Source organism: Streptomyces sulphureus DSM 40104, assembly GCF_000381025.1.
Taxonomy (GTDB): domain Bacteria; phylum Actinomycetota; class Actinomycetes; order Streptomycetales; family Streptomycetaceae; genus Streptomyces; species Streptomyces sulphureus.
On sequence record NZ_KB905814.1, the window covers coordinates 343,196 to 400,866 of the forward strand.

Sequence of the window (57,671 nt, forward strand, 5' to 3'; positions counted from 1 at the left end):
ATCCTGCGCCGGCTCAACGCGGCCGAGGCGTTCGAGACCTTCCTCCAGACCAAGTACGTCGGTCAGAAGCGCTTCTCGCTGGAGGGCGGCGAGTCCGTCATTCCGCTCCTCGACGCGGTGATGGACGCCGCGGCCGAGGCCCGGCTCGACGAGTGCGTGGTCGGCATGGCGCACCGCGGGCGGCTCAACGTCCTCGCCAACATCGTCGGCAAGCCGTACGCGCAGATCTTCCGGGAGTTCGAGGGGAACCTCGACCCGAAGTCGATGCACGGCTCGGGCGACGTCAAGTACCACCTCGGCGCCGAGGGCACCTTCACGGGACTCGACGGTGAGCAGATCAAGGTCTCGCTCACGGCCAACCCGTCGCACCTGGAGGCCGTCGACCCGGTCGTGGAGGGCGTCTCGCGCGCCAAGCAGGACATCATCGGCAAGGGCGGCACCGACTTCACCGTCCTGCCGATCCAGCTCCACGGGGATGCGGCCTTCGCGGGCCAGGGCGTCGTCGCCGAGACGCTCAACATGTCGCAGTTGCGCGGCTACCGCACCGGCGGCACCGTGCACGTCGTCATCAACAACCAGGTCGGCTACACGGCACCGCCCGAGTCCGCGCGCTCCTCGATGTACTCGACCGACGTCGCGCGGATGATCGAGGCGCCGATCTTCCACGTCAACGGCGACGACCCGGAGGCCGTCGTCCGGGTGGCGCGGCTCGCCTTCGAGTACCGGCAGGCGTTCAACAAGGACGTCGTGATCGACATGCTCTGCTACCGCAGGCGCGGTCACAACGAGGGCGACAACCCGAAGTTCACGCAGCCGCTGATGTACAACCTGATCGACAAGAAGCGCTCGGTGCGCAAGCTCTACACCGAGTCGCTCATCGGGCGGGGCGACATCACGCTGGAGGAGGCGGAGCAGGCGCTCCAGGACTTCCAGGGCCAGTTGGAGAAGGTCTTCACCGACGTCCGCGACGCCACCGCGTCGCCCGCGCCGGCCGAAGTCCCCGCCCCGCAGGCGGAGTTCCCCGTGCACGTCGAGACGGCCATCAGCCAGGAGGTCGTCAAGCGGATCGCCGAGTCGCAGGTGAACATCCCCGAGCGGATCAGCGTCCACCCGCGGCTGATGCCGCAGCTCCAGCGCAGGGCGCAGATGGTCGAGGACGGCACGATCGACTGGGCGATGGGCGAGACCCTCGCCGTCGGCTCGCTGCTGATGGAGGGCACGCCCGTCCGTCTCGCCGGCCAGGACTCCCGGCGCGGCACCTTCGGCCAGCGCCACTCCGTCCTCCTCGACCAGAACACCGGCGACGACTACACCCCGCTCCTCTACCTCTCCGAGGACCAGGCGCGGTTCAACGTCTACGACTCGCTGCTCAGCGAGTACGCCGCGATGGGCTTCGAGTACGGCTACTCGCTCGCCCGTCCCGACGCGCTCGTCATGTGGGAGGCGCAGTTCGGCGACTTCATGAACGGCGCGCAGACGGTGATCGACGAGTTCATCTCGTCGGCGGAGCAGAAGTGGAACCAGACCTCCGGCGTCACGCTGCTCCTCCCCCACGGCTACGAGGGCCAGGGTCCCGACCACTCCTCGGCGCGGATCGAGCGGTTCCTGCAACTGTGCGCGCAGAACAGCATGACCGTCGCCATGCCGTCGCTGCCGTCGAACTACTTCCACCTCCTGCGGTGGCAGGTGCACAATCCGCACCACAAGCCGCTCGTCGTCTTCACGCCGAAGTCGATGCTCCGGCTCAAGGCGGCGGCGTCGAAGGCGGAGGAGTTCACCACCGGCGGCTTCCGTCCGGTGATCGGGGACTCGCTCGTCGAGTCGGGCACGGTGGACCCGGCCGGCGTCCGCAAGGTCGTCTTCTGCTCCGGCAAGGTCTACTACGACCTCGACGCCGAGCGGACCAAGCGCGGCGTCACCGACACGGCGCTCGTCCGGCTGGAGCGGCTCTACCCGCTGCCCGGCAAGGAGATCCAGGCGGAGCTTGCCAAGTTCCCGAACGCCCAGAAGTACGTCTGGGCGCAGGAGGAGCCGGCGAACCAGGGCGCGTGGCCGTTCATCGCCCTCAACCTCGTCGACCACCTCGACCTGATCATCGGCTCCGAGCCCGTCCCGGACGCCGACCGCCTGCGCCGGGTCTCCCGCCCGTCGTCCTCCTCCCCCGCCGTCGGCTCCGGCAAGCGGCACGAGCAGGAGCAGGCACAGTTGCTCACGGACGTCTTCGAGCTGTGAGGGCTCGGCCTTGAGTTGAGCCCGTGAGTGGGGCCGCCGCGCCTGCGGCGGCCCCACTTTTCGCTTGTCCAGGGACCGGGCTGCGGCACATGGGACTTCGCACCGCCGCCGAGCCGGGTCAGGGTGCAATCGACCGTCTGCAAGAGGCAGTTGGCCACGGCAGCAGTGCGCGCCACGAGAGAAGGCAGTGGCCATCGGGAGCCTTCGAGTCGTGAGACGTTGCTCGTGGTGCTCCCCCGCGCGGTCCTCACCGCTACGGTGACGGGCACGCCTCCGCGACTCGAGACCACCCGCGAGGGCGCGTCGGCGCCCGTCCTCACCCCAGGTAAGCCTCGAAGTTCCAGTGCGGGCGCATGCGTTGGCGGGCGCTGAGGGTGTGCGGGTGCTGGGCGCCCATGGTGCGGGTGAGGCGTTCGAGGGCGTCCTCCTCGAGCTTGCCCGCCTCGGTGCGTTGGCGGAGGGCGCGGAGGTCGGCGGCGAGGGCGATCTGGGACGAGAGCGTCAGCGGGTGGTCGTCGCCGAGGACTTGGCGGGCGCGGCTGAGGGTGTTGCGGCTCAGCTCGGCTGCCTCGTCGAGGTCTCCGATGATGTTGTGGCCGCCTGCGGCGTTGAGGGCGCAGCCGAGCGTCCACGGGTGCTCCTCGCCGAGGAGGACGGCGAGGCCGCTGTACGCCTGCTTGAAGAGGGCGACCGCCTCGTTGCGCGCCCCCTCCGCCTGGAGGAGCAGGCCGACGTTGCTCTGGAGCCCTGTCGCCACCGGGTGCGCGGGGCCGAGGAGTTCGCGGAAACCGCTCTCGGCCTCGGTCAGGAGGTCGCGGGACTCGCCCAGGTCGCCGTGCTCGCGGAGGAAGTTGCCGTAGTCGTTGGCGACGATGAGCGCTTCGAAGTGGGTGCGCCCGTGCACCTGACGGCGGCGCTCCAGCAGCCCCGCGAGCTGGCCCGCCGTCTCGCTGCGGTCGAGCCCGGCGCGGTAGCGGCAGAGCGCGAGGTGGTGGCGGGCCCACAGGGTCTGCGGGTGGTCGGCGCCGAGGACCTGGAGGTGGAGGCGCATGCCCTGCTCCTGGCGCGCTGCGGCCTCCCGGAAGCGGCCGAGGAGGCGCAGGTCGAGGGCGCAGGAGTTGCCGGAGTGCAGGGTCGCGGGCGCGCGCTCGCGCAGCACCTCCTCGCGCTGGCGCAGGACCTGCTTGTCGACCTCGTACGCCTCTTGGTAGCGCCCGAGGAAACGGAGCGAGAAGGCGACACTGTCCCTGGCGACGAGCGTGTTGAAGTCGGCGGGCCCGAGGATGCGTTCGGCGTCCTCCAGGCACTGGAGCTGCTCGTCGAGCGCCTCCTGGTAGCGGCCGAGACTGCGGTAGTCGGCGGCGAGGGCGCTGCGGGCGAAGTTGAGGGAGTACTCGTCCACCGGTGTGGCCGACTGGAGGTCCTCGAAGAGCGCCTGGTCGAGCTCGTAGGCGCGGTGGAAGTCGCCGCTCTCGCGGAGGATGGCGCCCTGCTGGCTGGTGAGCTGCATCCAGAGGCGGTCGTCCCCGGGGACGACGCCCGTCCAATGGCGGCGTACGCGGTCGGCGAGCTGGCTGCCGGAGATGTACTCGCCGCTCCGCAGGCAGTACCGGAGACAGTTGACGACCGTCTCGCGGACCCGGGGGTTGCGGGAGTCGAGGGCGCCCGAGGGCTCCAAGTGCGCGCGGATCTCCGCGTACTTGGGCCACGAGCGGCTGTCGAGCGCGTTGCCCGGGTCGGCCCTGGCGAGAGCGCGGCGTACGGCCCTGCGGTACTCCTCGCGGTTGTCGTCGGAGGTGAGGCGGCTGATGATGCTGTGCACGACGCGGTGCATCCGGACCGTCTCGCCACCGCGGTCGTCGTCCGACAGGTTCTGTCGCTCGTCGACGTCCCTGCGGAGTACGCAGAAGTTGACGAGGGTGTCGATGGCGCGCGCCCACCCGGAGCCGTCCCGCGCGACCCACCGAAGCTGCTCGGGGAGTTCGGCCTCCGGAACCTGGCGGACGAGTCCGAGCGGGATGCGTCCCGGCGCGAACGCCGAGCAGAGGGCGAGGAGTTCGACGGTGCGGGGCTGCTCCCTGCGCAGCCGGTTGATCAGTATGGACCAGGAGGTGAGCGAGGACTGCGGATACTCGCTCGGGGTGTCCGGGTGCGGCATCGCGTGGTACGGGCGCTCGCGGACCATCGAGAGGTACTCGTCGGCCTGCATCCCGGACTCGCCGAGCAGCGCGGCGGCCTGGACGAGCGCGAGCGGCAGGTCCTCGAACTCGACGGAGACCCGGTCGGCCTCCTCGGCGGTGAGGTGCGAGGCCCGGCGCATGAGGAAGCCGGTGGACTCGGCGCGCTGGAACCCGGGGACCTCGAGCTGATCGACCAGTTGGGACCAGGAGCGGTAACGGGAGGTGATCAGGACATGCCCCTCGCCCTGGGGGAGGATCTGTTCGGCGCCCTCGACGTCGTCCCAGCCGTCGAAGACGACGAGCCAGCGGCGGTACGGCTCGCCCGTGCGCAGCGTCTCGCGGAGCGCCCTGATGCGCTCGCCCGGGCCGCCCGTCTCGGCGGTGATGCCGAGCCGGGGGGCGAGTTCGCTGTACCGCTCGCGGAGGCTGCTGCGGGTGTCGGCGGGCACCCACCAGACGACGTCGTACTGCGGCCGGAAGCGGTAGGCGTACTCGGCCGCGAGCTCGGTCTTCCCGATGCCGGGCATGCCGACGATCGCGCAGGCGGCGGTGTCGCGCACGGCGTCGGAGAGCCGGTGCTGAAGGGTGTTGAGGAGGTCGTCCCTGCCGGTGAACTGGTGGTTGCGGCGGGGCACCGCGCCCCAGACGGGCGGGGGGTCGCCGGGGAAGCGGAGCGCGCCGGGGCGCGGGCGCGGGCGGCCGTCGGGGAGTTCGAGGCGCTCCAGAAGACGGTGCACGGCCTCTTCCTCGCCGATGCCGTAGAGCTCGGCGGGCCTGAGGACCGAAGTGGCCGCGGGGAGGGGCTGGTCGGTGAGGTGGACGGCGGCGAACCTGTGGCGGTTCTCCGCGACGAAGCCTCGCAGCACCCCGTCCCACTCGCCCTCGGGGCGGGGGCCCAGCTCGAAGAACCACTCGTTGAGGACCAGCAGGACACGGCCCTCGGAGAGGAGGAGGTCGCCGAGGCCGCGTTCGAGCGGTTCGTCCCTGGGAGGGTCCCAGCGCTGCATGTTGACGCTGTGGCCGCGGCTCTCCAGCGTCTGGTAGATCCAGGTGGCCCACTGACGGTAGTAGCCAGGGAAGACGACGAGGACGTGCTCGGGGCCCTGGGCCTGCGCGCTCTTCGGCTTCGGCTGAGCGTTCATGCGCCGCTCTCCCTCGGTGCGTTCGGCGGCGGTCCGTCACCGGGCCAACCAGCGGGAAGATTACCGTAGGTCACGTGGCGATGACAGTCTCCGGGAGAGCGACCCGTGCGGGACGTCGCCGCCGTAGGCCACGGCCGAGCCGAGTATGCCTCAGCACCATGCCGCGCACGAACTGCCGTCCCTCGTAGGTGAGTTCATTGGAGTCTCGGAGCTGCGCCAGCGTCCGGGCGGTCTGCTGCCACGCCTCGTGACTGCACGGTACGGCGGCCGCGCGCGCGGTTGGTCCCGTCGCGAGGCGGTGCCAGAGTTCGGCGAGGGCGAGGTGCGCGAACGTTCCCTGGAGTACCGCCTCGACGGGGCGCGGATCGCTCCGCCAGCCGACCTCGTACCGCTCGTGGTTCCGGGCGGTGTGGAGCGGGCGGAGGACGTCGAGGAGGGCGAGCTTGGTGTGCTGTACCTCGTGGACGAGGACGGCGGCGAAGGAGTACGCGTCGGCGGGCAGCGTGGTGAAGACGGCGCCGGGTGCGGCGCGCAGCGTCATGCTGGAGTGGCCGCCGCCGTGCGGCGGTTCTGGGAGCGGGAGTACGCACTGGAGGAGCGAGCGGACCTCGGCTCCGCCCTCCGCGTCGACGGCCGAGAGCACGCCGAGCGCGGCACCGAACCTGGCCGACCAGGTGCGCCTGTCGGTGCGTACGCCGGTGGGCGTGCCGTCGGCCGTGTGGAGCGGCTCGACGTCGTCGAGGCGGGCCGCTGCGCCGGGGAGCCTGCGCGGCCGCACCGCGGCGCGTACGTGCGGGAGCGTCAACTCGCCGCCGGGCGCGGCGAATCGACCGAGCCCGGGGAGCACGGCCGAGTCGCTCGGCGGCGCGAGCCGGTGCACGGCGGGCACGCGGGCGGCGACGGCGGCGGCGCAGGCGATCTCACCGAAGCCGGCCGGTGCGGACGCACCGGGCCTTTCAGGCGCCGAGAGGGCGGCGGCGAGCCGGAGGCCGACCGTGGGATAGAGGAGGACTCGCCGCACGGCCGCCGGGTTCCGCTGCTCGGCCGCTTCGAGGAGGCGCCAGGCCGCGGTGAAGTGCGGGGACGGTGGCCCGAGTTCGGCGGTGCGCTCCCACAGGGCACGGAGCAGGACGAGCCTGCGGTGGTGGAGGAGTCGACGGAGGAGGGCCCGGTCGGCCGGCTGCGCGGCGCCGGCGCCGGCGCGCAGGTGGAGGCGCGGGTCGCCCTGCGGCGCGCTGCGGCGGGGCGTGGGTGCCGCAGGCACGGTCAGGACCCGGCCCTGGTGGGGGCCGACGGCGTCACGTGCCGGGGAGCGGGTTGGGGTTGGGGTCGGGGTGGTTGTTCCAACCGCCGTGCTCCGCGGCCGGGTTGGCGAGCACGTGGTCGACCGCCGCTGCGAGGCCGGGGAGTTGGGCCCGAGGGGTCAGACGCAGGGTGCGGAGATCGACGCCGGAGAGGTCGGGGAGCGGAGGCGCGGTCCCGGGGAACTCTCCCCCGCCGACTGCCGTTTCCGTGTCCTTCGCCATCCTCGCCTTCCCTTTCAGCGGTCGCCGACGGCCGCTGCTGCCAAGGCCCCCGCGGCTGTTGACTTCTTCCCCCCCACACCAGATGAGAAAACCCGTTCGGCCGGGCGCGGGCCCCCGCCTCGGGCCTCGGCTCACCGCGTCGAGTCGTTCTCCCAGGGGTCGATGTCGCCTTCGAGGAGGCGGATGCGCTGCCGTACGAACTCGGTCTCGGCGGCAGCGAGTCGGGGAGCTGAGCCGGTGGGGCCCGGCTCCGCGGCGAGGAGTCGCGCCTGTTCGGCCGCCGTGCGGTAGAGGTCGAGCGCGGCGCTCGGGCGGCCCGCGGTCTCCGTGGCACGACCGTGCGACAGCAGGGTGCGGAAGAGCTCGATCCGCGCGGTGCGCAGGTGCGCCGGCGTGCCGGTCGCGTCGTCCAACGCCTCGTACGCGGCTGCGGTCGCCCGTGCCAGCGCCTCTTCCGCCTGCTGACGTGGCGGTTCCGCTTCCGGGAAGGCGCCGTACGCCTCGGCCAGCAGCCGCCAGTACTCGGCTCGGCGCAGCGGTTCCTCCGCTTGGTGGGCCGCGCTGTGCAGGAGGTGGGTCGCCTCGTAGAGGTCGGGGAGGAACGCGGCGGTGCGGTAGCGGCGCAGGAGCGCGTCGGCGAGGAGGCGCTGGAGGTGGAGGGTGATGCCGGCGCCCTGCCGTGCGCCCGTCAGCGCTTCGTGGAGGAGGCCCTCTGCGCGGTGCGGTTCTGCCATCTCGCTGAGCCGCAACTCTCCCCATTCCGCGAGCAGTTCGCACCGCCGCTCCGAGTAGCGCTCGCAGTGCTGCTCGGCCTCGGCGTAGCAGCGCTCGGCCTCGGGCCAGCGGGAGGCGGCGCGGTGCGTCCGCGCCTCGGCGAGGGCCACGTGGAAGCGGAGGTCGTGGTTCTCGCCGGCGGCCTCGCGGGCTTCGGCGAGGGTGTGCAGGAGTTCGGCCTCGGGCGCCTCCGCCGCCCGCAGCGCTGCGGCACGGTCGAGGAGCGCCGTTGCGGAGAGGCGCCCCCGTGCCTCCGACTGCTCGGCGTACTCGGCGAAGAGCCGGACGGCCTGCCCGCCCCACCGGCGGCGCTCCGGGGCGTCGTCCGCCGTGCGCGCGAGGTCGAGGAGGACGCGGGCGAGTGCGAGCGCGTCGGCGCCCTGGGAGGACTCCCCGAGCCGCAGCAGTTCGTCGCGGGCGGCGAAGAGGTGTGCGCGCCCGGACGTGGCTCGCCACAACGCGTGGTGGACGGCGGCGCGTTCGCGTCCGGAGGCGGCGTCGTCGTCGCGGAGCAGGTCGAGGGCGCGGGAAAGGAGGGTCGGCGCTTCCGGGACTGGGTGTGCGTCGGCGTGCGCGTGTGCCCGGGCGCGAAGGGTGCGCGCGAGCAGCAGACGGGCGCGCCGGTGCACGCCGGGGGCCGCCTCCGGAGCGTCGAGCACGCTCGACGCGAGCGCCTCCGCGTGCCGCAGCCTGCGCGCCCCCTCCGCGTAGCCCGGGTCGGGGCGCTCCCGCAGCACCTCCTCGACCTCGTCGAGCATCTGCTCCTCGGCGGGCCCGGACACGGCGAACCCGGCGGCTTCCGTCCCGAGGAAGCGGACGACGACCGCCTCCGGCACCTGCGCGAACAGCTCCTCACCGCCCGGCGGACGCCACGCGGCGGCGCCCCACTCGTCCTGCCCCTCCGACGGTTCGTCGCCGCCGGCGAGCCGAAGCGCCGCGAGCGCCGGGAAGTTGCGCACCCCGCGCCCGAAGTGCTGCGTGACGTACTCCGATACGTGCTTGAGAACGAGCAGCGACGCGTCGCGGTCGAGCGAGTCCGCGAGGAGCTCGGCAACGCCGGGCGCAAAGCGGTAGCGCGGACCGCCGCCGCGCTCGGGCAGCCGCTCCAGTACGCCGCCGAGAAGGACTTCGGCGAGCTCCATCGGCCCCGTGTCGGGGAGCATGGCGCGCTGCACCAGTTCGATGACGGGCGGTAGCAACGGCACGGCCGTGAGGTGGACGGCGAGTTCGACGGCGCCGGGTGAGGCGCCGGCGAGGAAGTCGTCGAGGAGTCGGTGCGGATCGTCGACGGCGCCGGTGCGCGGGCGGACGGGCGGGTACGCCTGGTGGACGCGGGCAGCGGCGCCCCTCGTCGTCTGCGGCGCCCGACTCCCCATCATGCGCGCCCAGTTCGCCAGCGCACCGGGCACGGGGAGGAGGACGGGGACGGCGTGCGCGCCGGGGCGTGCGGCGGGCCCGCGGTCGGCGCGGAAGAGGACCCGGCCGCCGCCCTCCATACGGCGCAGCTCCCCCGACTCGGCGGGGAGCGCCGTACGCGGCCACAGCCGCGGCGGCAGCGGCTGCACGAGGGCGACCGGGGCCGGGCCGCGGCACCAGGCGTGGAGCATCCGTTGCGCCGCGCCCTCCTCCCAGAGCCGTCCCGCACAGTCGCTGAGCAGCAGCGTGAACCGCCGGCCCGTGACGTCGCCGAACTGCCCCGGCGGCCGGAGCCCGCGGTCCTCGATCCGGGGCGAGGTGCTCACCGCGGGCGTCCCGGCCTGGGTGCGGTGCAGGTAGAAGGCGCGGACGTCCCGGAAGGCGCCGGACTGCTCGCAGCTCTGCCGGAGTTGCTCGAAGGCGAGCCGCCACACGGAAGACGTCGGCGAGGCGTCCATCACGAGCTGCATCTCCGTCGTACGGGCGCGCGACGGAGCGAAGACGGGCGTGAGCGCGCCGGAACGCGCGCTCGCCTCGGCGGAGGCCCGCTCGTCGAGCCGGTGCGTGCGCCGGCGCACCTCCGGGACGGGCGGGCGGTAGCGGGCCAACGGCCGCAGAGCGCGCTGAAGTTGGAGGAGCCCGGAGAGGGCGCTGACGGCGGGAGCGCGCACTCGCTGGAGCGAGGGGCCGTTCTCGGCGCCTGGGGACGGCGGCGCGGGCTCCTCGGACCGCGGCGCGGTGTACGGGTCGGACGGGTGGCCCTCGGCCGACGGCGGGATGAAGAGCGGGACGTCGTCGGCGAACTCGGGGGCCGGCGGTTCGGGCGCGGCGACGCGGGCGTCAGGCGGCGGTGCGGGGTGCTCGGCCACCGCGGGCTCGTCGGCCGCCCCGGGCGCGGCCCTGGGCGCCGGCGGCCGGGCGGAGACGTGCCGGGCGAGCCAGACGGCGTCGGCGAGCGCCTCGGCGTCCGGCTCCCAGGAGAGAGCGGCGAGCCGCGTCGCCAACTCGGCGAGTGGTGCGAGGTGTTCGCCGCTCACGACGGGCCCGGACGGTGTCCGCGTGGGCCCGCACGCGGTGGCGCCGGCTCGGTCGGCATCGTGGGTCACTCCGTCTGGTCGAGGGGGCGGAGCAGCATCTCGGCGAGACGCTCACGGGTGAGGCGCTCTGCCCCCTCGGCCTGCTGGGTGAGGTAGAGCGCGTTGAGGAGCTGGTCGGTGGCGACGAGGCTGCCCGGATCGCGGTCGAGGAAGCGCTGCACCAGCTCGCCGCCCTCGCGGAGCGCCTCCTCGCCGAGGTGCGCCGCGACCATGGCGGCGAGTTGGCGCTCCCCCGGCGGCTTCAGCTCCAGATGGATGCAGCGCCGGAGCATGGGCGCCGGGAAGTCGCGCTCGCCGTTGGAGGTCATCACGATGAAGGGGAAGACGCTGCATTCGACGCGCCCCCCGCGGACGGGCACGCGCACCCCGTCGTCCGTGAGCACCTCGGCGACCGGCTCGCGGTCGGCGACGCGCTCCAACTCGGGGATGTCGAACCGGCCCTCCTCCAGAACGTTGAGGAGGTCGTTGGGCAGATCGATGTCGCACTTGTCCAGCTCGTCGATGAGGAGCACCCGGGGCAGCCCGTCCGCGGTGGGCAGCAGTGCGGTGCCGAGCGGGCCGAGACGGATGTACGACCCGAGGGGCGGATGGCTCACCGGGCCCTGCTGGACCGCCCTGTCGAGCTGGACGTCCTGTAGGCGTCCGAGCGCGTCGTAGTGGTAGAGGCCGTCGGCGAGCGCGGTGCGGCTGACGATCGGCCAGCGGAGCACCCGTCCGAGCCCCAACTCGTGGGCCACGGAATGCGCGAGGGTGGACTTGCCGGTGCCCGGGTTGCCGGTGACGAGGAGCGGGCGGCGCAGGTAGAGGGCGGCGTTGACGGCCTCCACCTCCTCCGGGTGCGGGTGGAGGTTCTCGACGAGCTGGTGCCGCACGCGCTCGGCCCCGAGACGGCGCGCCGTGTCGCCGGTGTCGGCGTGCGCGCCCGGCTCCGTGGTGCCGTCGGCCTGCGGGGGGTCGTCGCGGGAGGTGAAGTCGCGCCAGGGCGGCGGGTCGGGGAGGCGGCGGATGTCGTCGTGCCGCAGGCCCACGCCGCGGTAGATGCGCCAGTCGCTCACGCTCGCTCCTCACGTGCCTCGTCGAAGTCGCCCGCCGGCGTGCGGGCTTCCCCTCCACCGCTGTGAATACCCGCCCACGCGGCTACCGACCGGTTCTCGTCCGACTCCCCGAGCTCCCTCGGCGCCGCGGCTCACCGAGCGGGCCCGCGCCGCGGCGCTGCCGCTGAGGCGGATCGTAGAGGAGCGAGAGACGCCGTGCACAGGCTGCCTCGGTACCGTTCCCCTCTTCACCGCGCCTGCGCAACTCCCGTACGCGTGCGGGCAGTCCGGCGGCCTGCACCGACTCGTCGAGGAGGCTGCTCACGAGCTCCAGTTGCGCGCCCCCGGTAGGGGGCGCCCCGGACGGGTCCTCGCGCAGCCAGAGTGCGACCGCGTACCCCGCGTCCATCGCGGCATCCACCGCGCGGGCCGCCGCGCCCTGGGAGACCCCGGCGTGGTGGAGCGGGACGGCCGTCGGGGCGAGGCGCTCGAGCGGCTCGAACTCGCCAACGGCCGCGGAGAGTTCGCCCGGCTGACGCCGGCCGGCACGCTCGGGGAGGAGCGGGTGGGCCTCCATCGGGCCGCGGCTCACCCCCTGCCACCGCTCCTCGCGCACCGCCACCTCCTCCTCGGGCGGGTCCGGGCTGCCGACGGTGCGCTGCCAGTCGCGGAGCACGACGCTGCGGTGGAGGCCGAGCTGCTGGCACGCTCCGCCGTCCGGCGTCCGCACCTCCCACCGCTCGACGGGCAGGTCGAAGAGCTGCCGCGGCACCACGAACTCGACGGCGGCGAGGTGCGTGAAGGCGTCCCCCAGGTCGAGCGCCGCCGGCAGCGCCGCGCAGATCGCTTCGCGCAGCCGGGAGCGCGCCACGGCCCGCCCGCCGACCTGCTGGACGCGGTGGTGCCCGCGCGGCCGCAGCAGCTCGATCTGCCAGGTGTGCGTGCCCGGTTGGGAGAGTTCGGGATGGATGACGACGCGGACGTCGGCCCGCGCCGATGCCGCCCTCGGGTCCTCGGCGAGCAGATCGGCGACCCGCTCCGCGATGACCGGGTTGTCAACCCGCAGGCCGGTCTCCTCCACCCACGCCGCGAGCGCCTCCAGCGCGTCCGCAGGACCACGCTGTTCCCAGGCGAGCGCGCTGCAGACCTTGGCCGCGTAGAAGACCACGGCCTCCAACTCCATGCCGGATGCGCCGGCGCCGCCCGGAACGCGGCCGTCGTGCGCGTCGTAGAGGAGACCGGCACCCTCGCGCCAGCTCCGTGGCCGGTACTCGCGGACGTGGTACGAAGGACGCAACACCATGTCCCTGGCCTCGTTGGCGAGTTCCAGCACCTCGCCGGCGGTGCGCGGGGCCGGAAGCCGGGCGAAGAGCTCGTAGAGCGCGGTGCGCAGCTCGGGCGTGAACGTACCGTCGCCGCGCTGGAGCCGGGGCTGGATGCGGGGCCAGCACTCGCCGGGCACGAGGAGCCGGCCGCGGTGGTACCTGTCGTGGGCGCCGAGGACCTCGTGGAGGACGCGCGCGGCCGCAGGCGTCTCGTCGCAGAGGGTGCGCAGCGCGGTGATGGGGGTGGCGACGCTCCCCGTCGACTCGGCGCCCTTGCAGACGCCGATCACCGCGCCCCGCTCGAGATCGACGACGGGGCCGCCGGAGCAGCCCGCACGCAACTGCCCGCCCTGCACGACGAGATGGCCGCCCCGGCCGCCGCTCACCGAGCCGACGCTGGGGTGGAACTCGACCCCGCCGCCCGGCACCTCGATCCATCCGTAGAGCCCGCAGCCGGGCGCGGGCGCGAGGGTGGAGCGGTCGCTCAGCCAGAGGCACTCGGGGTCGAACGGGTAGGCGGCGGAGACCCGCACGAGGGCCAGGTCGGGAAAGGGCCAGGCCCGTGTGCGCACCGTGTCGGGGTCCGGGAGGGAGAAGACGAGCTCACCTTCGAGCACCTCCTCCTCTGCCGTGGTCACGGCGACGGGTGCGGCTCCGCGCCAGACCTCCTCGCCGCCCGCAGCCGCGACGTGCCCCGCCGTCAGCACCCAGCCCGGTGCCACGAAGAAGCCGCTGCCCCAGAACTTCCCCGCGGCGCCTCCCGGTTCGCCCGACGCGCCGATCCGCACCACGGAGGGGCGCACGGCCTCCCCGAGGATGTCCGCGGAGCCTCCCCCCGACGTCATCGCGCACGGGCGCACCGCTGCCGCGCCCTGCCCGCCGTCCGCAACTCGTCCATGCGCCGTGCTCGCCCCCGTCCGCCGTCGTGAAGGGACAGGCTAGTCCCGGTACTCCGCGGACGGGAGGGTGCCGGCGGCCGCGAGGGGCGAGGATGGGAACGCGTGGCACGGGCGGCGGCGGGCCGTCCGCCGTCGAGAGGAGAACGGTGTGGAACCGATCATCCAGGAGGTCGAACTCCCGGGAGGCGGGCGAGTGTTGGCGAGGGTGACCGTGCCGGACGATGCCGAGCTGCCGGAGGGCGCGGAGGACGACGGGTTCGGGTACCGCGACGTCGGCGCGGTCGATCGGCTCTCCGCCCGCGTCGAGCAGCTCAACGAGGTGATCGCCGGCGTGGGTTCGGCCGTACGCGGCGCCGCGGCGGCCGCGGCGCCGCACGAGGTGACCGTGTCGTTCGGCGTGGAACTCGCGCTGCGCCCCGGCCGCACGGTGGCGCTCCTCGCCGACGGGGAGGGCAAAGCGGCGCTCTCCGTCTCGCTCACCTGGCGCGGGGACGGCTAGGCCGCCCCGAGGAAGTGCCCGAGGGCGGCCACGGCGAGAAACAGAAAGGCCGCGGGGAACGCGAGGTTGTGGAAGACGCGCGCCCGGGCGTGCGCGGCGACCGCCCCCGCGAAGAAGAGCACGAGACCGAGCGCGGCAGCCGCCCCGAGCCGCGGCAGCCCGAGGAGCCCGAGCAACAGCCCCGCGGCGCCGGCCCCTTCCAGCACCGCGAGGCCAGGAATCCACTTCCTGTCGACGCCCACCTCCGCGGCGTTCTCCGTGACGAAGCGCGCCCCCGCGGCCTTCGCCACCACCTCGCACGCGTTGGCCAGGAGGCAGGCGAAGGTCGCGGCGAGCAGCACGCCTTCGGCGACCGCGCTCAACTGCCGCACCTCCCCCGCACGGTGGCCGGCTGCGGTGCGGACGGCCGGTCTGGGCGGACGGTGCTTAGACTCATCAGTGCCTCCTCGAACGGGGCGTGCCCGTCGGGTCGTCGGTGTCTCCCGCCCTTCTGACGTCCCGCACGCACGAAAGGTGACCCCGTGGAACTCGTCGAGCAATTCGAGGCGGCACGGCCCCGGCTGATGTCGCTCGCGCTCCGGATCGTCGGCTCGCACCACGACGCGGAGGACGCCGTCCAGGCCGCCTGGGTGAGAGCGCAGGCAGCCGGTACGGCGGACGTGGCCAACCCGGCCGGCTGGTTCACCACCGTCACCGCCCGCCTCTGCCTCGACCTCCTCAGGACCCGCGAGCGGCGCGGCGAACTCCCCCTGCTCGCACAGGACGTGCCGGACGGACAGCTCGACGCGGAAGAGGCCTTCCTCCGCCGGGAGCGGGTGTCTCGGGCGCTCCTCGTCCTCCTCGACGAGCTGTCGCCGAGCCAACGGGTGGCCTACGTGCTCCACGACCTCTTCGCCCTTCCCTTCACGGACGTCGCGCAGGTCCTCGGCACGAGCCCGGGAGCGGCGAAGAAACTCGCCAGCCGTGCGCGCACCAGGCTGCACGCGGCACCGCCGGCCGCTTCGGACTCGGACGCCGAACACCTCGCCCTCGTCGAGGCGTTCCTCGCCGCCGCGCGCGGCGGCGACCTCGCACGGCTCGTCGGACTGCTCGCGCCCGGCGCCGTCCGCCAGGCCGATCGCCGGCTGCTCCCCGAAGGCGTACGGACCCGGGTCGACGGGGCCGAGGAGATCGCGGAGGAGACGAGGGCCTTCGCCGGGCGGATCGCCGTCGCTGCTCCGGTGCTGGTCTCGGGGCGTCCGGGCGCGGTCGTCGCACCCGGCGGGCACGCCTGGGCGCTGATCCGCTTCCGCCTGGAGGCCGGGCTCGTGGCGGGGATCGACATCGCTCCCTACGCGCCCGGTGTGCTCTCGCTCATCGGCTCCGTACCGCCCGGTGGGCAGCGGTGAAAGGCGCTCCCGGCAGCGCGGAGAATGGGGGTCCGAGAGACGTCGTACCCGACAGGAGCAGCACCGTGTACTTCACCGACCGAGGCATCGAGGAGCTCGCCGACCGGCGGGGCGAGGAGGAGGTCACCCTCGGCTGGCTCGCCGACCAACTGCGCGCCTTCGTCGACCTCAACCCCGACTTCGAGGTGCCCGTGGAGCGGCTGGCGACCTGGCTCGCGCGGCTCGAGGACGAGGACGACGAGTGACCGCGGGGCTGGGCGCCGGTGACGGTGCGGGCGGCAACTCGGGACGCCCACCGGCGCGTTGACCCGCGCGCGGTGGCGGGCGCGAGCGGGTTGCGGCCATCGACGACGCGACATATCGTGTTTGGGCGAGGATGCGATATGTCGCCGTCTCGCGGTGGTACGGGGGTGTCCCGCAGGGGTCACGGACGGCGCCGGGGAGCCCCGGCTGCCGTCCGGAGCCCCTGCGGGGCGACCGTGTCGGGCCACCGTCGCCGGCCCGTGCGCGTCCACGCGTCGTATGCAGACCCCAGGGGGAGCGCCATGGCCGAGCAGAGCCGGTGGATCGACAGCCCGCAGACGGTCGTCTTCGAGGCCGTCGACGCGGTCGACATCCGCCTCGTCGACGGCGCCGTGAACATCGTCGGCACCGAGGAGAGCACCGCGCGGCTGGAGGTGGAGAGCGTCGAGGGCCCGCCGCTCCGCGTGGACCGCAGCGGCGACCGCCTCAGCATCAACCACGGCGAACTCACCTGGCACGGCCTCCTCGACTGGCTCGATCGCAAGGACACCCGCCGCTCCGCGCGCCTCACCCTCTCCGTGCCGCGCGCCTCGGCTCTCCGCCTCGGCGCCGTCTCCGCACACGCCGTCGTCTCGGGGCTGCGGGGCCGGGCCGAGCTCCAGTCGGTCTCCGGTGAGGCGACCCTCGTCGGGCTCTCCGGGACCGTCTCGGCACACACCGTCTCCGGGTGCGTGGAGGCGCAGGGCCGCCGCGGGTCGCTCCGCTTCCACTCCGTCTCCGGGGACCTCACCTCCGTCGAGGACGCCGGCTCGGCGCTCCACGCCGACTCGGTCAGCGGTGCCGTCATCGTCGATCTCGGCCGCGCCCCGGACGCCGCCACCGACGTCGAACTGACCACCGTCACAGGCGAGGTGGCCGTCCGGATGCCGCGGCCCGTCGACGCGGAGGTGCGGGCGAGCAGCTCCTCGGCGGTCACCTGCGACTTCGAGAAGACCTCGCCTTTCCCTTGGCCGGGCGCGCACAGCCTGCGCCGTGCCTACGGCAACTCCGCGGGGCGGTTGCGCGCCGGCAGCGCCTCGGGGCCCGTCGCCCTCCTGCTCCGCCCGCCGTCGCCGGCCGACGCCGAACCGATCGTCCTCGAGGAGCGCTGAGATGCCCCCAGTCTTCGCCCACGGCCGGCTCCGCCTCTACCTGCTGAAGCTTCTCGAGGAAGCCCCCCGGCACGGCTACGAGATCATGCGCCTGCTCAAGGAACGCTTCCAAGGGCTCTACGCCCCTTCGGCGGGCACCGTCTACCCGCGCCTCGCCAAGCTGGAGGCCGAGGGACTCGTCACCCACACCACCGAGGGCGGCCGCAAGACCTACGCCATCACCCCGGCAGGCTTGGAGGAACTCGCCGATCGGAAAGCGGAGTTGGCCGAGCTGGAGCTGGAGATAGGAGCCTCCCTCTCCGCCCTTGCGGCCGACATCCGCGAGGACGTCCGCGGCTCCGCCGACGACTTGCGCCGCGAGATGCGGCAGCGCATGCAGGGCGGTGGCCGCTCGGCGAGCGCCACCGGCTCGGCCTGCGGCGAAGAGCGCCCTTCCGGCGGCGCCGAGCGCCCCTCGGCTGACGGCGAGGCGTGGCGCAGGGCCAAGGAAGAGGTCCGGCGGGCCAAGGAGGCGTGGAAGGAGCAGGCGCGCGAGGCGAAGGACGAGGCCCGCCGCGCGAAGCACCAGGCGGAGAAGGAACGCGAGGCGCACCAGGACGCCGTCGAGGAGTTGCAGCGCGTCGCCCGTCGGGTGCGCGACCAGGTCCAGAGCGGCCGCCGCACAGGGGACTGGGCGACGGCGCTCCGCGACGGGATGGCCGAATTCACCCGCGAAATGGACCGGTTGGGCCAGCAGCACGCCCCCGCCCCTCCCCCGGAGGCCCAGAGCGCGCCCCCGCCCCAGCACCGGGAAGAGGCGACGCCACGGCCCGATCCCGCCTGGGGCGAGGAAGTCCTCCAGGACGACCCGGCGCGCAGCCTGGAGCGCCTCCTCGACCGCTTTCGCGACGACATCCGCGACGCCGCCCGCGACACCGGCGTCGACGAGCGGCGCCTCCGCGAGGTGCGCCGTCAACTCTCCACCACGGCCGCCCATCTCGGCGCCGCCCTCCGTGACCCCGACGTGTACTTCGGCCCGGACGGCCCGGGCACAGCCCGGGCCGAGAAGCCGGCCCCCGAACCACCGACGGGCGACGACCCGTCCAACTGAACCTGCCTCACGCATGGTTGGCCTCTCGGCCGTGCGTCCGCCCCGGAGTGTTCCATCAAATGGATCTGTTCCACGGCTCGTATCCGGCCGACTCGTCGGCACCCGTCCCGCTGAACGCTTCGGCACCACTGGCCTGCCCGGAGCCCGGACAAGGCCACACGGCCCCGTGCCGGCACTATCCACTGGACGACCCGTCCAACTGCACCTCACCCGCACCCAGTTACGGCAGCCCGACCCGCTCGACGGCCCGGCACCAATCAACCTGCCGGACACCCAGCCAAGGCAACACGGCTCTCCGGCACCACGCCCCGCTGAACAGCCCGCCAACCGCACCCGACCGGCGCCCAATTGCGGCGACCCGACCCGTCGAGACGCGCCCCGCCGGACGACACGGCACCTGCCCTGCCCCCGACCAGGACAGGGCAGCCCTCAGCCGCCACACCCCGCTGGACAACCCGTCCCACCACGCCTGACGCACCCCCTTGCGACAGCCCGACCCGTCGACCCGCCCCACCGGACGGCCCCGCACCACGGCACAGCGTGCCCGCCGGCCCTACCGGCTGCACCGGTGAACGACCCCGAGCAGCCCACCGCAACCGGACAGCCACGGCACCGCCGCTCCCGCACCGCGTCGACGCGGGCCTAACCCCCCTTGGGCTCCCGCCACATGGGCCACATCGGCGGGCCGCCGAACGGCAGCCTCACGGGCGCGGACGTCTCCACGAAGCCGTAGTGGAGGTAGATCCCCCGGCTGTGCTCGTTGCTCGCCTCCAGGTAGGCGGGGAGGCCCTCGCGGTCGCAGCGGTCGAGCGCCCGGCGCAGCAGCCGCCCGCCGAGTCCTCTGCCCTGGTCCTCGGGGTGGACGGCGATCGCCTGGAGATAGGCGTGGTCGGCCGTCGGGTGGTGGTCGCCCGTCGCCTCGCCCAGCGCCGGCAGCCGCACGTTGCCCGGGTCGACGCGGCCGAGGGCCTCGTCGAGCTCGTCGCCGCCGGTCAACTCCCCGCCCGAGGACCGGAACCAAAGGGCCACCGCCCGTGCGTCGGCGGCGAGTTCGGCGGTGCCGTGGCGCGCCGACATCGCGAGGAACGTGCCGAAGAGCCGCGGGTGGGCCGCCTCCCTGTGGCCCTCGTCGGGGAAGACCCAGCGGCTCACCGGGTCGTCGCGGAAGGCGACGTGGAGAAGGTCCGTGACGTCGGACACCTCCTCCGGCCGCACCGTGCGCGCGTCTCCCCCGTGCCCGGCTCTCTCCGTTCGCCGTACGTCCATCCGTTGCAGCCTCCGCTCCGATCGCCGAACCGTCGCCGACCGCTCTACCGGTGCGGGGCGGCGTACACAAGATCTGCACCGCCGCACGGTCGGGAATCGGCCGCCGCCCCGCACACGGCACTGACTCGGAGCCCCAAGCCCGGTGCACGCAAGCGCAGTTCACCACCGGCCGCGGAAGACCGGCTCAGACGGTGAGCACCAGCTTCCCGAAGTGGTCGCCCTCCGCCATCTTCCCGAACGCGTCGCGGGCCCGGTCGAGCGGATGCGTCGAGTCGACCACGGGCCGCACGCCCTTGGCGACGCAGAAGTCGAGCAGGGAGGCGAGCTCCTCCTTGGTGCCCATCGTGGAGCCCGCGACGTTCAGCTCCAGGAAGAAGACGCGGTTGAGTTCGGCGGCCGAGGGGTTGGGCCCGCTCGTCGCGCCGGAGATCACCACGGTGCCGCCGGGCTTCAGCGACTTCAGCGAGTGCGACCAGGTGGCGGCGCCCACCGTCTCGATCACGGCGTCCACGCGCTGCGGCAGCCGCGCCCCCGTCTCGACGGCCGCCTCCGCGCCCAGCTCCTCGGCACGCTTGCGCTTCGCCTCGTCCCTGCTGGTCGCGAAGATCCGCAGCCCGGCAGCCGCACCGAGGACGATTGCGGCCGTTGCGACGCCACCGCCCGCGCCCTGGACGAGCACGCTATCACCGGGGCGGACCCCCGCCTTGGTGAAGAGCATCCGGTACGCGGTGAGCCACGCCGTCGGCAGGCAGGCGGCCTCGGCGAACGACAGCTCCTTCGGCTTCGGCAGCACGTTCCACTCGGGCACGGCGACGCGCTCGGCGAACGTCCCCTGATACCGCTCGGTGAGGATCGAACGCGGCTCCTTCGGACCCACGCCGTGCCCGCTCTGCCCGATGACGGAGTGGAGGACCACCTCGTTGCCTTCGGCGTCGACGCCTGCCGCGTCGCAGCCGAGGATCATCGGCAGCGACTCCTCGCCGAGCCCGACGCCGCGCAGCGACCACAGGTCGTGATGGTTGAGGGAGGCCGCACGGACGGAGACCGTCGTCCAGCGGTCCGGAGCGGTGGGTTCGGGGCGTTCGCCCAACTCCAGGCCGTCGAGCGGCCGATCCTTGTCGATGCGCGCGGCGTAGGCAGCAAACATGATCCAGACGCTACGCCGACGCCGCTCGACGCCGAAAGCCCTACGCCGCCCGAGCGAGCCAGATCACCCGGTGGTCCTGAAGCCAGCTACCTCACTCACTGCACGTGTTCCTCCAGGACTGCGGTGTCGAGCTTGACCTCCACAGGCTCCGGAAGCACCAGCTTCTCTCCGAAAAGCACAGTGTGTAGGTCGCGGTAGTCGAAATCGCCAGGGCCGGAGTGAACGATGGCGGCCCCCGCCTGTCGGTCGACCAGGAAACAGACGGGGATGCCCGCCGCAGCATAGGCGGCGGGCCTTTGCCTACGGTCGCGCGCATCGGTGTCGTGGTCGTGAGAGGTGACCTCGACCGTCATCAACACACCCTCCGGATCGGCCCATTCGCCCTTACCAAGGAAGTGACCGTCGGGCGCAAGCGCCCCGTCTGCCCGAGCTCGCCCTTTTCGGTACGCGGCCACCTTGAGCCCGCGGTCCGGATACAGCCACAAGTCAGACCGCTGCTGCATGCAGCAGCGCATCAGCCATTTGATGATCTCGCCGTGGTCACCATCCGGCATACCCTTCACCCCGATCCGTCCCCCGAGGAACTCCAGGTGACGGTCTCGGGTGCTGCAGAGGCGCTCTCCTCGAACTCTTCCGGCAGCATCTGCGCTTCGCGCTCGGCCATAACCGTCATGGCGCCCCTCCTTCCGTGTCGGACTCCAGTCTCAACACGAGAGCACCTCATATCCGGGGAAGTGTCCCCGCATCCTCCGAACGAGGGAATCCAGCCCGAGCCCCTCAGCAACCGACGTCGACCGGAAGCAACGCAGCCGCCCTCACAGCACCTTGGACAGAAACGACCGCGTCCGCTCGTGCTGCGGGTTGCCGAGCACCTCGCGCGGGTGCCCCGACTCCACGACGACGCCGTCGTCCATGAAGACGAGCGAGTCCCCGACCTCCCGCGCGAAACCCATCTCGTGGGTGACGACGATCATCGTCATCCCCTCGGAGGCGAGGTCCCGCATCACGTCGAGTACCTCACCGACGAGCTCCGGGTCGAGCGCGGAGGTCGGCTCGTCGAAGAGCATCAGCTTCGGCTCCATCGCCAACGCACGTGCGATGGCGACGCGTTGCTGCTGCCCGCCCGAGAGCTGAGCGGGGTAGCTGTCGCACTTGTCGCCGAGCCCCACCCGGTCGAGGAGCGCCACCGAGCGCTCGCGCGCGGCGGACTTCGACTCCTTCTTGACACGTACGGGCGCCTCCATGACGTTCCCTGCCGCCGTCATGTGCGGGAAGAGGTTGAAGCGCTGGAAGACCATGCCGATGTTCCTGCGCTGCGCGGCGACTTCGCGGTCCCGCAGTTCGTAGAGCTTGTCGCCCTGCTGCCGGTACCCGACGAGCGTGCCGTCGACGTAGAGCCGCCCGGCGTTGATCTCCTCCAAGTGGTTGATGCACCGCAGGAACGTCGACTTGCCCGAGCCCGAAGGGCCGACGAGGCAGAAGACCTCCTCGGGCGCCACCTCCAGGTCGATGCCCTTGAGCACCTCGACGGGGCCGAACGACTTGTGGACCTGCTCGGCTTTGACCATCGCGGTCATGCGTGCTCACCTTCCCGGGCGGGGCGCCTGTCGTGCCAGGTGAAGAGGTTCCGCCGCACCTTCTGCCAGGGCGTGTCGGGGAGTTGGCGGCTCGTCCCGCGCGCGTACCGCCGCTCCAGGTAGTACTGGCCGATGCTGAAGACGGTGGTGATCGCGAGGTACCAGACGGTCGCGACGAGGAGCAGCTCGACCACGGACCCCGAGGTGTTCCCGATGTTCTGCGCCTTGCGCAGAAGCTCCTCGAACATCACCACGGCGCAGAGCGAGGAGGTCTTCAGCAGGTTGATGAACTCGTTCCCCGTCGGGGGCACGATCACCTTCATCGCCTGCGGCAGCACGATCCGCCGCATGTTCTGCGCGCTCGTCATGCCGAGCGCCTGGGACGCCTCCGTCTGCCCTTCGTCGACCGACTGGATACCGGCCCGGCATATCTCGGCCATGTACGCGGCCTCGTTGAGCCCGAGCCCGAGGAGCGCCGCCATGAACGGAGTCATGACGTCGGTCATCTCGTTCTTGTAGATCGGCCCGAGGTTGAGGACGGGGAAGATCAGTCCGAGGTTGAACCACAGCAGCAGTTGGACGTAGACGGGCGTACCGCGGAAGAACCAGATGTACCCCCAGGCGACGGAGGAGGTCACCGGGTTCTTCGACATCCGCATCACGGCGAGGACGATCCCGAGGACCAGCCCCATCACCATCGCCAGGATGCTGACGAGGAGCGTGTTCTTCGCGCCCTCCAACACCTGGTCGTCGAAGAGGAATTCGCCCAGCGCGCTCCACTGGAGATCGGCCGAGGCAAGCGCCTTGACGAAGAGGACGAGGACGGCGAGCACCACCAGGGCCGCCAGGTAGCGGCCGTAGTGGCGCACGGGTATCGCGCGTATCTCCGCGGGAGGGACCGTCGTCTCCCCCGTTTCGGTGTTCTTGCTCGGGGACGGCACCATCGGGGACGGCGAGGCGTCCCCGGGTGCGTCCTGCCCGGCACGGTCGGCTGTCACGGGTGTTGCCTCTTCTCGGGTTCAGCCTCGGGGTGACGGCGTCGCGGCCGCTCAGGAACCGGCGTTGACCGTCGCCTTGTCGACAGCGCCGTCCTCGACGCCCCACTTCTTGAGTGCCTTCTCGTAGCTGCCGTCGTCGATGATCTCGGAGAGGGCGGCCTTGAGCGCCCCGCGCAGCTCCGGGCTGCCCTTGGGGACGGCCATGCCGTACGGCGCCGACTCCATCTGCTCACCGACGACCTCGAAGTCGCCGCTCTCCTTCGCCGAGTTGGCGGCGACGGGGAAGTCGGAGACGTCGGCGGCGACGCCGCCGGCCTTCAGGCGGACCCGGGCCTCGTCGTCGTTGTCGAACGCCTCGATGTCGAGCTTCTTCTCGCCGTCCTTCTCGCACTTCTCGATCTGCTGCTTCAGCAGGGCGTGCGAGGTGGTGCCGCGCTGGGTGGCGACCTTCTTGCCGCAGAGGTCGTCGAGGGCCTCGACCTTCTCGGGGTTCCCCTTCTGCACGAGGATCGAGCTGCCGGCGCTGAGGTAGTCGACGAAGTCGACGCCCTTGCCCGCCTTCTTGCCGTTGTCGTCGAGGCCCTCCTGCCGCTCCTTGGTGTCCGTCATCGCGGACATGATCATGTCGAAGCGGCCGGTCTGCATCGAGGTGACGAGCCCGTCGAAGGTGCCGTTGGTGAACTTGAAGTCCACGCCGAGCTTTTTGCTCATGGCGTCGGTGAGGTCCGGGTCGAGCCCGACGATCTTCTGACCGTCCTTGTACTCCATGGGCTTGTACGCGGCGTCGGTACCGACCTCGATGACGCCCGCGTCCTTGACGTCCTTGGGGAGCCTGTCGTATAGCGGGGCGTCCGAGCTCTTGCCGGAGCCCTCGGCGCCCTCGGTCTGGTCGCCGCAGCCGACGAGCAGCAGCGAGCCGGCGAGCACTGCGGCGCCTACCGCGGCTATCCGACGACGCGGCGCGGATGCGCGTGAGGGGGTGCTGACGGTCATCGCTTGGTCCTCCTGCGGATCTGTCCAGCCGAGCGGTCGGGCATGCACCTTCGGATGTCGCGACCATGGAATGGAGGAATCCTGCCATCCGCGTAGACAGATCCAGGTCCAGGTGAAGTCAAAATCGGATAACGGACTGGCTCATCCGAAAACGGAACGAAGATCGGCCGACATGGGACTCCCCGCCGCCAGTGAGCAGTCCGCAGGCAGGCATCACCGCTGCGACCAGCGCTGAGACGTCCGTCACGCTGCCACTCCCCTACCCGTGCGCCGCCCGGTGTACTCCGCCGCGCCCCTGCTCCCCCGATACGCGCCCTTTGCACCGTTCCGCCGGGGAAGTTGGCCCGCCTATGTACCAATTCCTTGCACAGTACGGTGAGTTGTCCGCCGCGACGCCCCGCAATCGAGCCTCGGTCCCCTGGATTCGCGCCAACCACCTGACGTACAGCGCACCGCCCGGTCGTCTCCCGCCCTCGTCTTCCGGTAGAAAGGTCGATTACACCCCTCACCCGGGGACCAGGGCGCGTGTGCGGCGCGCCCGGCGCCCGCGCAACCTCCCGCACCCGCGGTCGTCCGCGGCGCGAGAGGCGGACGTGGTACCCGCCCGCTCCCCCACCAGGGAGCGCTCACCCTCACGCAGTTTTCCGACAAAGGGGTTCAACAAGTGGCAGCGGAGATCGTCAATAGCAACGAGGAGCTGACGGGCGACGTCGTCGACCCGGCCTTCGCGCTGCACAGGGGCGGCAAGATGGCGGTGCGCGCCACCGTCCCCGTGCAGAACGCCGACGACCTGTCCCTCGCGTACACGCCGGGCGTCGCCAAGGTCTGCAGCGCGATCGCCGAACAGCCCGAGCTGGTCTCGGAGTACACCTGGAAGTCTCAGGTGGTCGCGGTCGTCACGGACGGCAGCGCGGTGCTCGGCCTCGGCGACATCGGTCCCGAGGCGTCCCTCCCCGTGATGGAGGGCAAGGCCATCCTCTTCAAGCAATTCGGCGGCGTCGACGCGGTTCCGGTCGCCCTCGACGCCCGCGGCGCGGACGAGATCGTCGAAACCGTCGCGCGCATGGCACCGTCCTTCGGCGGCGTCAACCTGGAGGACATCTCGGCGCCGCGGTGCTTCGAGATCGAGGCGAAGCTCAAGGAGCGCCTCGACATCCCGGTCTTCCACGACGACCAGCACGGCACCGCCATCGTCACCCTCGCCGCGCTGCGCAACGCGGCGAAGCTCGCGGGCAGGTCGCTCGGCGAGCTTCGGGCCGTGATCGGCGGCGCGGGCGCGGCAGGCGTGGCGATCGCGCGCATCCTCACCGAGGCCGGCATCGGCGACGTCGCCGTCTGCGACCGCAAGGGCATCGTCTCGGCGGACCGCGACGACCTCACCGACGTCAAGCGCGACCTCGCCTCGTTCACCAACAAGAGTGGCAGGACCGGCTCGTTGGAGTCCGCACTCGCCGGCGCCGACGTCTACGTCGGGGTCAGCGGCGGCACCGTGCCCGAGGAGGCCGTGGCCACCCTGGCGAAGGACTCGTTCATCTTCGCCATGGCCAACCCGACGCCGGAGATCCACCCCGACGTCGCAGGCAAGTACGCCTCGGTCGTGGCGACGGGCCGCAGCGACTACCCGAACCAGATCAACAACGTGCTCGCCTTCCCCGGCATCTTCGCCGGCGCGCTCCAGGTCGGCGCGACCGACATCACCGAGGGCATGAAGCTCGCCGCGGCCGAGGCCCTCGCGGCCGTCGTCGCCGACGAGTTGAGCGCAGAGAAGGTCATCCCCTCCCCCTTCGACGAGCGCGTGGCACCGGCCGTCACCGCCGCCGTCGCCGCCGCCGCACGCGCGGAGGGCGTCGCGCGCCACTGAGCCGTACGCCGCCCGGCACGGCCGCCGCCCGTCCCGCACCGCGGGGCGGGCGGCGCGCTTCGCACGGGCGGCTCCTGCGGGCGTACGCGCAACTGCCCTGTCGTCACCGCGCGTTTGACCGTCTACCGGAGTCGCCCGTTCCGGAACGCCCTGACATTCTTACTCCTCCCCGTGCCGCCCGGGATCTCCCGAGAGGAGCGCATCCGCGAAACGTAATAGCCTCCGGGCAAGGTCAGCTCTTACGGTCGACCACCGGGCCAGCCGCATCAGCTCCGCCCCGAACCGCACCGCGCACCGTAAGGAAGAGCAGTGGAACTCAGCCAATACGCGCAGGTGGCCGTCCGGCTGGTCAACACCGAGCGGCCCGCGCTCGACGAGGACTCCCTCACCTCGCTCGACGCCGTGCGCCAACTCGCCGGATTCCAGAGCCACATCGTCCGCCGGGTCACCGAGTCCGACCTCACCCGCCTGCGCGCCGTCCGCAGCAGGCTCCGGGCCGTCTTCACCGCCGCGTCCGAGGGCGACGAGGTGCGCGCCGTCGACCTGCTCAACGCGCTCCTCGTCGAGTTCCCCGCGAGCCCCCAGATCTCGGGACACGAGACCACGGGCCCCGGCGGCCGCCCCCGCTGGCACATGCACCTCGCCGAGCACCCGGCGAGCGCCGCCGCCGGCTACGCGGCGACCGCCTGCATGGGCCTCGCCTTCCTCCTCACCGGCGTCGGCGCCGACCGACTCGGCATCTGCCAGGCGCCGCCCTGCCGCAACGCGTACGTCGACACCTCCACCAATCGCTCGCGCCGCTACTGCTCCGACCGCTGCGCCACCCGCGCCAACGTCGCCGCCTACCGCGCGCGCAAGCGCCGCGAGAGCGAGGAGCGCGAGCGCCCCGACAACCGCACCAGCGGGCGCACCGCACCGGCGGAACGGCGCAGCGTCGAGGAGACCGACCGCTGAGTCCCCCGGGGCGAGCGCAGCCTCAAGTAGGCCCGCGCCAGCACCAGTTCGTCCGGGACGATCCCGAACTCCCTGCTGTCGTTGCGCACTCGGGGGTTGTCGCCCAACACCCACCAGCCGCCGTCCCTGCGCTCGGCCGCGCGCTTGACGATGAGGAGGTCGTGCTGGAACGGATGGCGCACCACCACGACATCGCCCACGTGCACCCGGCTGCCGTAGACGACGAGGAGCTGGTCGCCCGGGAGCAACGTCGGCTCCATCGACGGGTTGTAAACCTCCGCCAGTCCGACGCGGCGCAGTCCGCGCGCGTGCCCGCGCTCCCGGCCGTCCGCCACCTGCTCGGGCATCTCTCCGCCTCCGGTCCCTGCGTCCGGCGCCCGCTCGCCGAGCCGTCCGTTCCAGCCTGACACCGGACTTTTGTCCTAAGCCCGCGGGGGCACACGGGAAAAGACTTCCCGCACGGAGTAATCTCGCACGTGAGAAGACGATCACGAGGAAGGACAGCTTTATGCTCTCCAGCCTGTTCGCCCCCAAGGTGCAGGTCAGCGCACACTGCGACCTCCCCTGCGGTGTCTACGACCCGGCCCAGGCCCGCATCGAGGCCGAGTCGGTCAAGGCCATCCAGGAGAAGTACCAGGCCAGCGACGACCCGCACTACCGCACGCGTGCCACCGTCATCAAGGAGGAGCGCGCCGAGCTCGCCAAGCACCACGTCTCGGTGCTGTGGAGCGACTACTTCAAGCCCCCGCACTTCGAGAAGTACCCGGAGCTGCACCAACTGGTCAACGACACCCTGAAGGCGCTCAGCGCCGCCAAGGCTTCGACCGACCCGGCCACCGGCCAGAAGGCGCTGGACTACATCGCCCAGATCGACAAGATCTTCTGGGAGACCAAGCGCGGCTGAGCTCCGAGCCGTCCGACCGGCGGCCCCGTCCACCGGTCACTCCCGCACCCGGCCCGCCCGGCAGCCGCACCCCGCGGCGCCACGGCGGGCCGGGTGCGCTCACGAGGGCCCCGCATCCCCGCCCCACCTGCATACGCCTCGCAACGACCGGACGACGCCGACAGCGTGCCCGCCGCACCGGCACACCGTGCGGCCCTGCGTCGGCGCGGCATGCAACTCCCCGTGCCACCGCACCGGTTGCTCCGTCACCCCTGCACGCCCAACCGCCACAACGACGTCACCTCGGCGTCCCGCGCCGCGTGCAGCGGGTCGCCGGCGTCCGCTGCCTTGGGATGGCGCGGACGTGCGTCGAGGCGGCCCAGGACCCGGAGCCCGGACGACGCGATCCGGTCGAGGAGCTCCTCGCGGGTGCGCAGTCCGAGGTGCTCCGCGAGGTCGGAGAGGACGAGCCAGCCCTCGCCGCCGGGTGCGAGGCGCTCGGCGAGGCCGTCGAGGAAGCCGTGGAGCATACGGCTGCCGTGGTCGTAGACGGCGCGCTCGACGGGCGCGCTCGGTTTCGCCGGCACCCAGGGCGGGTTGCAGACGACGAGCGGTGCGCGCGTCCCGCCGGGCGGGAAGAGGTCGGCGCTGACGACCTCCACCGCGTCGTCGACGCGCAGCCGTGAGACGTTCTCACGAGCACAGTCGAGCGCGCGCTCGTCGGTTTCGGTGGCGACGACCCGCGCGACGCCGCGCCGCGCGAGCACGGCGCTGAGCACGCCGGTCCCGGTGCCGATGTCGAAGGCGAGCTCGCGCGAAGGCAACTGCTCGTCCGCGGCGCGGGCCACCAGGTCGACGTACTCGCCGCGCACCGGCGAGAAGACGCCGTACCGGGGATGGATGCGCTCCCCGCCGAGCGCCGGCACGGCGACGCCGCGCAACTGCCACTGGTGGGCGCTGAGCACGGCGTCGAGCTCGCGCAAGGCGACGAGGGAGCGCTCTGCGCCGGCGGGCGCGGGGCCGTACGCCTGCGCACACGCCTCGTGCACCGCGGGTGCGCGGCGCAGCGGGACCGCGTACCCCTCGGGGCCTGTTTCGAGCGGCACGAGAAGCATGCCGAGGAGCCCGGCGCGGCGGGACTGCCACTGCCGCGCGCGGTGGAACGTCTCGCGCGGCTCGGCCCCCGGTTTGGGGGGCTTGCGCTCCACTCGCCGCGCGAGCGCCTGGAGCAACTGCCTCGCCTGGTGGAAGTCGCCGCGCCAGACGAGCCCGGTGCCCTCGCAGACGAGCTTGAACGCACGGTCGGCGCTGAGCCGGTCGTCGGCCGGGGCGAGGCGGGCGGGGAGGCGGGCACCGCTCTCGGAGCGCCAGTGCGCCGAGTGCTCCCTGCCGTCCTCCGTCCAGCGCGCCGGCTGCTGGGTGGTCATCGCTCCAGCGTACGAGAGCGCGATCGGGGCCGGACCCGGCGCTACCGCGGTGCCGACGACGTACGCACGGCACCCGCGCTCGCCGCCACGACGAGGGCGATCGCGAGGAGTTGGAGCGGCCCGAGGCTCTGTCCGAGGACGAGGAACCCGGCGCCCGTCGCGACGACCGGCATCAGGCTCATCAGCACGGAGAAGGTCGCCGCCGGCAGCCTCCGCAGCGCGAAGAGCTCCAACGTGTACGGCACGAGCGACGACAGGACGGCGACGGCGGCGCCGACCCCGAGGACGACGGGGTCGAGGAGCGTCCCCTGCGCGCTGACGATCCCCGCGGGTGCGCTGACGACCGCGGCGACGCCCAGACCCAGCGCCAGCCCGTCCGCCCGCTCGAAGCGTGCGCCGGCGCGCGCGTTGAAGAGGATGTACGCCGTCCACATGGCGCCCGCAGCGAGCGCGAACCCGGCCCCGGCCAGGTTGAGTTCGCCGAACGAGCTGCTGCCGAGGAGGTAGACGCCACCGAGCGCGAGCAGCGCCCAAACGAGGCTGACGAGGCGCCGGGACGCCACGACGGAGAGGACGAGAGGCCCCAGCAGCTCCAGCGTCACCACCGCACCGAGCGGGATGCGCTCGACGGCCTGGTAGAAGAGCGAGTTCATGGTGCCGAGCGCGACACCGAGCCCGAGCACGGCCGTCCAGTCGCCGCGGTCGTGCCCCCTCAGCCGCGGCCGGCAGACGAGCAGCATCAGCACGGCGGAGAAGACGAGCCGCATCGCCACGACGCCGAGCGCCCCCGCTCGGGGAAAGAGCAGCGCCGCCACGGCCGAGCCGAACTGAAGCGACATCGCGCTCCCGATCACCATGCCGAGCGCCCCCGCACGCCCCTTCCCACTCGCGGGCCGCGGGGGCACGGGGGAGGGTGCGGCGGTCCCGGCCGCCGACTCGGAAGTGCTCATGACCGCACGCTATGCCGGTGCGCCGCGCCGCGTGAAATGCCGTACGGAGAGCGGCTATGCCGCAGGCGCATGACCGTCGGGACAGCGGTTCCCGCATCCCGCGCGCGGACCTCCGGCCGTCACCGGTTCGCCCTTCCCACAGGGCCGGCTACGGCTCGTACCGCCGCCCCGTCACGGTCGCCAGGGACACGTTCCCGCGTCCGCGGGGCTACCGTCCATGCGCCACGCGGGGACATCCGAACCCGCCCGGGACGGCGGCAAGTTGGTGCCGCGCCCGAGGGCCGGGAGGCGCCGACGCCCCGACGCGACGCGCCGGGAAGCGGTCCGCGGAGAGACCGAACGGTCTCCGGGGCGACGGCACCGTCCTCGTATCAACTCCCCTGCCGCAACCCCGACTTGTCGGCCCCCCGGCTCAACACGGCGCGCTCGATGGTCGCGTGGGCCTCCCGCCGCTCGTCGCTCCCCCGGTCGCGGCCGAGGTTGACGAGCGTGTGCCGGGGCTCGGTCTCCATCAGGTACGGCACGTACTCCGCCCGGCCGACCTGCCATTCGGCCGCCGCGCCCCCGGCGTCCGGGTCCTCGGGCGGCCGGAACGCGAACCGCGCCGCCGAGCCCATCGTGCCGCGCGGGTCGTCCATCTTGCCCGCGATCTGGTCGCCCATCCCGTAGACCACCCACGTCCCGTTGACCTTCTCGTACGCCTGCGGTACGTGCGCATGGGTGCCGATGATCAGGTCGATGTCGCGCCGCCCGTGGTGGCGCGAGGCGGTGAGCCGCTTCGCCAGCGCACGTTGCTGCGCGTCCGGCTCCTGCTGCCACTCCGTCCCCCAGTGCATGCTCGCGACGACGACGTCGGCGCCCGCCTTCCGCGCCGCCCGAGCGTCGGCGACGATCCGGCGCGGGTCGATGCGGTTGACGGTCCAGGGCTTGCCCTCCGGCAGCGGGATGCCGTTGGTCCCGTAGGTATAGGCGAGTTGGGCGACCTTGGCGCTGCCGGCCCGCAGCACGGCGGGGCGTCGGCTCTCGGCCTCGGACCGCGCGGAACCGACGTGCCCCAGCTTCACGGCGTCCATCGCCTTCAGGGTCCGTGCGACGCCCTCGCTGCCGGCGTCGAGGCTGTGGTTCGAAGCCGTCGAGCAACTGTCGTACCCGGCGTCCTTGACGGCCTTCGCCAACTGCGGAGGCGTGGTGAAGGACGGGTAGCCGGCGAAGGGGCCTTCGTCGGGCCCGTAGACCGTCTCCATGTGGCACAGGGCGAGGTCGGCGCCGCTCGCCAGCGGCTTCGCCGCCGAGAGCATCCGCCCGAAGTCGTAGGCGGAGGCGCCTTTTTCGCCCGAGGAACCGGCGTCGGCCTTGGCCTGCCGGATGAGCGAGTCGTGCACGAGCAGGTCCCCCGACGCGACGAGCGTGAACCCGCGTGCGGGCTGCGGCTGCCGGCTCGCGGCGCCTGCGGGGTCCTCCGGGTCGCGCGAGGCACGGTGCCCCGCGCACCCGGCGACACCGACGACGGCCGCGAGGGCGCCGACGGCGGCGAGTCGACGGCGGGCGGCTGCTCTCTTGGCGTGCGGGGCTTGGGCGGAAGGGTCTCTTTGCACGGGTGCTGCTCCAGTCTCCGGACGGTTGCTCGGGCACCGGGCGCCCGAAAAGTACGAAAAACTGCTGAGTCCACTCACCGCTACACGGCCCCGCCTCGCTCCGCGCAATGCCGTCGCCCCCGCCGTACGGAGCACGATCTGCACCCTCGCGAGTGCCGCGGCACGGCGGCGCGCCCCACCACACCGCCGTATCCGGCCGGAAGCCGCTGGCTATGCTCCGGAGCCATGACCGCCGACCTGCGCCACCTGAGGGCCTTCCTCGCCATCGCCGACGCGGGCACCGTCACCCACGCCGCCGCCCGGCTCGGCGTCGGCCAACCCACCCTCTCCAGGCGGCTCTCGCAGCTCGAGGACCACCTCGGGGTGCAGCTCGTCGACCGCTCGACCCACCACCTCGCACTCACCTCGGAGGGACGGAGCTTCCTCGACAAGGCAGCCACCGCCGTCGCCGCCGTCGACGACGCGCTCGACCCCGCACGCATCCGGTACTGGCCCGTGCGCCTCGGGCACTCCTGGTCGGCGCTGGGTCGCTACACGACGCCACTGCTCCGGCGCTGGAAGGCCGCACATCCGGAGACACCGCTCGAACTGCTGCGGATCGACGAGCGCATGGCCGGGCTCCTGGGCGGCCGCACCGACGCCGCCCTCGTCCGCGGAGAGATCCCCGACGCGGCCCCCGTCCGGCGTGCCTGGCTCCTCGACGAGGCCCGCGTCGCCGCCGTCCCCACCGGGGGCGAACTCGCGTCCGCAACCAACCAGTTGACACTCGACGACCTCGCGGACGAGACCGTCGTGCTCAACTCCGTCTCGGGGCTCACCACGCTCGCGCTCTGGCCCGCCGAGCACCGCCCCGCCTCGACGGTGCGCGTTGCCAACACCGACGACTGGCTCGGTGCGATTGCCGCGGGCGGCGCCGTGGGCGTCTCCACCGACGCCACCGCCGAGCTCCACCACCACCCCGGCGTCGTCTACCGCCCGCTGGCGGGCGCCCCGCCCGTCCCCGTCCACCTCGTCTGGCGCACGGGGCCCGGGCACCCCGCCGTCCCTGAGCTGGTACGGCTCGCCCGCGCCGTACTGCCCGAGTGCGCGCGGAAGCCGCCGCCCGGGAGGTGAGGCCGCGCAGGAACCGCTGCCGCCGGACGGTCGTTCACAGGGCAGGTGCCCATGCACGGGCCACGCGCCCGAGACCCCGACAACTAGGAGGCAGGACCGTGGCAGGCTTTCTCGACCGCGCCAAGGAGCAGGCGCAGCGCGGCATTTCGCAGGGCAAGGAAAAGGTCGAAGAGGTCCAGGCCCAGCGCGCGGGCAACGAGCTCCTGCGCGCTCTCGGCCAGGCGTACTACGAGCAGCAGCGGAGCAACGGCTCGGCCGAGGCCGTCCAGGGATCGATGGTCAGGCTGGAGCAGCACATCGCGGAGCACGGGGACGCCTTCCTCAAGAAGTGACCCCGCGCGGTAGGGGCGCGGACGTGCGCCGCGCCCCTACCGCGGCCTCCCTCGGGTCAGCCGAAGCGCAGCCGGTGGAGCATGAGCAGCGCCGCCGCCGTGTTGGCCGCCGGCACCTCCCCGCGCGCGACGAGCTCGGGCACCTCCTTGAGCGGCACCCACTCCCGTCTCGACGACTCGAAGTCGTCCTCCGGGTGCCCGACGTACTCGGCACGCTGCGACCAGAAGACGTGGTGCCGCGCGTCCATCAGCCCGTTCGCCGGCTCCACCGTCATCAGACGGTGGAGGCGCCCCGGGGCCCAGCCGGTCTCCTCGCGCATCTCGCGCGCGGCAGCGGCCGCGAGCCCCTCCCCGTCCTCGACGACGCCGGCCGCGATCTCCCAGCCCCAACTGTCGGTGATGAAGCGGTGCCGCCAGAGCAGCAGCACCTCGTTCCGCTCGTTGACCGCAGTGGCCATCGCCACCGGACGCAGGCGGATCACGTAGTGGTCGAGGTGCCGGCCGTCCGGCAGTTCGACGTCGGCGAGGTGCACCCGTAGCCACTGGTTCTCGTACACAGTGCGTTCACCCAGGTTGGTCCACTGCACGTGTGTGCCCCCTTCCTCACGGAGGTTGGGCACATCCCAGCATGTGGCTGCCGCGGCCGGACAGGGCCACTCGGTGCTGCGGTGGTCAGAGCGGAATCCTCAGCGCGTCGTCGATCAGTTGCGCCGCCTCGGCCGCCGGCGCACTCCGATGCCGCACGAGCTGCCGTCTGAGCCCGCGCATACGCCCGCGCAGGCGTTGCGACTCGACGCCGCGCGCATGGCCGACCATCTCCTTCGCCGTCTCCGCCGCCTGTTCCTCGTCGCCGCTGCGCAGCTCCACGTCGGCGAGGGTGGCGAGCCTGTTGACCCGCCCCCTGATGTGCGCCGGCGCGTCCGCCGACTCGCGCGCGTACCTACCCGCCGTCGCCAACTCGCCCAGGACCAGCAGCGCCTCGGCCAGCCGCACCTGCACGAACCCCGGCTGTACGTACCCGGTCTCCGCCGGCTCCTCCTCGGGCCGGATGCGTTCCGAGTACGCCTCGGCGGCCCGCATGCAGGCGTAGGCGCCGCCCCGGTCGCCGAGCATGGCGTACGCCTTCGCCTGCATCCCGTACAGATCCGAGGTGAGCGCCGCGCTCGCCCGCGCCTGGGGCGAGCGCAGCACGGCCTCGGCACAGGCGATGGCGTGGCGGCTGTCGCCGAGGAAGAGGGCCTGGTTGACGAGGAGGGAGACGACGTACCCACCGAAGAGCCGGTCGCCCGACGCCTTGCCCAGACGCAGCGCCTGATGGAAGTAGCGCTGCGCGAGGCCCTGCGCATCGGTGTCGTACGCGCAGATCCCGCTGATCGCGGCCAACGACCCGGCCGCCCTGAAGAGTTCGCGCCCTACCTCGTCCTCGTACCGGCCGCGCAGCAGCGGGGCGACCTCCGCATTGAGGAAGCCGACGACGCGGGCGCGGGTCGCGACGCCTCCCGCGTTCCGGTAGAGGCGCTCGTAGTGGCCTCGGGCCACCTGGAGCACCGAGAGCTCGGCCTCGCCCACGGGGCGCTCGCCGCGGTGCGAGACGTCCGCGTCGGCGGGCGGGTTCTCCCACTCCCAGACGGGCGCGACCGCGGCCGCACCGCGCAGGAGGGAGGGGGCGGCTCCCCCGGCGTCCTCGGTGTGGAGGCGGTCCGAGCGCCACAGGAGCGCCGCCCGCTCGACGAAGCCGCCGAGTCCGCTGCCGTCCGCGCTCTGCGGTGGCGGGGCCGCGCCGTCCGGTGGTCCTGCCATGCCGATGTCGGCGAGGGTGAGGGTGCGGCCGAGCCTCCCTCCGAGGACCTCGCAGAGCAACTCCGGCACCCTGCCACGCGGACGCTGCCCCTTGAGCCAGCGCGCCACCGCCGTGTGGTCGTAACGAAGGGTGAGTCCGGCTGCGCTTCCCGACTGGTTTACGCGCGTCGCCAGTCCGGCACGGGACATGCCGGACTGGTCGAGTAATGCGTCCAGTTGACTGTTGGGCTCCATGCCGCCCTCCGGTCGTCCGTCTCGTGTTTCGCAGAGTAACGGACGGGCGTTCACACGGGGTGTGAAAAAGCCACGTGTGCACGGTACTTGCACGCCCTCCCGCCCCGCCTCCGCGCGCGGTTTGCTGTGGGTAGCCGCACACGAGGGCGTGTGCGGAAGTCCCCAAGGAGGCTACGGAAAGTGAACGACCCTCTCGCGCTCGATCTCACTCAGCGTCATGAAGCCCGCTAGCCCGTACCGTGCGCCGGCGCACGAGACGGCGCAGCCGACGGCGCCCACCGCGGCGCCGGCGCGGGAGCACCGGCCGCAGAGCACCCCGCGGCATCTCCGCCCCAACCCCGAACTCCGCGCGCTGCTGCGGGAGAGCGACTGGACGCAGGCAGCCCTGGCGCACACGGTGGTTCGTCTCGGCGCCGAGGCCGGCGTACATCTTCGGTACGACCGCACCTCCGTCGCGCACTGGCTGCGCGGCAGCCGGCCCGATCCGCAGGTGCGGCGGTTCGTCGCCGAGGCGTTCTCCCGCCGGCTCGGCCGACCCGTCGCGCTCGCCGAGCTCGGCATGGAGCCGGGCACCGCCGGCACCGAGCACCAACGCGCCACGCAGGACGAGGCGTTCGGCGCCCCCGGAGGCCCGCACACCGAGCCGTTCCCGCCGCACCCGGCCGACCGCCTCACGGCGCTCACCAGGCCCGTCGTCGCGCCCCCGCGCGCCGATGCACCGTCTCCCCACCCCTACCGGCTGGCGCTGCTCGCCCCCGCCGCCACGCCCGCGCACCGACGCGCGGACAGGTTCGCGACCGCGCGCGCCAGGACGACGACGCCCGACGAGGCGGCCTCCGCCCGCGAGCACGTGCGCTTCTTCGCGCAGCAGGCCGACCGCTACGGCGGCGGCCACATCCGTACCCCGCTCGCCGCGTACCTCTCCGGCCTCGTCAGCTCGCTGCGCACCGGCACGGACGGCGCCCACCACCGCGCCCTCCTCTCCCAGGCGGCGCGCCTGAGTTACCTGCTCGCGCGGGTCTACGCCGACGAGCAGCGGCACGGGCTCGCGCAGCGGGCCTTCCTCACGGCCGCCGAACTCGCCGCCGAAGCCACGGAGTCCACGGGCGTCGCGCTCGCCCGCAGGGCACTCGGCACCCAGGCGGAGCAGCTCGGCTACGTCACGGAGAGCCTCGCGCTCGCCGAGGCGGCCTGCCGCTCCGCGCCCGACGCCGCAGCCCCCGGCACCCGTTCCTTCCTCTACGCGGGCCTCGCCGTCTCCCGCGCCGCGAACGGCGACGCACCCGGCGCGACCTCCGCGCTGCGGCACGCGGAACAGCACCTCGCGGCGGCTCCCGCCGACCTCACCACAGGCCCCGAGGCGCCCGACTCCGACCCTCTCGGCGCCTACCGGGAGTCCGCGCTCCTCTACCAGTCGAGCCGGATGCGGCGTGCACTCGGAGACGGCAACGGCGCACTCTCCGATCTGCGCGCCTCGATCCGCACCAGGCCGCCCGGCGAGCGCCGCGCCCGTGCGCTCTGCCACGCCGAGCTCGCCGAACTCCTGCTGCATGCAGGGAGGTTGGAGGAGGCGTGCGCGACCTGGCAGACGTTCCTCGACGAGGCACCGCTCGCGGGCTCGGGCAGAGTGCGCGCCGCGCGCAACCGCATCCCGCGGCTCCTGCGACCCTACTCGCGCCAGCGGTGCGTCCAGCAGCTCTTCGCGCGCACCGTGCTCCCACGGGAGAGACGCACGCCCCGCTAGGAGCACCGGCGACGGGGTAGAGCCAGAAGACACCTTGACCACCCGTCGCCGGCGGAAGAACACCGCACACCGCACACCGATCCCTAGCCACGGGGGGCACACATGGCCACACCGATCACCGCCGACGCACTGCTGAAAGCGCTGCGTGCGGAGAAGGTCTCCGTCGAGGAGGTCCGCGACTGGCGCAACCACAACCGCAACCAGCAGGGCCCCTGGGGCCCCGTCCACGGTGTGGTGATCCACCACACCGCGACCGAGGGCGCACAGGCCACCGTCGACCTCGTCTACGACGGCAGGCCCGACCTCCCCGGCCCCCTCGCGCACGCCTGCGTCACCAAGAACGGCACGGTCCACCTGGTGGGCCACGGCCGCGCCAACCACGCCGGCCTCGGCGACGACGACGTCCTGCGCGCCGTCATCGCCGAGCGCCGCCCGCCCTCCCCCGACCAGCAGAACGCCGACGGCAACCGGGCCTTCTACGGCCTGGAGTGCGTGAACCTCGGTGACGGCGAAGACACCTGGCCCGAGGAGCAGTTGGACGCGATGGCACGCACGTGCGCGGCCCTGTGCCGGCACCACGGCTGGAACGCCCGCTCCGTCATCGGGCACCTGGAGTGGACGGACCAGAAGGTCGACCCGCGGGGCTTCACGATGGACGCATTCCGCGACCGTGTCTCCCGGCTGCTGAAGTAGCCGGAGGCGGCCGGCGCCCGACGACGGTCGCGCCTGGTGCGCCCCGTCGCCCGGGCGCCGGCCCCCGCCCGCACCTCCGCCCGAAGCACCGGAGAATGGGAGGGTGCCCGCCCTCCCGGAGACCCTCGCCCCGCGCCTCCCCTCGCCGACCCAGGAGGCGCACGACTCCGCATTCACCGCAAGGAATGTCCGACTCACCCTCAAACGTGACGACTTGATTCACCCCGAGATACCGGGCAACAAGTGGCGCAAACTCGCCCCCAATCTGCGCTCCGCGGCCCAGTCCGGCCACCACACCCTCCTCACCTTCGGCGGCGCCTACTCCCACCACCTCCGCGCCACCGCGGCGGCCGGACGCCTCCTCGGCTTTCGCACCATCGGCGTCGTACGCGGCGAGGAGCTCGCCGCCCGCCCGCTCAACCCGACACTCACCCGGTGCGCCGCGGACGGCATGCGACTCCACTTCGTTTCCCGCTCCGCCTACCGCCACCGCGCAGACCCGGAGACGGAGGCCGACCTCCACTCCCGCTTCGGCGACTTCCTCCTCCTGCCGGAGGGCGGCAGCAACGCCGCCGCCGTCCACGGCACCGCAGCGCTCGGCGCCGAACTCACCGAACCGGGAACGGTCGCGGTCCCCTGCGGCACCGGCGGCACGCTCGCGGGCCTCGCGGCCGGGCTCGGTGAGGGGCAGCACGCCCTGGGCGTCGCCGTCCTCAAGGGCGGCTTCCTCACAGGTGAGGTATCCCGCCTCCAGCACTCCGCTTTCGGCGCCCCGTGCGGCGCGTGGCGCGTCGAGGACCGCTTCCACTGCGGCGGCTACGCCCGCACCACACCCGAACTCGAAGCCTTCGCCCAGGAGTTCGAGGAGCGGAACGGGCTGCGCCTGGAGCGCGTCTATGTCGCGAAGATGCTCCTCGCGCTCTCGCACCTCGCCCGGGAAGGGGCCTTCCCGCCGGGCAGCAGCGTCACGGCCGTCGTGACGGGAGCCCCGGCCGGGTGAGACAGGGGCCCGCACGTACGCTTTTTCCCGTGATCAGAGCCGCGACACCGGACGACGTGCCGGAGATCCACACCATGATCAGGGAACTCGCCGAGTACGAACGCTCCCCGGACGAGGCGAGGGCGACGGAGGAGCAACTCACCGAGGCACTCTTCGGCCCGCACCCGGCGGTCTTCGCCCTCATCGCCGAAGACGTCACACACGGTGAACGCATTGGTTTCGCACTGTGGTTCAGGAACTTCTCCACATGGACCGGTACTCACGGTGTGTATCTGGAAGACCTCTACGTCCGCCCCTCGGCCCGCGGCCGCGGACACGGCAGGGCACTGCTTTCGGCCCTTGCCCGAATCTGTGTCGAGCGGGGCTATGAACGCTTCGAGTGGTGGGTACTGAACTGGAATGACCCGTCGATCGGTTTCTACAGGTCGCTCGGCGCCGAGCCGATGGACGACTGGACGGTCTTCCGGATGTCCGGGGACCCCCTGCACGCCCTCGCCAAGGCCAACACAGCGTAGTCATCCGGGAATTGACGCACCGACCCCCTAGCCACGCAAAGTGCTCATATGTTTACTATGGGTTACGCTCCCGGCCGGGGAGCCGAAGATCGACCAAAGATCGGTGCGGGCCGCACGCCGGACAGGTTCGCGGTAGCGTCACCTGTGCAGGAGCGCCGCTCCCGTCGGTGGCCCACCGCAAAGAAGGGCTACGGGCGGACGGCTCCATTCGGCGCTCCCCCGAGCAGAGAAAGAAGAGCCCAACGGGCTTGTGCCCCCATGGAGGTGAGGGTGTCCCAGATCGCAGGCGAGCCCGCGGTGCAGGACTTCGTCGAGGTCCGGCTGCCCGCGGCAGGTGCCTATCTGTCGGTGCTGCGGACGGCGACGGCCGGCCTCGCCGCCCGCTTGGACTTCACCCTCGACGAGATCGAGGATCTCCGGATCGCGGTCGACGAGGCGTGCGCCATCCTGCTCCAGCAGGCCGTGGGCGGCTCCGTACTGAGCTGTGTCTTCACCCTCGTCGGAGACTCCCTGCGCGTCACCGTCTCGGCACCGACGACCGACGGCCGCGCTCCCGAGCGCGACACCTTCGCCTGGACGGTGCTCTCCGCACTCGCAGGCGAGGTCGACTCCTCCGTCGACGAGGACCGCACGGTCAGCATCAGCCTGCACAAGAAGCGCGGCACGGGCCCCGGCGCATCGTGACCGAGCACGAGGCGAGGGAGGCGAGGGAGGCCGCCGGCGCTCCCGGGGCGACCACCGGTGGCCCCGGCGCCGCGTGGACGGGGCCCGGCGTCCCCGAGCAGCAGGCGAGGCCGCACCCGGCGGACCCGAGCAGTCAGCGAACTGAGCAGGCGGAGCGGGCGGACGCGATGGAGCAGCAGGACGCGACAGAGGGACGGAGCGAGCAGGACACCCTGCCGGCCCCGCAGGACCGCAGCAGCGCCCGCGCACTCTTCTCGGAACTGCGCGCCCTCCCCGAGGGCTCGCCCCAACGCGCGGCGCTCCGCGAGCACTTGGTCCGGATGCACCTCCCGCTCGTCGAGCACCTCGCCCGTCGCTTCCGCAACCGCGGCGAACCCCTCGACGACCTCACCCAGGTCGCAACGATCGGCCTCATCAAGTCCGTCGACCGTTTCGACCCGGAGCGCGGCGTCGAGTTCTCGACGTACGCGACGCCGACGGTGGTGGGTGAGATCAAGCGGCACTTCAGGGACAAGGGCTGGGCGGTCCGCGTCCCCCGCAGGCTCCAGGAGCTCCGGCTCTCGCTCAGCTCGGCGACGGCCGAACTCTCCCAACAGCACGGCCGCGCCCCCACGGTGCACGAGCTGGCCCAGCGCCTCTCGATCTCCGAGGAAGAGGTCCTGGAGGGCCTGGAGTCGGCGAACGCGTACTCCACCCTCTCCCTCGACGTCCCCGACACCGACGACGAGTCCCCGGCCGTCGCCGACACCCTGGGGGCCGAGGACGACGCGCTCGAAGGCGTCGAGTACCGCGAGTCGCTCAAGCCGCTGCTGGAGGAGCTCCCGCCGCGCGAGAAGAAGATCCTGCTGCTGCGGTTCTTCGGGAACATGACCCAGTCGCAGATCGCGCAGGAGGTCGGCATCTCGCAGATGCACGTCTCCAGGCTCCTTGCGCGCACCCTCGCACAGCTTCGGGACAAGCTTCTCGTGGAGGAGTGAGGCGTCCCTCACACGTCAACGGGGCGGCCCGGCCGCCCCGTTCGCGTTTCAGCCGCGCTGCGCGCCGCCCGCCTCCTCGTCGCCCGCGCGGAGCGCGAGGATCGCCGGAGGGTTGAGCAGGCAGCCGATCACCACCACCCCCACACCCGCGATCACCAGCCCACCGAACGTCCACGCCCCGCCGTTCTGCGCCATCTGCCAGCCGAAGGGGAGCGACAGCACCTGGACGATCATCGAGGGCCCGCGGCCCCAGCGCTTCGACAGCCAGAGTCCGCGCGCCGCCAGCAGCGGTATCACCGAGAGCGCGAGCACGGTCACGGCCATCGTCGCCGCCTGCACCGTGCCGTCCGGTGTACGGGTGGCGAGGAGCACCAGCGAGACGATGCCGAACCCGGCGACCACGACGCCTTCGAGCGCCGTCAGCACGGAGGCGACGGTGATACGCGTCAGCCGCTTCGGCTCGACCTGCTCCCGGTTCTCACTCACACCTCGCACCCTAACGCCGCGACGGTACGTACCCGGGCCGTCCCCGGGTACGGGCTGGGCCGCCCGCAGCGCGCATGGGTACTCTGCACCCCATGCGCGCACTCCTCGTGGTCAACCCGGCAGCCACCACCACCAGCGCCCGGACCCGTGACGTGCTCACCCACGCGCTCGCCAGCGACCTCAAACTGGACGTCGCACTCACCGAGTACCGCGGCCACGCCAGGGACCTCGCCCGCCGCGCCGCACAGGACGGCTCGGCCGAACTCGTCATCGCGCTCGGCGGCGACGGCACCGTCAACGAGGTGGTCAACGGCCTCCTGGAGGAGGGCCCCGACGCGGAGCGCCTCCCGGGTCTCGCAGTGGTCCCCGGCGGCTCGGCGAACGTCTTCGCGCGCGCCCTCGGCCTCCCCAACGACGTCATCGAGGCGACGGGCGCGCTCCTCGACGCCCTCCAGACCGGCAGCGCACGCACCGTCGGCCTCGGCCTCGCCGCCGGCACCCCCGGCACCGAGGACGCGGCCGTCGCCCCGCGCTGGTTCACCTTCACCGCGGGACTGGGGTTCGACGCCGGTGCGGTCGGTCGGGTCGAGCAGCAGCGCGAGCGCGGCAAGCGCGCCACCAACGCGCTCTACGTCCGCCAGGTGCTCCGGCAGTTCCTGGGCGAGACGCACCGCTCGAAGGGCACGATCACCCTGGAGCTGCCGGAAGTCGAGGATCCGATCCGCGACCTCGTGCTGGCCGTGGTCTGCAACACCGCTCCGTGGACGTACCTCGGCAACCGCCCCCTCTACGCGGCCCCGCAAGCGTCGTTCGACGACGCGCTCGACGTCCTCGGTCTCTCCAGGCTGACGCCGGCCGCGGTGAGCCGGTACGGCACGCAACTCCTCACTTCGAGCCCCGAGCGCGGCCTGCACGGGAAGCACGCGACCACGCTCCACGACCTCCCGGAGTTCACCTTGCATTCCCAGGTGCCGCTGCCGTTCCAACTGGACGGTGACCACCTGGGAGTGCGTTCCAGCGTGACGTTCACAGGCGTACGCCGTGCACTGCGTGTGATTGTGTAAGCGGAAACCCCTAAAGTCCTTTTACTCGAACGTTTAGGCCAGCTTCCACCCTCTGGAAGTACGGCTGTGAGTTAAGCGACACCAAGGAATCAAAAAAAACTTTCCAGAAGGGGTTGTGCCCGCTGCCGAGGTTTGCGAGTCTCTTCATGGCGATCGGGACGGCCCCAAGGCGGGCCCCCTTGAGAGCCCGAATCCCCCTTCTCACTTCAGTGGGACCAGCGTCACATCAGAGTGGTCCCCCTTCCCTTGCGAAGGGATTCGTGAAAGCGTTCACATTCACAAGCAAGCACGAGGAGAGGTAGCAGACATGGACTGGCGTCACCACGCCGTTTGCCGCGAGGAAGACCCCGAGCTGTTCTTCCCCATCGGCAACACCGGTCCTGCGCTGCTGCAGATCGAGGAAGCCAAGGCCGTCTGCCGCCGCTGCCCCGTGATGGAGCAGTGCCTGCAGTGGGCCCTGGAGTCCGGTCAGGACTCCGGTGTCTGGGGTGGCCTCAGCGAGGACGAGCGCCGCGCAATGAAGCGCCGCGCCGCTCGCAACAGGGCGCGGAACAACGCCGCGACCGCCTGAACTGACGCCCCTGCCCTGCCACCGGCTGCACCCCGAGAAAGCAGCCCGCAGAGTCTTCCGGTGCGTATGCGCACACGAGATGCGTCGAGCCCCGACCGCCATGGAGCGGTACGGGGCTCGGCGCTTTTCTGCATGAGTCGAACTGCCCGGCAGCGAAGGTGATCGGGCGGCTCAGCGCTTCTCGACGGCCGCCACGGGGAACTTCAGAACGACCCGTGTTCCGCCTTCGGGGACGGGGAGCATGTCGAAGCTGCCGCCCAACTCGCCCTCGACGAGCGTGCGGACGATCTGGAGGCCGAGGTTGCCGGAGGAATGCGGGTCGAAGTCCTCGGGGAGGCCGGCTCCGTCGTCCTGGACGGTGACGCGCAGGTGGTCGCCGTCGCTCGACGGGTCCTTGCGGCGGAGGGCCACCACCTCGATGGCGCCCTGCTTGCCCGGGCCGAACGCGTGCTCCATGGCGTTCTGGAGGAGCTCGGTGAGGGCCATCGCGAGCGGGGTGGCGACGTCCGCGCCGAGGACGCCGAAGCCTCCCTTGCGGTGGCCGGTGATCCGGCCGGGGGAGATCTCCGCGACCATCGCGAGGACGCGGTCGGCGATCTCGTCGAACTCCACGCTCTCGTCGAGGTTCTGCGAGAGGGTCTCGTGCACGATGGCGATCGAACCGACCCTGCGCACGGCCTCGTTGAGCGCCTCGCGGCCCCGTGCGGAGTCCATCCGGCGGGCCTGGAGCCGCAGGAGTGCGGCGACGGTCTGGAGGTTGTTCTTCACCCGGTGGTGGATCTCCCGGATGGTGGCGTCCTTGGTGAGGAGTTCGCGCTCGCGGCGGCGGACCTCGGTGATGTCGCGCAGCAGGATGAGCGAACCGATGCGGGTGCCCTTGGGGTTCAGCGGGATCGCACGCAGTTGGACGACGCAGTCCAGGCCCTCGACCTCGGCGCCCCGCGGCGCCCACCCGCTGGCGAGCTTCACCATCGCCTCGTCCACCGGGCCCCGCGCCGGGGCGAGTTCGGTCGTCGCCTGACCCAGGTGGAGGCCGACGAGGTCGGTCGCGAGGCCGAGTCTGTGGTACGCGGAGAGGGCGTTGGGGCTGGCGTACTGGACGATGCCGTCGGCGTCGAGGCGGATAAGGCCGTCGCCGACGCGTGGGACATGGTCCATGTCGAGCTGGTGGCCGGGGAAGGGGAAGGCGCCGGCGGCGATCATCTGCGCGAGGTCGGAGGCGCTCTGGAGGTAGGTCAGCTCCAGGCGGCTCGGGGTGCGGACCGTCAGCAGGTTGGTGTTGCGCGCGATGACGCCGAGTACGTTGCCGGCCCGGCGCACCGGGATCGACTCGACACGGACGGGCACCTCCTCGCGCCACTCCGGGTCCCCCTCGCGCACGATCCGGCCCTCGTCGTGCGCTGCGTCGAGCAGCGGGCGGCGGCCGCGGGGAACCAGGTGCCCGACCATGTCGTTCTGGTAGGAGGTGGGGCCGGTGTTGGGGCGCATCTGCGCGACGGAGACGTAGCGCGTGCCGTCCCGCGTCGGCACCCAGAGGACGAGATCGGCGAAGGAGAGGTCGGCGAGCAACTGCCATTCGGAGACGAGCTGATGCAGCCACTCCAGGTCGGAGTCGGTCAGCGCCGTGTGGTGGCGTACGAGGTCGTTCATGGAGGGCACGCTGCCGAGCGTACCCGGCCGTCTGCGGCGTCGAGCTCCGGCCGTGGGCGCCTGTGGAGGCGCTCACATCCGCGGCGGACTGGGCATGGACAGGACAGGTGGTCTAGTCCAGAATGAGGGCACACAGGTCTTCTGGCCTCCCCGCACAGGAGGGCAGAAAGGGACCGCGGCGCGCTCTGCCCTGACTGCGCCGAGGTCTTGGTGCTCCGGGCTGCGGTGCCGGGCGGGTTGAGGGTCCCGCCCCGGCGCCGCGGCCCGAAGTCATGCGGGAGGCACAACGCTTGGCCGCGGTCCGGGGCGCGCCTGCGTGCCCCGGACCGCGGCCGGTCGTCTAGCGGGTCTGCGTCACCTTCGCGAGCGAGCGGGGCGCGTCCGGGTCCTGGCCGCGGGCGATCGTCACTTCCCAGGCGAGCATCTGGAGCGGCAGGATCTCCAGGAGTGGCTGGAGCTCTTCGGGCAGGTCGCCCGTCGGGAGCGCGAACCCGGCCGAGGCGCGGTCGACTTCGGACCGTGCGCCGATGACGACGAGGTCGGCGCCGCGGTCGCGCAGCCGGTCGAGGACGGGCTGGAGCGCCTCTCCCCCGCGTCCGTCAGTGACGACGGCGATCACGGGCGAAACGTTGTCGACCATCGCCAGCGGGCCGTGGAGAAGATCCGCTCCCGAGTAGGAGAGCGCGGGGATGTAGCTCGTCTCCATGAGCTTCAGGGCCGCCTCCTTCGCCGTCGGGTAGCCGTAGCCGCGCGAGGTGAGGACCATCCGCTCGGCGAACCGGTAGCGGGCCGCCAGCCCGCGCACCTCCGACTGCCGGGCGAGGACGGACTCCACCAGCTCCGGGAGGCCTTTCGCCGCCCGGGTGCCGTCGACACCGCGCATCCCCTCGACGAGGAGGTAGAGCGCGAGGAGTTCGGCGGTGTACGTCTTCGTCGCGGGCAGCGCCTTCTCCTCGCCCGCGTGGATGTCGACGTGGAACTCGCAGACCTCGGCGAGCGGCGATGCGGCGTTGTTGGTGACGGCGAGCGTCACCGCGCCCGACTCCCGTGCGGCGCGCGCCGAGGCGACCAGGTCGGGCGAGCCGCCGGACTGGCTGACGGTGATCACCAGGCAGTCCCGCAGGTCGGGTCGGGCCCCGTACGCCGTCGTCGTCGACATCGAGGTGAGGCCGCACGGCAGCCCCAACTCGATCTCGAGCAGGTACTTGGCGTAGAGCGCCGCGTTGTCCGAGGTACCGCGCGCGGTCAGCAGCACGAACCGCGGGTTGCGCGCCGCGACGAGCCTGGCCGTCTCGCGGATGCCCGGGGCCGCCTCCTCCAACAGCCCGCGCAGTACCGCCGGTTGCTCCGCCATCTCACCTGCCATGATCCGCCCGGGGGCGTGCGGCTCTGCGGGTTCTGAAGCCTGGGACGAGGGCTCGGTCATGCTCTGGTGCCTCCTGGTGCGGTGGGTGGCGGACCCCTGTGCTCAGCGTGCGCGGGGCCCGCCTGCGATGATCTCGGCTGCTGCGCGCCCGCAGACACGGGACGCGCCATGCGTCGCGAGGTAGAGGGCGCCCGCCTGCGGCGCCTGCGGAACCCCCATCTCCACCACGACGGTCTCCTCGCGTGCAGCCAGGATGCCTTGAAGCGTCCGCGCCATCCACGGGTGCCTGTGCAGGTCCCGCACGACGGCGACGACGCGGCGCCCGCCCGCCTCACGGAGCACCCGCGCGCTCAGCTCCTCGGTGCCGTCGTCCGCATCGCTCGCGCTGTACGTCGCCGTCGCCGTCTCGGGGAGGAGCCGGGAGAGTTCGGCGGCCGGGCCCCAGGGGGTCTGGTCGCCCACGGCGATGTTGGCGAGCGGGGTGAAGGACGCGACGAACGGGGCCTCGGGCGGCCGGTATCCGTCGAGGCCGCTCACGGTGAGCGCTCTGCGGGCGGCGCGGAGCCCGATCTCCCTGTCCGGTTCGGGGAGCGGCGTGCGGGCGGTCTCGCGGGTCCAGGACGCCAACTCCCGTACGCGGGCCGCCGCGTCGGCGAGGCGCTCCTCCGCGAGGGCGCCCTCGCGGACCGCGTCGACGAGGGCGTCGCGCAGCCGCAGCACCGTCTCCTCGTCGGCGAGACCGCCGCCGACGCAGATCGCGTCGGCCCCGGCCGCGAGCGCGAGGACACTGCCGCGCTCGAGTCCGTACTCGGCGGAGATCGCCTTCATCTCTATGCCGTCGGTGACGACGAGGCCGCGGTGGCCGAGGCCGCCCTCCTCCTGCGGGGCGCGCAGGAGGCCGGTGAGCACGTCGGGGCTGAGGGTGCCGGGGCGCTCGGCGTCGAGTGCCGGGGAGAGGAGGTGGGCGCTCATCACGCACTTGACGCCTGCCTCGATCGCCGCGCGGAACGGGACGAGTTCGCGCCGCTGGAGCGTGTCGAGGTCGGCGTCGATGCGCGGGATGGCGTGGTGGGAGTCGACGGCGGTGTCGCCGTGCCCCGGGAAGTGCTTGACGCACGCGGCGACGCCCGCGGCTTGGAGCCCCTCGACGTAGGCGACGGTGTGCCGCGCGACGAGTTGCGGGTCGCTCCCGAAGGAGCGGACGCCGATCACCGGGTTCTCCGGGTTGGAGTTGATGTCGGCCGACGGCGCCCAGTCGAGGTCGACGCCGCACTCGGCGAGGCGCCGACCGAGTTCCTGTGCGACACCGCGGGTGAGCGCGGCGTCGTCCACCTCCCCGAGCGCCAGGTTGCCGGGGAAGGAAGAGCCGCCGCCGACCTCGAGCCTGGTGACGTCGCCTCCTTCCTCGTCGATCGCGACGAGCACCTCGGGGCGCACCTCGCGCAACCGCTCGGTGAGCGCCGCGAGTTGCTCGGCGTCACGGACGTTCCTGCCGAAGAGCCCGACGGAGGCGAGGCCCTCGTCGAGGCGGTGCAGCAGCCAGTCGGGGGGCGTACGGCCGGTGAACCCGGGCTGCAGGACGGCGAGGGCGTTCTGGGTGAGGGTGGATGTGTCGACGGTGATCGTCATGGAATGCCTATCCCTTCGGGTCTGCCAAGCTTGACCGGGCGCTATCCCTTGACCGCACCCGAGGTGAGGCCCGTCGCCATCTTCTTCTGCACGAGCATGAAGAAGATGACCACCGGGACGGCGACGATCACGGAGCCGGCCATCAGCCCCCCGTAGTCGGTGCCGCGGTCCGTGGTGAAGTTCATCAGCCAGACGTTGAGCGTGTACTTGTCGTTGTCCTGCAGCAGCACGTACGCGAAGAGGTACTCGTTCCAGGCCGTGATCAGCGCGAAGATCGACGCCGCGGCGAGTCCGGGCGCGAGCAGCGGGAGGATCACCCGGCGGAAGGCGCCCATGCGGCTGCATCCGTCGACCATCGCCGACTCCTCCAGCTCCCTGGGCACGTTGACGACGAAGCCGCGCACCATCCAGGTGGTGAACGGGAGCACCGAGACGAGGTAGACGATGATGACGCCCCAGTACTCGTTGGTCGCGCCGAGGTTGTTGAGCTGCACGTAGATCGGGATGAGCATCGCCGTCGGCGGCAGCATCTGGACCAGGATCAGCACCATCATGAACGGGCGCCGCCCGACGAAGTTGAACCGTCCGATGGCGAAGGCGGCGATGGTGCCGATGACGAGCGCGCCGAGGACGGAGGTGACGCAGATGATCAGGCTCGACTGGATCGCGGTCCAGAAGAAGCGTGTCTCGGTCGCGCGGACGAAGTTGTCGAAGGTGAACGAGCTCGGCCAGAGCGTCTGGTCGTAGGAGCGGATCTCCCGGTTCGGCCGGAAGGCGCTCACCAGCAGCCAGTAGACGGGAAAGGCCATCACCGCGAAGGCGACGAGGCCGAGGACGTCGTACCCGAAGCGGTGCTTCTTGCGGTCGGGCTGGAAGGACTTGCGGGCCGCCGGGCGCTCCGTCCCGGCGTCCGGCTTCGGCGCCGTTGCGTTGGCGGCACTCATTCGACCTCCCCTGTCTTGAGAAGCTGGCGCAGGTAGTACACGGCGACACCGGCGAGCAGCAGGACGGTGATGAGCGCGATGGCGGTGCCCTGGCTGAACGACGAGCTCTCGAACGCCTTCTGGAAGGAGTAGATGCCGAGCAGTTGGTACTCCGGCTCCGGCTTGTTGGCGCGCATCAGGAAGACCTGGCCGAAGATGTTGAAGTCCCAGATCACCGAGAGCGTCGCGACCATCTGGAAGACCGGCTTGATCACCGGGAAGACGACGTGCCGGAAGACGCCGAACGAGCCCGCGCCGTCGAGTTGGGCCGCCTCCTCCAACTCCCTGGGCACCTGGGTGAGCGCCGCGTAGAGGGTGATCACGACGAAGGGGACGGCGCCCCAGATCACCACGGCGGCGATGATGGTGAAGCCCTGCCACGGGTTGATGAACCAGTTGTGACCCTGGAAGTCGACACCGGGGAGCTTGCTGAGAAGGGAGTTGGCGACGCCGTAGTCGCTGTCGGCGAACCATCGGAAGACCGACGTCGCCACGAGCAGCGGCATCGACCAGGCGGCGACGAGCGCGCCGGTGAGCAGCAGCCGCACCCAGGTCGACATGCGCTGCATCAGCATGGCGAGCCCGAGCCCGACGAGCATGGTGGCGCCCACGCAGACCACCATGAAGAGCACCGTGCGCCCCGTGACCGACCAGAACTGGGAGTCCCCGAGGACGTTGGCGAACTGCTCGAAGCCGACCCAGGGTGGCGAGTCACCGCTCCACAGCTCGCGCCTCCCCATGTCCTGGAAGGACATGATCACGGTCTTCACCAGCGGCCAGGCGAACACCGCGCCGATGGCGACGATCGCCGGAGCGATCAGCAGGTAGGGCAGGGGTACGGCTGAAATCCCCCTGCGCTTGGGGCCGTTGCTGCTCGGCCCCTCGTGCCGCGCCTGGTCCCCCGGGCGCCCCCCGGAGCTGTTCCGGGGGGCTTCCTCCGGGGCGGCGACACCGGTCTTGGCTGTGTCGGCGCTCACTACGCAGACCTTCCGCTCGGATCGCTCAGGCTTCGTTGTTGATGAGTTCGTCGATCTTCTTGTCGGCCTTCTTCGCCGCGGCCTCGACGGACTCACCCTTGACGATGGAGACCAGCATGTTGGTGAGCACGTTCTGCTTCTCGACGGCCGTCCAGCCGGGGGCGATCGGCGTGAACCAGGCGTACGGGACCGCCTTCGCCGCCGCCTCGGTCTCCGGGTCCTTCTTCAGCGGCTCGAGCTGCGCGGTGTTGTTCGGCAGGATCTTCTTCTTCGCCAGCACCTTCATCGAGTCGGCGCTGGTGTACATCGAAATCCAGTCCTCCGCGAGATCCTGCACCTCGGACTTCTCGACGATGCCGAGGTCGGAGCCGCCGATGAAGGAGGGCAGCGGCTTGTCACCGGGGCCCGGCATCACCGCGGTGCCGATCTTGTCCTTGAGCTTCGGGTTGCCGGACTCGCCTTCGACGACGCTGCCCGCCTCCCAGCCGTTGCCGTAGATCATGGCCGCCTTCTCGTTGGCCATCACGTTGGCGTGGTCCTGCTCGTCCTTGGTCCGGTCGGCGTGGTTGTACTTGTTGACGAGCTTCATGAAGTGCTTGAGGCCCTTGACGGACTCGGGCTTGCTGAGCGCGCCCTTGAACTCCTTGCTGCCGTCGTCGTATTCGGCGATGGTGCCGCCGAAGGCGTGGACGTACGACATCGCCGCGTACCAGTACTTGCCGGGGAGGTAGAGCGGTGAGAACGCCTTGTCCGAGCCGTACTCCTGCTGGAGCTTGTCGAGCGCGGAGGTGAGTTTCTCCTCGCTCTCCGGCACGTCCTCGGAGCCGGTCGCCTTCTTGAACATGTCCTTGTTGTGGATGGCGACGCGCGCTCCGGCGTAATAGGGCACGCAGTACTGCTTCTTCTCGTACGTGCAGGTGTCCTTGAGCCCCTGGATCCAACTGTCCGAGTTCTCGTACTTCTTGGGGTCGATCTCGGCGAGGGCCCCGTTGAGGATGTACGTCATGGTCTCGGTGTTGCCGAGTTCGACGACGTCGGGGAACTTGTCACCGCCGAGCGCCGCGTCGAGCTTCTTGGTCTTGTCGCCCCACTGCTGGAACTGGACCTTCACCTTGACCTTGGGGTACTTCTTCTTGAACTGCTTGTTGACGTCCTTGACCAGCTCGGGCCAGGTGGATTCGGCGTCGTTCATCAGCCACACGGTCAGCGTCTCGTCGCGGTCCTTCGGGGCCTTCGCCGAGGCGCCCCCTTCGTCCGAACCGCACGCCGCCACCCCTGCGATCATGGATGCCACACCGACTGCCGCTATCAGCTTGCGCTTCACGCCACCCTCCTCGGGGATGCCCGAAACCCCCCGCCTCGGCGAACGGCTGCCGCACGGCAGTCAGTTGGTGCGTGATGCGCCTGGGCCGGGATTGGACTTTAATGGTTTAGACCAGTGCCCGCAGCTTGGCCTAGACCTATAGGGGTGTCAACGGTGTATAAAGCTCGCTGTCGCTTCCGTTATCGGAACGACACCTGAGCTGGGACGCCTCGCGGGTTCTGGCCCGTGGCACCATGTGAGCCGCTATGTACACGGAGGAGCCGGTGACGGCAGCGCGACGCAAGACCCAGGGGCGTGCAGCGAGTTCGGAGGGACCCGACACGTCAGGCCGGTCCCCGAGCACCCCTGCCGACGCCTCCTCCGAGCCGGCCCCCGGCGGCCGCACCGCGCGCGTTCCGAAGTACTACCGACTCAAGCGCCACCTGCTGGAAATGACGGAGACGATGCCGCCCGGCACCCCCGTCCCGCCCGAACGCGCCCTCGCCACCGAGTTCGACACCTCGCGGACGACGGTGCGCCAGGCGCTCCAGGAGCTCGTCGTCGAGGGGAGACTCGAACGCATCCAGGGGAAAGGCACCTTCGTCGCAAAGCCGAAGGTCTCCCAGGCGCTCCAACTCACCTCGTACACCGAGGACATGCGCGCCCAGGGCCTCGAACCCACCTCGCAGCTCCTCGACCTCGGGTACGTCACCGCCGACGACCGCCTCGCCGGCCTCCTCGACGTCCCGGCCGGCGGCCGCGTCCTGCGGATCGAGCGGCTGCGGATCGCCAGCGGGGAGCCGATGGCGATCGAGACGACCCACCTCTCGCAGAAGCGCTTTCCCGCGCTCCGGCGCAGCCTGGTGAAGTACACCTCCCTCTACACGGCGTTGGCCGAGGTCTACGGCGTCCACCTCGCCGAGGCAGCCGAGACGATCGAGACCTCCCTCGCGACGCCGCGCGAGGCGTCGCTCCTCGGCACCGACGTCGGGCTGCCGATGCTGCTGCTGTCGCGGCACTCCAGGGACACCTCCGGCGAGCCCGTCGAGTGGGTCCGCTCGGTCTACAGGGGCGACCGCTACAAGTTCACCGCGACGCTGCAGCGGCCGCCGGGCGAGGCGCACTTCGGCGTCCGCGGCCCCGAACCGGGCGCGCACGCCTGAACGGTGCCGCGCCTGTGCCGCGAACACCCTGCCGACCGGCGGAAGTTCCCTGCGCCACGGTATAGCGTTGATCTTCGCGCTGTTCTACGGTCCTTGCCGGACAAGCCGATCCACCGCCCCGCGAGGCCGGCAGCGACACCGGGCGCCTGCCCGCCGGCCGCGGCCCCGACGGGCGGTGCCGCGCCGACGGGAGGACGACCGGGTGCGCACTGTAAGACCACGTTCCGTCATCATATGGACGGCCGTAGCGCTCGTGGGCGCCGTCGGCTGGGCCATGCTCGCGCTCGCCCGCGGCGAGGAGGTGTCGGCGGTCTGGATGGTGGCCGCCGCGCTCGGCTCGTACGCCATCGGATACCGCTTCTACTCGCGCTTCATCGCCAAAAAGGTGCTGAAGGTCGACAAGAACCGGGCGACGCCCGCCGAACGCCTCAACAACGGCGTCGACTTCCACCCCACCGACCGCAGGGTGCTCGTCGGCCACCACTTCGCGGCGATCGCCGGAGCGGGACCGCTCGTCGGGCCCGTGCTCGCGGCGCAGATGGGGTATCTGCCGGGGACGATCTGGATCGTCGCCGGTGTGATCCTCGCCGGGGCCGTCCAGGACATGGTGACGCTCTTCTTCTCGATGCGCCGCGACGGGAAGTCGCTCGGGCAGATGGCGCGCGAGGAGATCGGACCCGTGGGGGGTGCGGCGGCGCTCGTCGCCGTCCTCGCGATCATGATCATTCTGCTGGCGGTGCTGGCGCTCGTCGTCGTCGAGGCGCTCGCGGAGTCGCCCTGGGGAACCTTCTCCATCGGCATGACGATCCCGATCGCCCTCTTCATGGGGTTCTATCTGCGAGTGCTGCGGCCGGGGCGGGTCACCGAGGTGTCGCTGATCGGGATCGCGCTGCTGCTGCTCGCGCTCGTCGCGGGCCGGTGGGTCGCCGAGTCCTCGTGGGCCGACACCTTCACCCTCTCCCCCGGCACGCTCGTCATCTGGATTCTCGTCTACAGCGTGATCGCCTCGGTGCTGCCGGTGTGGATGCTGCTGGCACCGCGCGACTACCTCTCGACGTTCATGAAGGTCGGGACGATCGGCCTCCTCGCCATCGGCGTCCTGGTGACGCTGCCGACGCTGAAGATGGAGGGCATCACCGACTTCGCCTCCGTCGGCGACGGGCCCGTCTTCGCCGGCTCGCTCTTCCCCTTCGTCTTCATCACGATCGCGTGCGGCGCGCTCTCCGGGTTCCACGCGCTGATCTCCTCCGGCACCACTCCGAAGATGGTGCAGAAGGAGACGCAGATCCGCATGATCGGCTACGGGTCGATGCTGATGGAGTCCTTCGTCGCGATCATGGCGATGGTCGCGGCCTGCATCATCGACCCCGGCCTCTACTTCTCGATGAACGCGCCGGCAGGCGTGATCGGGGACAACGTGCAGGCCGCGTCCGAGGCGGTGGCGAACTTCGGCTACACGATCTCGCCCGAGGAACTCGCCGCAGCGGCAAAGGCCGTCGAGGAGAGTTCGCTGCTGTCGCGGACGGGCGGCGCCCCGACGCTGGCGATCGGCGTCTCGGAGATCTTCTCGCAGGTGTTCGGCGGCGCGGGGATGAAGGCGTTCTGGTATCACTTCGCCATCATGTTCGAGGCGCTCTTCATCCTCACCGCGCTCGACGCGGGCACCAGGGTGGGTCGCTTCATGCTCCAGGACATGCTCGGCAACGTCATCAAGCCCTTCCGCAGGGTGAGTTGGCTGCCCGGCATCTGGATCTGCTCCGCCGCGATCGTCGCCGTCTGGGGGTACTTCCTCTGGGTCGGCGTCCACGAACCGCTCGGCGGGATCAACCAGCTCTTCCCGCTCTTCGGCATCGCCAACCAGTTGCTCGCCGCCGTCGCGCTCGCCGTCTGCACGACGCTGCTGATCAAGTCGGGACGGCTCAAGTGGGCCTGGGTCACGGGCATTCCGCTCGCCTGGGACACCGTGGTGACGCTCACCGCGAGCTGGCAGAAGGTCTTCTCCGGCGACCCGGCGGTCGGCTTCTTCCAGCAGCGCGCCGACTACCAGGCGGCGATCGAGCGCGGCGAGGTCCTCGCGCCCGCGAAGTCGATGGACGACATGCACACCGTCGTCACCAACTCCACGGTCACCGGCACCCTCGCCGCCCTCTTCGCCGTACTGGTGATCCTCGTCCTCGCCGACTGCACCCGCGTCTGCATCAAGGCGATCCGCAACCCGGCGGGTACGACGCTCCACGAGGCGCCCTACGAGCAGTCGAAGCTGGTGGCCCCCGCCGGACTCATCGCGACGAAGGAGGAGAAGGAGGAGCTCGCCGCCGTCGGCACCGGCTCGCCCGAGGGAAGCGAGAAGAGGGGAGAGAGCGGATGAACACGCTGCGGCGCGCCGCGCGTTGGATGCGCTGGTACACGCGCGAGTTCACCGACGAGTCCGCCTACGAGCGGTACGTCGCGCACCTGCGCAACCACGATCCGCACGCCGCCGTGCCCTCGCGCAGGGAGTTCGAGCGGAAGCGCACCGACGCACGGGAGGCCGACCCCACGGAAGGCTTCCGCTGCTGCTGACGTCGGGTTGCAAGAGCACCGAGGGGTCGCCGTGCGCGGCGGCCCCTCGGACACGGCGTCACACACCCGCCGGTGTACGGCAGAAGCCCTGGAGAGGACGTCCCGTACACCGGCGTCCGCTAGACGGACGGCGGGTGACGGGCACCCAACCCTCCTCTGAATTACGTGCGTTACGGCACTTAGATTCTCCAGACCCTCCCGCGCTCGTCGGCGGGCTCTCCACCCGCTGGTTCCACCGGTGGCCGCTGATCGCGGGCCGGGCCGTCGGCATGGTCTACGGCACACTCGCCGCGTACGGGGTCGCCGGCCCCACGCAGGCGCACTTCGGCGGTAGCAACGCGGAGATCCCGCTGATCGGTGAGATCGGGTACATCGGCACCACCGCGTTCGTCCTCGACGTGCTGGTCACCGTCGCCGCCACGATCCTCCTGCGGGCCGTCAGGGCGCCCGACGGCATCGACGAGACCCGCCCGGACGACTACGCGGCGGACGCGGGCGACCCGCCGAACTCCCGTGTCGGAACCGCGGCTTCGGGCCGCGAGGAGCGTGCACCCGTGGCGTGATCCGGCCGCCGATCCGCGCGGAGGGGACGCCCCTGTCAGTGGGGCGCCCCATCATGGACTCCATGGACATCACCGTACGGGCGGCCGGGCACGCCGAGCTGACGGCCGTCGGCGAACTCACCGCCGCCGCCTACCGCGTGGACGGCCTCCTCGACGCCGGGGACCCGTACCTCGACACCCTCGCCGACGCCGCGCGGCGTGCCGCCGGGGCCGAGCTGCTCGTCGCCTCCGAGCCGAAGGGGCCGCCGCTCGGCACCGTCACCTTCGCCGTCGCGGGCGGCGCCTTCGCCGAGGTCGCGCAGCCCGGCGAGGCGGAGTTCAGGATGCTGGCGGTGGCGGCCGAGGCACGCGGACGGGGCGTGGGCGAGACCCTCGTGCGGGCCTGCGTGGAGCGCGCGCGGCACCTCGGCCTCCGTCGCGTGGTGCTCTCCACCCAGCCCGCGATGCGTACGGCCCACCGGCTCTACGAGCGCCTCGGCTTCGCCAGGGACCCCGCGCTCGACTGGCGTCCCGTCCCCGAAGTGCCGCTGTGGGGCTTCGCCTTGCCCCTCCCGCACCCGGAGATCCGGCACAACATCTAGCAGGGCTCAGCAAGACCCTCCACCACATGTATGCTCGTCCCCGCTGCCGCCGCAGGGGAACCCGGTGCAAGTCCGGGACTGTCCCGCAACGGTGAGCGTGCCGCGTGCCGCCCAGGCACCGCGGGCGCGAGTCCGGTCACCTGCCGGCAGTTTCGACGACGCACCGGGCCTCGGGGATTGGGCCGGCGGACGCGTGCGGTGACACCCGTGCGCGTGGCGACCCTCCGAGGCCCATGAGCCAAGGAGGGCCACTCCATGACGACGACGGCCGGAACCGAACCCGCGCTGGCCGCTCCGCGTCCATCCGCGCCGCGCGAGGACGCGGCCGAGGACACCGCCGGCAAGGAGCTGCTGCGCACCCTCACCACCCTCACCCTCGACCTCCCCGCCACAGACCCCGGCCGCGTCGCCGCCGCCGCGCTCCGCAGCCGCGGCCCCCGAGCCGACGCCGCCGAGCTCCGCGACCTGGCGACCGACGCGGCGGCGGGGCTCATCGCCGAGGACCCCGCGTACTCCCGGCTCGCGGCCCGCCTGCTGAGCCGTACGATCCGCGACGAGAGCGCGGCGCAGGGCGCGGTCTCCTTCTCCGCCTCGATCGCCGTCGGCCTGCGCGAGGGCCTCATCTCCCCGCGCACCGCCGAGTTCACGGCCCGGCACGCCGAGCGGCTCGACGCACTCGTCGACGACGCCGTCGCCGAGGGCGCCGACGACCGGTTCGAGTACTTCGGCCTCCGCACCGTCCACGCCCGCTACCTGCTGCGCCACCCCCGCACCCGCCGAGTCGTCGAGCAGCCGCAGCACTTCCTCCTCCGCGTCGCCTGCGGCCTCGCAGACGAGAGCCTTCCGGACCCGGTCGCCGACGTCGCCGAGGTGTACGCGCTGATGAGCCGCCTCGCCTACCTGCCTTCCTCGCCCACCCTCTTCAACTCCGGCACGAGGCACCCGCAGATGTCCTCGTGCTACCTCCTCGACTCCCCCAAGGACGAGCTCGACTCGCTCTACGAGCGCTACCACCAGGTCGCACGCCTCTCGAAGTACGCCGGCGGCATCGGGCTCCCCTTCTCCCGCGTCCGCGCCCGCGGTTCGCTCATCCGGGGGACCAACGGCCGCTCGGCCGGCATCGTCCCGTTCCTGCGCACGCTCGACGCCTCGGTCGCCGCGGTGAACCAGGGCGGCCGCCGCAAGGGCGCCGCCTGCGTCTACCTGGAGACGTGGCACGCCGACATCGAGGAGTTCCTCGAACTGCGCGACAACACGGGCGAGGACGCCCGCCGCACCCACAACCTCAACCTCGCCAACTGGGTCCCCGACGAGTTCATGCGCCGCGTCGAGGCCGACGCCGACTGGTCGCTCTTCTCGCCCGCCGACGTACCGGAGTTGACCGACCTGTGGGGAGAAGAGTTCGAAACCGCCTACCGCCGCGCCGAGGCCGAGGGACGGCAGGTGCGCACCGTCCCGGCGCGCGGCCTCTACGCCCGGATGATGCGCACCCTCGCGCAGACCGGCAACGGCTGGATGGCGTTCAAGGACACCGCCAACCGCACGGCCAACCAGACGGCCCTGCCCGGCAACGTCGTCCACTCCTCCAACCTCTGCACGGAGATCCTGGAGGTCTCGGGCGACGACGAGACCGCCGTCTGCAACCTCGGCTCCGTCAACCTCGCCGCGCACCTCACGCCCGAGGGCGACGTCGACTGGGAGCGCCTCGACGCCACCGTCCGCACCGCGGTGCGCTTCCTCGACCGCGTCGTCGACACCAACTACTACCCGACGACGCAGGCGTCGGCCTCCAACTCCCGCTGGCGCCCCGTCGGTCTGGGCATGATGGGGCTCCAGGACGTCCTCTTCCGCAACCGGCTCCCCTTCGACTCCGCCGAGGCGCGGGAGCTCTCCACCCGCATCGCCGAGCGGATCATGCTCGCCGCCTATGAGACGTCGGCCGAGCTCGCCGAGGCGCACGGCCCGCACCCCGCCTGGGAGGAGACCCGCACGGCGCGGGGCGTCCTCCACCCCGACCACTACCCCGAGCACGCC

At 71.9% G+C, this 57,671-nt stretch carries 49 protein-coding genes, 2 pseudogenes and 1 riboswitch (2 of these 52 running past the window's edge); of the genes and pseudogenes, 25 read left to right on the forward strand and 26 right to left on the reverse strand.

Annotation, left to right across the window (positions count from 1 at the left end; all coding sequences use genetic code 11):
* A protein-coding gene (locus F603_RS0105780) for a multifunctional oxoglutarate decarboxylase/oxoglutarate dehydrogenase thiamine pyrophosphate-binding subunit/dihydrolipoyllysine-residue succinyltransferase subunit (RefSeq protein ID WP_019545066.1) crosses the window boundary here: on the forward strand, window positions 1–2,232 show its 3' portion. It extends 1,611 nt beyond the left edge of the window; 2,232 of the gene's 3,843 nt are visible here — the last part of the coding sequence; its start codon lies off the left edge, out of view; it ends in the stop codon at window positions 2,230–2,232.
* Window positions 2,233–2,548: 316 nt separating this feature from the next.
* Here F603_RS0105780 and fxsT read toward each other — a convergent pair whose 3' ends face one another.
* From fxsT to F603_RS0105810, 6 genes are all read right to left on the reverse strand, one after another.
* On the reverse strand, window positions 2,549–5,554 hold the full coding sequence (gene fxsT, locus F603_RS0105785) for an FxSxx-COOH system tetratricopeptide repeat protein (RefSeq protein ID WP_019545067.1): 3,006 nt from the start codon (window positions 5,552–5,554) through the stop codon (window positions 2,549–2,551).
* A gap of 70 nt (window positions 5,555–5,624) precedes the next feature.
* The gene (locus F603_RS0105790; protein WP_019545068.1) at window positions 5,625–6,818 is read right to left on the reverse strand and encodes an aKG-HExxH-type peptide beta-hydroxylase; all 1,194 of its coding nucleotides are present in this window, start codon (window positions 6,816–6,818) and stop codon (window positions 5,625–5,627) included.
* A gap of 34 nt (window positions 6,819–6,852) precedes the next feature.
* The gene (locus F603_RS0105795; protein WP_019545069.1) at window positions 6,853–7,080 is read right to left on the reverse strand and encodes a hypothetical protein; all 228 of its coding nucleotides are present in this window, start codon (window positions 7,078–7,080) and stop codon (window positions 6,853–6,855) included.
* A gap of 131 nt (window positions 7,081–7,211) precedes the next feature.
* Window positions 7,212–10,307, reverse strand: coding sequence for an SAV_2336 N-terminal domain-related protein (locus F603_RS0105800; RefSeq protein WP_245600694.1), 3,096 nt, complete (start codon window positions 10,305–10,307; stop codon window positions 7,212–7,214).
* A 65-nt stretch (window positions 10,308–10,372) separates the two neighbouring features.
* A complete protein-coding gene (locus F603_RS0105805; RefSeq protein WP_019545071.1) occupies window positions 10,373–11,422 on the reverse strand; it encodes an AAA family ATPase in 1,050 nt (349 codons plus the stop codon).
* Window positions 11,423–11,504: 82 nt separating this feature from the next.
* Complete coding sequence (locus F603_RS0105810) at window positions 11,505–13,571, reverse strand: VMAP-C domain-containing protein (protein ID WP_019545072.1); 2,067 nt, start codon at window positions 13,569–13,571, stop codon at window positions 11,505–11,507.
* Window positions 13,572–13,773: 202 nt separating this feature from the next.
* Here F603_RS0105810 and F603_RS0105815 point away from each other — a divergent pair, with 202 nt between their 5' ends.
* Window positions 13,774–14,124, forward strand: a complete 351-nt coding sequence (locus tag F603_RS0105815; protein ID WP_019545073.1) for a CU044_2847 family protein — start codon at window positions 13,774–13,776, stop codon at window positions 14,122–14,124.
* Here the strand turns inward: F603_RS0105815 and F603_RS0105820 are convergent.
* Window positions 14,121–14,495 (reverse strand): DoxX family protein, encoded by a 375-nt coding sequence (locus F603_RS0105820; RefSeq protein ID WP_106431242.1) that lies wholly within the window; start codon window positions 14,493–14,495, stop codon window positions 14,121–14,123. The two genes, F603_RS0105815 and F603_RS0105820, sit on opposite strands and share 4 nt — an antisense overlap.
* Window positions 14,496–14,645: 150 nt before the next feature.
* Between F603_RS0105820 and F603_RS0105825 the strand changes: the two genes are divergently transcribed.
* The 4 genes from F603_RS0105825 to F603_RS0105840 all read left to right on the forward strand — a co-directional run bounded on the left by F603_RS0105825 (window position 14,646) and on the right by F603_RS0105840 (window position 17,996).
* Window positions 14,646–15,512, forward strand: a complete 867-nt coding sequence (locus F603_RS0105825; protein ID WP_019545075.1) for a sigma-70 family RNA polymerase sigma factor — start codon at window positions 14,646–14,648, stop codon at window positions 15,510–15,512.
* A 65-nt stretch (window positions 15,513–15,577) separates the two neighbouring features.
* Window positions 15,578–15,757 (forward strand): DUF6104 family protein, encoded by a 180-nt coding sequence (locus tag F603_RS0105830; protein WP_016907469.1) that lies wholly within the window; start codon window positions 15,578–15,580, stop codon window positions 15,755–15,757.
* 300 nt (window positions 15,758–16,057) lie between these two features.
* A complete protein-coding gene (locus F603_RS0105835) occupies window positions 16,058–16,906 on the forward strand; it encodes a DUF4097 family beta strand repeat-containing protein (protein ID WP_019545076.1) in 849 nt (282 codons plus the stop codon).
* 1 nt (window position 16,907) lies between these two features.
* Complete coding sequence (locus tag F603_RS0105840) at window positions 16,908–17,996, forward strand: PadR family transcriptional regulator (RefSeq protein WP_019545077.1); 1,089 nt, start codon at window positions 16,908–16,910, stop codon at window positions 17,994–17,996.
* Between the two features lie 642 nt (window positions 17,997–18,638).
* On the opposite strand, the gene F603_RS0105845 is transcribed toward F603_RS0105840, so the two are convergent.
* The 6 genes and pseudogenes from F603_RS0105845 to F603_RS0105870 all read right to left on the reverse strand — a co-directional run bounded on the left by F603_RS0105845 (window position 18,639) and on the right by F603_RS0105870 (window position 23,911).
* Window positions 18,639–19,196 (reverse strand): GNAT family N-acetyltransferase, encoded by a 558-nt coding sequence (locus F603_RS0105845; RefSeq protein WP_342665904.1) that lies wholly within the window; start codon window positions 19,194–19,196, stop codon window positions 18,639–18,641.
* A gap of 250 nt (window positions 19,197–19,446) precedes the next feature.
* Entirely contained in the window at window positions 19,447–20,409 is a 963-nt protein-coding gene (locus F603_RS0105850; protein WP_019545079.1) for a zinc-binding dehydrogenase, read from the reverse strand.
* A 95-nt stretch (window positions 20,410–20,504) separates the two neighbouring features.
* A pseudogene (locus tag F603_RS31630) lies at window positions 20,505–21,082 on the reverse strand (Uma2 family endonuclease).
* Window positions 21,083–21,224: 142 nt separating this feature from the next.
* Entirely contained in the window at window positions 21,225–21,986 is a 762-nt protein-coding gene (locus tag F603_RS0105860; RefSeq protein ID WP_019545082.1) for an amino acid ABC transporter ATP-binding protein, read from the reverse strand.
* Window positions 21,983–22,930, reverse strand: coding sequence for an amino acid ABC transporter permease (locus F603_RS0105865; RefSeq protein ID WP_026328173.1), 948 nt, complete (start codon window positions 22,928–22,930; stop codon window positions 21,983–21,985). The genes F603_RS0105860 and F603_RS0105865 overlap by 4 nt, the downstream gene beginning before the upstream one ends.
* 105 nt (window positions 22,931–23,035) lie before the next feature.
* A complete protein-coding gene (locus F603_RS0105870) occupies window positions 23,036–23,911 on the reverse strand; it encodes an ABC transporter substrate-binding protein (protein ID WP_019545084.1) in 876 nt (291 codons plus the stop codon).
* 730 nt (window positions 23,912–24,641) lie between these two features.
* Between F603_RS0105870 and F603_RS0105875 the strand changes: the two genes are divergently transcribed.
* Together F603_RS0105875 and F603_RS0105880 are read left to right on the forward strand one after the other, a co-directional pair.
* Window positions 24,642–25,838: an NAD(P)-dependent malic enzyme gene (locus F603_RS0105875; RefSeq protein WP_019545085.1), complete on the forward strand. Its 1,197-nt coding sequence runs from the start codon at window positions 24,642–24,644 to the stop codon at window positions 25,836–25,838.
* Window positions 25,839–26,147: 309 nt separating this feature from the next.
* On the forward strand, window positions 26,148–26,792 hold the full coding sequence (locus F603_RS0105880) for a CGNR zinc finger domain-containing protein (RefSeq protein WP_019545086.1): 645 nt from the start codon (window positions 26,148–26,150) through the stop codon (window positions 26,790–26,792).
* Here the strand turns inward: F603_RS0105880 and sodX are convergent.
* Window positions 26,681–27,139, reverse strand: a complete 459-nt coding sequence (sodX, locus tag F603_RS33875) for a nickel-type superoxide dismutase maturation protease (protein WP_078503561.1) — start codon at window positions 27,137–27,139, stop codon at window positions 26,681–26,683. The genes F603_RS0105880 and sodX overlap by 112 nt on opposite strands.
* Before the next feature lie 161 nt (window positions 27,140–27,300).
* Between sodX and sodN the strand changes: the two genes are divergently transcribed.
* A complete protein-coding gene (gene sodN, locus F603_RS0105890; protein ID WP_019545088.1) occupies window positions 27,301–27,696 on the forward strand; it encodes a superoxide dismutase, Ni in 396 nt (131 codons plus the stop codon).
* Between the two features lie 245 nt (window positions 27,697–27,941).
* Here the strand turns inward: sodN and F603_RS0105895 are convergent, their stop codons facing one another.
* The 3 genes from F603_RS0105895 to F603_RS0105905 form a co-directional block, all read right to left on the reverse strand.
* Window positions 27,942–29,102 (reverse strand): methyltransferase, encoded by a 1,161-nt coding sequence (locus F603_RS0105895; protein WP_019545089.1) that lies wholly within the window; start codon window positions 29,100–29,102, stop codon window positions 27,942–27,944.
* A 41-nt stretch (window positions 29,103–29,143) separates the two neighbouring features.
* Window positions 29,144–29,959, reverse strand: coding sequence for an EamA family transporter (locus tag F603_RS0105900; protein ID WP_019545090.1), 816 nt, complete (start codon window positions 29,957–29,959; stop codon window positions 29,144–29,146).
* 464 nt (window positions 29,960–30,423) lie between these two features.
* On the reverse strand, window positions 30,424–31,647 hold the full coding sequence (locus tag F603_RS0105905) for a CapA family protein (RefSeq protein ID WP_019545091.1): 1,224 nt from the start codon (window positions 31,645–31,647) through the stop codon (window positions 30,424–30,426).
* Between the two features lie 225 nt (window positions 31,648–31,872).
* Here F603_RS0105905 and F603_RS0105910 point away from each other — a divergent pair, with 225 nt between their 5' ends.
* Window positions 31,873–32,760: a LysR family transcriptional regulator gene (locus tag F603_RS0105910; RefSeq protein ID WP_019545092.1), complete on the forward strand. Its 888-nt coding sequence runs from the start codon at window positions 31,873–31,875 to the stop codon at window positions 32,758–32,760.
* 98 nt (window positions 32,761–32,858) lie between these two features.
* A complete protein-coding gene (locus F603_RS0105915; RefSeq protein WP_016907486.1) occupies window positions 32,859–33,092 on the forward strand; it encodes a hypothetical protein in 234 nt (77 codons plus the stop codon).
* 56 nt (window positions 33,093–33,148) lie between these two features.
* Here F603_RS0105915 and F603_RS0105920 read toward each other — a convergent pair whose 3' ends face one another.
* Both F603_RS0105920 and F603_RS0105925 read right to left on the reverse strand, forming a co-directional pair.
* A complete protein-coding gene (locus F603_RS0105920; protein WP_019545093.1) occupies window positions 33,149–33,679 on the reverse strand; it encodes an NUDIX hydrolase in 531 nt (176 codons plus the stop codon).
* 85 nt (window positions 33,680–33,764) lie between these two features.
* Window positions 33,765–35,126 carry an NsdA family TPR-like regulatory protein gene (locus F603_RS0105925; RefSeq protein WP_019545094.1) on the reverse strand — a complete coding sequence of 454 codons (1,362 nt, stop codon included), beginning with the start codon at window positions 35,124–35,126 and terminating at the stop codon, window positions 33,765–33,767.
* 217 nt (window positions 35,127–35,343) lie between these two features.
* On the opposite strand from F603_RS0105925, the gene F603_RS0105930 reads away from it, so the two are divergent.
* The 6 genes from F603_RS0105930 (at window position 35,344) to F603_RS0105955 (ending at window position 40,739) form a co-directional block, all read left to right on the forward strand.
* Window positions 35,344–36,870, forward strand: a complete 1,527-nt coding sequence (locus tag F603_RS0105930) for an NsdA family TPR-like regulatory protein (protein WP_019545095.1) — start codon at window positions 35,344–35,346, stop codon at window positions 36,868–36,870.
* Window positions 36,871–36,972: 102 nt separating this feature from the next.
* Window positions 36,973–37,563, forward strand: a complete 591-nt coding sequence (locus tag F603_RS0105935) for an N-acetylmuramoyl-L-alanine amidase (RefSeq protein ID WP_019545096.1) — start codon at window positions 36,973–36,975, stop codon at window positions 37,561–37,563.
* 103 nt (window positions 37,564–37,666) lie between these two features.
* On the forward strand, window positions 37,667–38,563 hold the full coding sequence (locus F603_RS0105940) for a 1-aminocyclopropane-1-carboxylate deaminase/D-cysteine desulfhydrase (RefSeq protein ID WP_019545097.1): 897 nt from the start codon (window positions 37,667–37,669) through the stop codon (window positions 38,561–38,563).
* Window positions 38,564–38,592: 29 nt separating this feature from the next.
* Complete coding sequence (locus F603_RS0105945; RefSeq protein ID WP_019545098.1) at window positions 38,593–39,078, forward strand: GNAT family N-acetyltransferase; 486 nt, start codon at window positions 38,593–38,595, stop codon at window positions 39,076–39,078.
* A gap of 270 nt (window positions 39,079–39,348) precedes the next feature.
* Window positions 39,349–39,762, forward strand: coding sequence for an ATP-binding protein (locus F603_RS0105950; RefSeq protein ID WP_016907493.1), 414 nt, complete (start codon window positions 39,349–39,351; stop codon window positions 39,760–39,762).
* Complete coding sequence (locus F603_RS0105955) at window positions 39,651–40,739, forward strand: RNA polymerase sigma factor SigF (RefSeq protein WP_425426955.1); 1,089 nt, start codon at window positions 39,651–39,653, stop codon at window positions 40,737–40,739. The genes F603_RS0105950 and F603_RS0105955 overlap by 112 nt, the downstream gene beginning before the upstream one ends.
* A 48-nt stretch (window positions 40,740–40,787) precedes the next feature.
* Here the strand turns inward: F603_RS0105955 and F603_RS0105960 are convergent, their stop codons facing one another.
* Complete coding sequence (locus tag F603_RS0105960) at window positions 40,788–41,225, reverse strand: ABC-2 family transporter permease (protein WP_019545100.1); 438 nt, start codon at window positions 41,223–41,225, stop codon at window positions 40,788–40,790.
* Between the two features lie 92 nt (window positions 41,226–41,317).
* On the opposite strand from F603_RS0105960, the gene F603_RS0105965 reads away from it, so the two are divergent.
* Both F603_RS0105965 and F603_RS0105970 read left to right on the forward strand, forming a co-directional pair.
* A complete protein-coding gene (locus tag F603_RS0105965) occupies window positions 41,318–42,289 on the forward strand; it encodes a diacylglycerol/lipid kinase family protein (RefSeq protein WP_019545101.1) in 972 nt (323 codons plus the stop codon).
* Window positions 42,290–42,596: 307 nt separating this feature from the next.
* Complete coding sequence (locus F603_RS0105970) at window positions 42,597–42,860, forward strand: WhiB family transcriptional regulator (RefSeq protein WP_016469673.1); 264 nt, start codon at window positions 42,597–42,599, stop codon at window positions 42,858–42,860.
* Window positions 42,861–43,031: 171 nt separating this feature from the next.
* Here the strand turns inward: F603_RS0105970 and F603_RS0105975 are convergent, their stop codons facing one another.
* From F603_RS0105975 to F603_RS0106000, 6 genes are all read right to left on the reverse strand, one after another.
* Window positions 43,032–44,510, reverse strand: coding sequence for a sensor histidine kinase (locus tag F603_RS0105975; RefSeq protein WP_019545103.1), 1,479 nt, complete (start codon window positions 44,508–44,510; stop codon window positions 43,032–43,034).
* A 340-nt stretch (window positions 44,511–44,850) separates the two neighbouring features.
* The gene (locus F603_RS0105980; protein ID WP_019545104.1) at window positions 44,851–45,936 is read right to left on the reverse strand and encodes an SIS domain-containing protein; all 1,086 of its coding nucleotides are present in this window, start codon (window positions 45,934–45,936) and stop codon (window positions 44,851–44,853) included.
* Between the two features lie 42 nt (window positions 45,937–45,978).
* Window positions 45,979–47,505, reverse strand: a complete 1,527-nt coding sequence (locus F603_RS0105985) for a glycoside hydrolase family 3 protein (RefSeq protein WP_019545105.1) — start codon at window positions 47,503–47,505, stop codon at window positions 45,979–45,981.
* Between the two features lie 41 nt (window positions 47,506–47,546).
* Window positions 47,547–48,449, reverse strand: coding sequence for a carbohydrate ABC transporter permease (locus tag F603_RS0105990; protein WP_019545106.1), 903 nt, complete (start codon window positions 48,447–48,449; stop codon window positions 47,547–47,549).
* Complete coding sequence (locus F603_RS0105995) at window positions 48,446–49,465, reverse strand: carbohydrate ABC transporter permease (RefSeq protein ID WP_019545107.1); 1,020 nt, start codon at window positions 49,463–49,465, stop codon at window positions 48,446–48,448. Before F603_RS0105995 ends, F603_RS0105990 begins: the two co-directional genes overlap by 4 nt.
* A 25-nt stretch (window positions 49,466–49,490) precedes the next feature.
* Complete coding sequence (locus F603_RS0106000; protein ID WP_019545108.1) at window positions 49,491–50,789, reverse strand: extracellular solute-binding protein; 1,299 nt, start codon at window positions 50,787–50,789, stop codon at window positions 49,491–49,493.
* Between the two features lie 245 nt (window positions 50,790–51,034).
* On the opposite strand from F603_RS0106000, the gene F603_RS31635 reads away from it, so the two are divergent.
* The 6 genes and pseudogenes from F603_RS31635 to F603_RS0106030 form a co-directional block, all read left to right on the forward strand.
* Window positions 51,035–51,931: a GntR family transcriptional regulator gene (locus F603_RS31635; protein ID WP_019545109.1), complete on the forward strand. Its 897-nt coding sequence runs from the start codon at window positions 51,035–51,037 to the stop codon at window positions 51,929–51,931.
* A 274-nt stretch (window positions 51,932–52,205) separates the two neighbouring features.
* Window positions 52,206–54,299, forward strand: coding sequence for a carbon starvation CstA family protein (locus F603_RS0106010; protein WP_211231036.1), 2,094 nt, complete (start codon window positions 52,206–52,208; stop codon window positions 54,297–54,299).
* Entirely contained in the window at window positions 54,296–54,493 is a 198-nt protein-coding gene (locus F603_RS0106015) for a CstA-like transporter-associated (seleno)protein (RefSeq protein WP_019545111.1), read from the forward strand. Before F603_RS0106010 ends, F603_RS0106015 begins: the two co-directional genes overlap by 4 nt.
* Before the next feature lie 197 nt (window positions 54,494–54,690).
* Window positions 54,691–55,056: pseudogene (locus F603_RS0106020) on the forward strand (sodium:solute symporter); the annotation flags it as partial.
* A 62-nt stretch (window positions 55,057–55,118) separates the two neighbouring features.
* The gene (locus F603_RS0106025; RefSeq protein ID WP_026328175.1) at window positions 55,119–55,637 is read left to right on the forward strand and encodes a GNAT family N-acetyltransferase; all 519 of its coding nucleotides are present in this window, start codon (window positions 55,119–55,121) and stop codon (window positions 55,635–55,637) included.
* A 55-nt stretch (window positions 55,638–55,692) separates the two neighbouring features.
* Window positions 55,693–55,778: riboswitch (cobalamin riboswitch) on the forward strand.
* Window positions 55,779–55,892: 114 nt separating this feature from the next.
* Window positions 55,893–57,671, forward strand: the 5' portion of a protein-coding gene (locus F603_RS0106030; RefSeq protein ID WP_019545114.1) for a ribonucleoside-diphosphate reductase subunit alpha. The gene runs 627 nt beyond the window's last position; only the first 1,779 of its 2,406 coding nucleotides appear in the window; the start codon lies at window positions 55,893–55,895; its stop codon lies beyond the right edge, outside the window.

Excerpts from the sequence above, each read along its gene's own strand:
- F603_RS0105985 (WP_019545105.1), bottom strand. The coding sequence starts at position 47,505 with ATGACGATCACCGTCGACACATCCACCCTCACCCAGAACGCCCTCGCC.
- F603_RS0105930 (WP_019545095.1), top strand. The coding sequence starts at position 35,344 with ATGAAGCCCGCTAGCCCGTACCGTGCGCCGGCGCACGAGACGGCGCAG.
- F603_RS0105975 (WP_019545103.1), bottom strand. The coding sequence starts at position 44,510 with ATGAACGACCTCGTACGCCACCACACGGCGCTGACCGACTCCGACCTG.
- F603_RS0105840 (WP_019545077.1), top strand. The coding sequence starts at position 16,908 with ATGCCCCCAGTCTTCGCCCACGGCCGGCTCCGCCTCTACCTGCTGAAG.
- F603_RS0105910 (WP_019545092.1), top strand. The coding sequence starts at position 31,873 with ATGACCGCCGACCTGCGCCACCTGAGGGCCTTCCTCGCCATCGCCGAC.
- F603_RS0106015 (WP_019545111.1), top strand. The coding sequence starts at position 54,296 with ATGAACACGCTGCGGCGCGCCGCGCGTTGGATGCGCTGGTACACGCGC.
- F603_RS0105980 (WP_019545104.1), bottom strand. The coding sequence starts at position 45,936 with ATGACCGAGCCCTCGTCCCAGGCTTCAGAACCCGCAGAGCCGCACGCC.
- F603_RS0105865 (WP_026328173.1), bottom strand. The coding sequence starts at position 22,930 with ATGGTGCCGTCCCCGAGCAAGAACACCGAAACGGGGGAGACGACGGTC.
- F603_RS0105990 (WP_019545106.1), bottom strand. The coding sequence starts at position 48,449 with ATGAGTGCCGCCAACGCAACGGCGCCGAAGCCGGACGCCGGGACGGAG.
- sodN (WP_019545088.1), top strand. The coding sequence starts at position 27,301 with ATGCTCTCCAGCCTGTTCGCCCCCAAGGTGCAGGTCAGCGCACACTGC.
- F603_RS0105970 (WP_016469673.1), top strand. The coding sequence starts at position 42,597 with ATGGACTGGCGTCACCACGCCGTTTGCCGCGAGGAAGACCCCGAGCTG.
- F603_RS0105925 (WP_019545094.1), bottom strand. The coding sequence starts at position 35,126 with ATGGAGCCCAACAGTCAACTGGACGCATTACTCGACCAGTCCGGCATG.
- F603_RS0105810 (WP_019545072.1), bottom strand. The coding sequence starts at position 13,571 with ATGACGTCGGGGGGAGGCTCCGCGGACATCCTCGGGGAGGCCGTGCGC.
- F603_RS0105965 (WP_019545101.1), top strand. The coding sequence starts at position 41,318 with ATGCGCGCACTCCTCGTGGTCAACCCGGCAGCCACCACCACCAGCGCC.
- F603_RS0105895 (WP_019545089.1), bottom strand. The coding sequence starts at position 29,102 with ATGACCACCCAGCAGCCGGCGCGCTGGACGGAGGACGGCAGGGAGCAC.
- F603_RS0105935 (WP_019545096.1), top strand. The coding sequence starts at position 36,973 with ATGGCCACACCGATCACCGCCGACGCACTGCTGAAAGCGCTGCGTGCG.
- fxsT (WP_019545067.1), bottom strand. The coding sequence starts at position 5,554 with ATGAACGCTCAGCCGAAGCCGAAGAGCGCGCAGGCCCAGGGCCCCGAG.
- F603_RS0105900 (WP_019545090.1), bottom strand. The coding sequence starts at position 29,959 with ATGGTGATCGGGAGCGCGATGTCGCTTCAGTTCGGCTCGGCCGTGGCG.
- F603_RS0105835 (WP_019545076.1), top strand. The coding sequence starts at position 16,058 with ATGGCCGAGCAGAGCCGGTGGATCGACAGCCCGCAGACGGTCGTCTTC.
- F603_RS0105860 (WP_019545082.1), bottom strand. The coding sequence starts at position 21,986 with ATGACCGCGATGGTCAAAGCCGAGCAGGTCCACAAGTCGTTCGGCCCC.
- F603_RS0106010 (WP_211231036.1), top strand. The coding sequence starts at position 52,206 with ATGCTCGCGCTCGCCCGCGGCGAGGAGGTGTCGGCGGTCTGGATGGTG.
- sodX (WP_078503561.1), bottom strand. The coding sequence starts at position 27,139 with ATGCCCGAGCAGGTGGCGGACGGCCGGGAGCGCGGGCACGCGCGCGGA.
- F603_RS31635 (WP_019545109.1), top strand. The coding sequence starts at position 51,035 with ATGTACACGGAGGAGCCGGTGACGGCAGCGCGACGCAAGACCCAGGGG.
- F603_RS0105795 (WP_019545069.1), bottom strand. The coding sequence starts at position 7,080 with ATGGCGAAGGACACGGAAACGGCAGTCGGCGGGGGAGAGTTCCCCGGG.
- F603_RS0106025 (WP_026328175.1), top strand. The coding sequence starts at position 55,119 with ATGGACATCACCGTACGGGCGGCCGGGCACGCCGAGCTGACGGCCGTC.
- F603_RS0105850 (WP_019545079.1), bottom strand. The coding sequence starts at position 20,409 with ATGTTTGCTGCCTACGCCGCGCGCATCGACAAGGATCGGCCGCTCGAC.